General features: G+C 73.1%; 37 protein-coding genes, 1 pseudogene and 1 riboswitch (1 of these 39 only partly in view). Of the genes and pseudogenes, 29 read left to right on the forward strand and 9 right to left on the reverse strand.

The genetic code is table 11. The annotated features are described in order from the left end of the window. Nucleotides 1–1,104, reverse strand: the 5' portion of a protein-coding gene (thiO, locus tag AB0K51_RS02810) for a glycine oxidase ThiO (RefSeq protein WP_363449746.1). 69 nt of this gene lie to the left of the window's left edge; the window shows 1,104 of its 1,173 coding nt (coding positions 1–1,104); it begins with the start codon at nt 1,102–1,104; its stop codon lies off the left edge, out of view. Continuing rightward, nucleotides 1,073–1,185: riboswitch (TPP riboswitch) on the reverse strand. (Overlaps the previous gene by 32 nt.) Before the next feature lie 86 nt (nt 1,186–1,271). Between thiO and AB0K51_RS02815 the strand changes: the two genes are divergently transcribed. The 4 genes from AB0K51_RS02815 (at nt 1,272) to AB0K51_RS02830 (ending at nt 4,329) form a co-directional block, all read left to right on the forward strand. After that, nucleotides 1,272–2,468, forward strand: coding sequence for an FAD-dependent oxidoreductase (locus AB0K51_RS02815; protein WP_363449748.1), 1,197 nt, complete (start codon nt 1,272–1,274; stop codon nt 2,466–2,468). A 21-nt stretch (nt 2,469–2,489) separates the two neighbouring features. Beyond that, the gene (locus AB0K51_RS02820; protein ID WP_363449750.1) at nt 2,490–2,855 is read left to right on the forward strand and encodes an Rv2175c family DNA-binding protein; all 366 of its coding nucleotides are present in this window, start codon (nt 2,490–2,492) and stop codon (nt 2,853–2,855) included. After that, entirely contained in the window at nt 2,852–3,487 is a 636-nt protein-coding gene (thiE, locus tag AB0K51_RS02825; RefSeq protein WP_363449752.1) for a thiamine phosphate synthase, read from the forward strand. Before AB0K51_RS02820 ends, thiE begins: the two co-directional genes overlap by 4 nt. Before the next feature lie 110 nt (nt 3,488–3,597). After that, entirely contained in the window at nt 3,598–4,329 is a 732-nt protein-coding gene (locus AB0K51_RS02830) for a hypothetical protein (RefSeq protein WP_363449754.1), read from the forward strand. 415 nt (nt 4,330–4,744) lie between these two features. Here the strand turns inward: AB0K51_RS02830 and AB0K51_RS02835 are convergent, their stop codons facing one another. After that, nucleotides 4,745–5,851, reverse strand: coding sequence for a polyprenyl synthetase family protein (locus tag AB0K51_RS02835; RefSeq protein WP_363449756.1), 1,107 nt, complete (start codon nt 5,849–5,851; stop codon nt 4,745–4,747). Between the two features lie 183 nt (nt 5,852–6,034). Here AB0K51_RS02835 and metF point away from each other — a divergent pair, with 183 nt between their 5' ends. Together metF and AB0K51_RS02845 are read left to right on the forward strand one after the other, a co-directional pair. After that, nucleotides 6,035–6,949, forward strand: a complete 915-nt coding sequence (gene metF, locus AB0K51_RS02840; protein WP_363449758.1) for a methylenetetrahydrofolate reductase [NAD(P)H] — start codon at nt 6,035–6,037, stop codon at nt 6,947–6,949. A 93-nt stretch (nt 6,950–7,042) separates the two neighbouring features. Next, complete coding sequence (locus tag AB0K51_RS02845; protein WP_363449760.1) at nt 7,043–7,828, forward strand: hypothetical protein; 786 nt, start codon at nt 7,043–7,045, stop codon at nt 7,826–7,828. A gap of 7 nt (nt 7,829–7,835) precedes the next feature. Here AB0K51_RS02845 and AB0K51_RS02850 read toward each other — a convergent pair whose 3' ends face one another. Next, complete coding sequence (locus AB0K51_RS02850) at nt 7,836–9,227, reverse strand: NAD(P)/FAD-dependent oxidoreductase (protein ID WP_363449762.1); 1,392 nt, start codon at nt 9,225–9,227, stop codon at nt 7,836–7,838. Nucleotides 9,228–9,276: 49 nt separating this feature from the next. Beyond that, the gene (locus AB0K51_RS02855) at nt 9,277–9,873 is read right to left on the reverse strand and encodes a DUF4126 domain-containing protein (RefSeq protein WP_363449764.1); all 597 of its coding nucleotides are present in this window, start codon (nt 9,871–9,873) and stop codon (nt 9,277–9,279) included. A gap of 465 nt (nt 9,874–10,338) precedes the next feature. On the opposite strand from AB0K51_RS02855, the gene AB0K51_RS02860 reads away from it, so the two are divergent. The 3 genes from AB0K51_RS02860 to AB0K51_RS02870 all read left to right on the forward strand — a co-directional run bounded on the left by AB0K51_RS02860 (nt 10,339) and on the right by AB0K51_RS02870 (nt 12,281). Continuing rightward, complete coding sequence (locus AB0K51_RS02860; protein ID WP_363449766.1) at nt 10,339–10,824, forward strand: SAV_6107 family HEPN domain-containing protein; 486 nt, start codon at nt 10,339–10,341, stop codon at nt 10,822–10,824. Nucleotides 10,825–10,918: 94 nt separating this feature from the next. Beyond that, a complete protein-coding gene (locus AB0K51_RS02865) occupies nt 10,919–11,671 on the forward strand; it encodes a methyltransferase domain-containing protein (RefSeq protein WP_363449768.1) in 753 nt (250 codons plus the stop codon). A 229-nt stretch (nt 11,672–11,900) separates the two neighbouring features. Next, entirely contained in the window at nt 11,901–12,281 is a 381-nt protein-coding gene (locus AB0K51_RS02870) for a DUF3040 domain-containing protein (protein WP_363449770.1), read from the forward strand. A 70-nt stretch (nt 12,282–12,351) separates the two neighbouring features. On the opposite strand, the gene AB0K51_RS02875 is transcribed toward AB0K51_RS02870, so the two are convergent. From AB0K51_RS02875 to AB0K51_RS02890, 4 genes are all read right to left on the reverse strand, one after another. Beyond that, complete coding sequence (locus tag AB0K51_RS02875) at nt 12,352–14,727, reverse strand: DUF3488 and transglutaminase-like domain-containing protein (protein WP_363449772.1); 2,376 nt, start codon at nt 14,725–14,727, stop codon at nt 12,352–12,354. Next, a complete protein-coding gene (locus AB0K51_RS02880; RefSeq protein ID WP_363449774.1) occupies nt 14,724–16,046 on the reverse strand; it encodes a DUF58 domain-containing protein in 1,323 nt (440 codons plus the stop codon). Before AB0K51_RS02880 ends, AB0K51_RS02875 begins: the two co-directional genes overlap by 4 nt. 1 nt (nt 16,047) lies before the next feature. Next, nucleotides 16,048–16,995 (reverse strand): MoxR family ATPase, encoded by a 948-nt coding sequence (locus tag AB0K51_RS02885; RefSeq protein ID WP_363449838.1) that lies wholly within the window; start codon nt 16,993–16,995, stop codon nt 16,048–16,050. A gap of 224 nt (nt 16,996–17,219) precedes the next feature. Beyond that, the gene (locus AB0K51_RS02890; protein WP_363449776.1) at nt 17,220–17,741 is read right to left on the reverse strand and encodes a carbonic anhydrase; all 522 of its coding nucleotides are present in this window, start codon (nt 17,739–17,741) and stop codon (nt 17,220–17,222) included. Nucleotides 17,742–18,241: 500 nt separating this feature from the next. Between AB0K51_RS02890 and rsmH the strand changes: the two genes are divergently transcribed. From rsmH to AB0K51_RS02980, 18 genes are all read left to right on the forward strand, one after another. Further along, complete coding sequence (gene rsmH, locus AB0K51_RS02895; protein ID WP_363449778.1) at nt 18,242–19,210, forward strand: 16S rRNA (cytosine(1402)-N(4))-methyltransferase RsmH; 969 nt, start codon at nt 18,242–18,244, stop codon at nt 19,208–19,210. 128 nt (nt 19,211–19,338) lie between these two features. After that, nucleotides 19,339–19,812, forward strand: coding sequence for a cell division protein FtsL (locus AB0K51_RS02900; protein WP_363449780.1), 474 nt, complete (start codon nt 19,339–19,341; stop codon nt 19,810–19,812). After that, complete coding sequence (locus tag AB0K51_RS02905; protein ID WP_363449782.1) at nt 19,809–21,905, forward strand: penicillin-binding protein 2; 2,097 nt, start codon at nt 19,809–19,811, stop codon at nt 21,903–21,905. Before AB0K51_RS02900 ends, AB0K51_RS02905 begins: the two co-directional genes overlap by 4 nt. Before the next feature lie 103 nt (nt 21,906–22,008). Then, on the forward strand, nt 22,009–23,556 hold the full coding sequence (locus AB0K51_RS02910; protein WP_363449784.1) for a UDP-N-acetylmuramoyl-L-alanyl-D-glutamate--2,6-diaminopimelate ligase: 1,548 nt from the start codon (nt 22,009–22,011) through the stop codon (nt 23,554–23,556). Further along, a complete protein-coding gene (gene murF, locus AB0K51_RS02915) occupies nt 23,553–24,956 on the forward strand; it encodes a UDP-N-acetylmuramoyl-tripeptide--D-alanyl-D-alanine ligase (protein WP_363449786.1) in 1,404 nt (467 codons plus the stop codon). Before AB0K51_RS02910 ends, murF begins: the two co-directional genes overlap by 4 nt. Beyond that, on the forward strand, nt 24,953–26,014 hold the full coding sequence (mraY, locus tag AB0K51_RS02920) for a phospho-N-acetylmuramoyl-pentapeptide-transferase (RefSeq protein WP_363449788.1): 1,062 nt from the start codon (nt 24,953–24,955) through the stop codon (nt 26,012–26,014). The genes murF and mraY overlap by 4 nt, the downstream gene beginning before the upstream one ends. Further along, complete coding sequence (murD, locus tag AB0K51_RS02925) at nt 26,011–27,435, forward strand: UDP-N-acetylmuramoyl-L-alanine--D-glutamate ligase (RefSeq protein ID WP_363449790.1); 1,425 nt, start codon at nt 26,011–26,013, stop codon at nt 27,433–27,435. Before mraY ends, murD begins: the two co-directional genes overlap by 4 nt. Before the next feature lie 187 nt (nt 27,436–27,622). After that, complete coding sequence (ftsW, locus tag AB0K51_RS02930) at nt 27,623–28,888, forward strand: putative lipid II flippase FtsW (protein ID WP_363449840.1); 1,266 nt, start codon at nt 27,623–27,625, stop codon at nt 28,886–28,888. 5 nt (nt 28,889–28,893) lie between these two features. Further along, on the forward strand, nt 28,894–30,000 hold the full coding sequence (gene murG / locus AB0K51_RS02935; protein WP_363449792.1) for an undecaprenyldiphospho-muramoylpentapeptide beta-N-acetylglucosaminyltransferase: 1,107 nt from the start codon (nt 28,894–28,896) through the stop codon (nt 29,998–30,000). Next, the gene (locus AB0K51_RS02940; RefSeq protein WP_363449795.1) at nt 29,993–30,763 is read left to right on the forward strand and encodes an FtsQ-type POTRA domain-containing protein; all 771 of its coding nucleotides are present in this window, start codon (nt 29,993–29,995) and stop codon (nt 30,761–30,763) included. Before murG ends, AB0K51_RS02940 begins: the two co-directional genes overlap by 8 nt. A 100-nt stretch (nt 30,764–30,863) precedes the next feature. Continuing rightward, the gene (locus AB0K51_RS02945; RefSeq protein ID WP_363449797.1) at nt 30,864–31,748 is read left to right on the forward strand and encodes a transposase; all 885 of its coding nucleotides are present in this window, start codon (nt 30,864–30,866) and stop codon (nt 31,746–31,748) included. Continuing rightward, nucleotides 31,729–32,070 (forward strand): zinc ribbon domain-containing protein, encoded by a 342-nt coding sequence (locus AB0K51_RS02950; RefSeq protein WP_363449799.1) that lies wholly within the window; start codon nt 31,729–31,731, stop codon nt 32,068–32,070. The genes AB0K51_RS02945 and AB0K51_RS02950 overlap by 20 nt, the downstream gene beginning before the upstream one ends. 241 nt (nt 32,071–32,311) lie before the next feature. Continuing rightward, nucleotides 32,312–33,511 carry a cell division protein FtsZ gene (gene ftsZ, locus AB0K51_RS02955; protein WP_363449801.1) on the forward strand — a complete coding sequence of 400 codons (1,200 nt, stop codon included), beginning with the start codon at nt 32,312–32,314 and terminating at the stop codon, nt 33,509–33,511. Next, nucleotides 33,508–34,242, forward strand: coding sequence for a peptidoglycan editing factor PgeF (pgeF, locus tag AB0K51_RS02960; RefSeq protein WP_363449803.1), 735 nt, complete (start codon nt 33,508–33,510; stop codon nt 34,240–34,242). Before ftsZ ends, pgeF begins: the two co-directional genes overlap by 4 nt. Beyond that, a complete protein-coding gene (locus AB0K51_RS02965) occupies nt 34,239–35,027 on the forward strand; it encodes a YggS family pyridoxal phosphate-dependent enzyme (RefSeq protein WP_363449805.1) in 789 nt (262 codons plus the stop codon). The genes pgeF and AB0K51_RS02965 overlap by 4 nt, the downstream gene beginning before the upstream one ends. Nucleotides 35,028–35,223: 196 nt before the next feature. Beyond that, complete coding sequence (sepF, locus tag AB0K51_RS02970) at nt 35,224–35,838, forward strand: cell division protein SepF (RefSeq protein WP_363449807.1); 615 nt, start codon at nt 35,224–35,226, stop codon at nt 35,836–35,838. Nucleotides 35,839–35,915: 77 nt separating this feature from the next. Then, nucleotides 35,916–36,206 carry a YggT family protein gene (locus AB0K51_RS02975; protein WP_033216891.1) on the forward strand — a complete coding sequence of 97 codons (291 nt, stop codon included), beginning with the start codon at nt 35,916–35,918 and terminating at the stop codon, nt 36,204–36,206. Nucleotides 36,207–36,254: 48 nt separating this feature from the next. Further along, nucleotides 36,255–37,556: a DivIVA domain-containing protein gene (locus AB0K51_RS02980; RefSeq protein ID WP_363449809.1), complete on the forward strand. Its 1,302-nt coding sequence runs from the start codon at nt 36,255–36,257 to the stop codon at nt 37,554–37,556. A 185-nt stretch (nt 37,557–37,741) separates the two neighbouring features. Here AB0K51_RS02980 and ileS read toward each other — a convergent pair whose 3' ends face one another. Continuing rightward, nucleotides 37,742–40,873 carry an isoleucine--tRNA ligase gene (ileS, locus tag AB0K51_RS02985; RefSeq protein WP_363449811.1) on the reverse strand — a complete coding sequence of 1,044 codons (3,132 nt, stop codon included), beginning with the start codon at nt 40,871–40,873 and terminating at the stop codon, nt 37,742–37,744. A 589-nt stretch (nt 40,874–41,462) separates the two neighbouring features. Here ileS and AB0K51_RS02990 point away from each other — a divergent pair. Together AB0K51_RS02990 and lspA are read left to right on the forward strand one after the other, a co-directional pair. Beyond that, nucleotides 41,463–41,966, forward strand: a complete 504-nt coding sequence (locus tag AB0K51_RS02990) for a TraR/DksA family transcriptional regulator (protein ID WP_363449813.1) — start codon at nt 41,463–41,465, stop codon at nt 41,964–41,966. A gap of 197 nt (nt 41,967–42,163) precedes the next feature. Further along, nucleotides 42,164–42,706: pseudogene (lspA, locus tag AB0K51_RS02995) on the forward strand (signal peptidase II); the annotation flags it as partial. Nucleotides 42,707–42,834 lie beyond the last annotated feature (128 nt).

Consider the following 42,834-nt stretch of genomic DNA (forward strand, 5'->3'; position numbering starts at 1 on the left):
GGCGAGGTAGTCGGCGAGCAGGTCGGCGGTGACCGGGGTGAGCAGCACGCCGTTGCGGTAGTGCCCGGTGGCGGCGGCCAGGCCCGGCAGCGCGGTCGGGCCGAGCAGCGGGGCGTTGTCGGGGGAGCCCGGGCGCAGGCCCGCGCCCGTCTCGACGAGCGGCAGCTCGGTGATGCCGGGGACGAGTTCGTGGGCGTCGCGGAGCAGCTCGTAGACGCCGCCGGCGGTGACCGTGGTGTCGTGGCCCAGCTCCTCGGTGGTCGCGCCGATCACCACCTCGCCGTCGGCGCGCGGCACCAGGTACAGATGCTGGCCGCGCACCACGGCGCGGACGTTGCGGGACAGGAACGGCCGGTACGCCGGTGGCACGCGCAGGCGAAGCACCTGGCCCTTGACCGGCCGGATCGCGGGCAGCACCCCGTCCGGCAGCCCGGGCAGCAGGTGGCTGCGGGAGCCGGCCGCGAGGACGGTCCGCCCGGCCGTCAGCCGCTCGCCGGTCGACAGCCGGACGCCGGTGGCGCGGCCGTCGGCGACCAGCAGCTCGGCGGCCTCGGCGCGGTGGAGGACCACGCCGAGCCGCTCGGCGGCGGCGACCAGGGCGCGGGCCAGCCGGCGGCCGTCCACCTGGTGGTCGTCGGCGACGTGCAGCCCGCCGCGCACCCCGGGGGCCAGCATCGGCTCCAGCCGGCGGCACTCCCGGCCGGTCAGCCACTCGGAGGCCAGGCCCAGGCGCTGGTGGAAGGCGTGCAGTTCGCGCAGTTCGGCGCGGTCGTCGGCGTCCAGGGCGACGGCCAGCGTGCCGGTCTGCCGGTAGCCGGTGTCCAGGCCGGTGAGTTCGGTGAGCTCGGCGGTGAAGGCGGCGTAGCGCTCGTTGGAGGCCATGCCCAGGCGCAGCAGCGGCTCCTCGCCGTACTGCAGCTCGGTCACCGGGGCGAGCATGCCCGCGGCGACCTGCGCCGCGCCGCCGCCCGGGGCGGGGTCGACCAGCGCGACCGACAGGCCGCGCTGCGCGGTGCGCCAGGCGACGCCGAGGCCGATGACGCCCCCGCCGACCACCAGCACGTCGGAATGTGCCACAGCGGCTTCTTCTCCCTTCGCCGGCATGACCCGGATCAGGTTCGGACGGTCGCAGGCCGCGTCAGCCCGCCTCTCAGCCCGGTGCTCCGGGCTCCCGTGATGAGGTGTGCACCCACCATAACGCCGGGCGCGGCCGGAGCTGTAAGCACATTCGAAGGGCGGACGCTCGAGGACGGCTCGCTACTGTGGACGGCATGGCTGAGTTGAGGGCAACGGACCGGGTGGTCGTGGTCGGGGCGGGCATGGCGGGCGCGCAGGTCGCGCTGGGCCTGCGACAGGGCGGCTGGGAGGGTGCGGTGACCCTGCTCGGCGCGGAGCGGCACCTGCCGTACGACCGGCCGCCGCTCTCCAAGGACGTCCTGCTCGGCAAGGCCGACTCCACCGTCTTCGACCTCGACTGGCCCGCCCTCGACGTCGAGGTGCTCACCGGCCACCGGGCCACCGGCCTGAACGCCGGGGTGCTGCACACCGACCGCGGCGAACTCCCGTACGGCGCGCTGGTGATCGCCACCGGCGCCGACCCCCGGACGCTGCCCGGGCTGCCCGACGCCCGGACGCTGCGCACCGTCGACGACGCCCTCGCGCTGCGCGCCGCGCTCACCCCCGGCAAGCGGATCGTGCTGGTCGGGGCCGGCTGGATCGGCGCCGAGACCGCCACCGTCGCCCGCCAACTCGGCTGCCACGTCACGGTGGTGGAGGCCGCGGCGACCCCGCTCGCGGGCGCGCTGCCGGCCGAGCTCGGCGCGCTGATGGCCGACTGGTACGCCGCCGCCGACGTCGACCTGCGCTGCGGCGCGGGCGTCGCGGGCGCCGCCGACGGCGGGGTGCTGCTCGCCGACGGTACCCACCTGCCCGCGGACGAGGTGGTGGTCGGCATCGGCGCCCGCCCCGCCACCGGCTGGCTCGCCGACGGCCCGCTCGCCCTCGACCCGGACGGCTCGATCCCGGTCGACGACCGCCTGCGCACCGCGCTGCCCGGCGTCTGGGCGGCCGGCGACTGCGTCTCCTACCCCTCCGCCCGGTTCGGCGCCCGGCTCGCCGTCCAGCACTGGGACCACGCGATGCACTCCGGCGGCGCGGTCGCGGGCCGGCTGCTCGGCACGGCGGACGGCCCGTACGACCCCGTCCCGTACTTCTGGTCCGAGCAGTTCGGCCGCATGGTCCAGTACGCGGGCCGGCACGCGGGCGCCGACCACCTGCTGTGGCGCGGCTCGCCGTCCGAGCGGGAGTGGTCGGTGCTCTGGCTGCGCGACGGCGTCCTGGTCGCGATGCTCGCCGTCGACCGGCCGCGCGACCTGGCCCAGGCCCGCCGCCTGATCGACCGCGGCGCGGTGCTCGACCCGGCGCTCGCCGCGGACCCGGCCGTCCAGCTCAAGGCGGCAACCCGGTAGCGCGTGGGTAGGCTGGGTGTCGTGAGCGAGATTGATCCGAAGATTGACGCCCTGGTCCCCGCGTGGCTCTACCTGCCCGACATCTCGGAGCGGTGGGGTGTGGTGATCACCGAGGTACGCGACATGGTGCGGAACCGCACCCTGCTGGCCGTGCGCCGGGGTGAGAACAACTCCCTTCAGGTCCCGGCCGACTTCATCGAGGACGACGGCCCGGTCAAGCACCTGGTCGGCACCCTGACCGTGCTCCGCGACTGCGGCTTCTCCGACCAGGAGATCCTCGAGTGGATGTTCACCGAGGACCCGTCGCTGCCGGGCAGCCCGATCCAGGCGCTGCGGGAGAACCGCGGCACCGAGGTCAAGCGCCGCGCCCAGGCCATGGCCCTGTGACGGCCCGTCAGCAGCTGGCCGACGCACGGCTGTACCTGTGCACGGACGCCCGGCGCGAGCAGGGCGACCTGGCGGACTTCCTGGACGCCGTGCTGGCCGGCGGCGTCGACGTCGTGCAGCTGCGCGACAAGTCGCTGGAGGCCCGGCAGGAGCTGGAGTACCTGGAGGTCTTCGCCGACGCGGCGCGCCGCCACGGCAAGCTGCTCGCCGTCAACGACCGCGCGGACGTCGCCTTCGGCGCCCGGCCGGACGTCCTCCACCTCGGCCAGGACGACCTCCCGGTGCCCGTCGCCCGGCGGATCCTCGGCGAGGACGTGCTGATCGGCCGGTCCTGCCACGCCGAGGCGGAGGTGGACACCGCGCTCACCGAGCCGGGCGTCGACTACTTCTGCACCGGCCCGGTCTGGCCCACCCCGACCAAGCCCGGCCGGCACGCCCCCGGGCTGGACCTGGTCCGCTACGCGGCCGCCGCCGGCTCCGCGCGCCCCTGGTTCGCCATCGGCGGCATCCACCTCGGCAACCTGGACGAGGTCCTGGCCGCCGGCGCCACCCGCATCGTCGTGGTCCGCGCCCTCACCGCCGCCGAGGACCCGGCCGCCGCCGCCGCCGAACTCGCCGCGCGCCTGCGCTGACCGCTCCGCCGTGCGGGCCGGGGACGCTTCGCCCCCGGCCCGTTCCGCGTCAACTCGCGGGTTCGGAAAAGCGGGTGACGGTCGAACAGGCGTGTTGGTAGCGTCCGGGCGTGGCCAAGTTGAACCAGATCATCGCCGTCGAAAAGGGCGTCAAGTCGAAGTCGTTCCAGGAGCTGACGCAGGCGCACCAGGACCTGCAGAAGCCCGCGTTGCTGGCGGGCATCTCCCGGACGTACCAGCCCAAGGACGAGGAGGGCGAGCAGCTGCCGCCGGAGTCCACGCGGGTGCAGGTGAAGGCGGAGGACGTGCTGCGGGCGACCGCGGCGACGCTGACCCGGCTGTTCGACGTCACGGCGACCAAGGACTGGGCCAACACCGAGGCCCGGGGGGACGTGGTGGTCGACGGGCGGACGCTGGTGGCGGCCGCGCCGGTGACGTACCTGCTGTTCCTGGAGAAGCAGTTGACCGACCTGCGGACCTTCGTCCGCAAGCTGCCGGTGCTGGACGCCGCCGAGGCGTGGAACCACGACCCGTCCACCGACGCGTGGAAGACCGAGGCGGTGCGCACCATCCGCACCAAGAAGGTGCCGCGCAACCACGTGAAAGCCGAGGCGACGGAGAAGCACCCGGCGCAGGTCGAGGTGTACTACGAGGACGTCGCGATCGGGTACTGGACGACCGTGAAGTTCTCCGGCGCGCTGCCGGCCCGGCGGGTGAACGAGCTGCTGGAGCGGGTGGAGAAGCTGCAGCAGGCCGTGCAGTACGCCCGCGAGGAGGCGAACGGCGCCGAGGTCGACGACCGGCGGGTCGGCGACGCGGTGTTCGGCTACCTGTTCGGGTAGCCCCATGATCGCCCCCGGGTGAGACCGGGGGTGGCGCGAAGAGCGCAAGCTGACACTGAGGTTGAAGCTGACAACGGGGAACAGGTGGAGGTTCGAGTCCTCCCCCCGGCACCACGCGCCGGGGTGGCCCAACACGGCAGAGGCATCCCCCTGAAACTCAGACTCTCGCTCAAGTCTCAGCATTCGCCGCCGAGCGCCGGATCGACCGGACGGGGACCGAGAACGTCGGATGCGGGTTCGACTCCCGCCTGCGCCTCTACGCGGCGCGGTAGCTTCAATGGCAAAGCACGACGTTGTGAGATTGATCCCCGGCCTTAAACGTGCCGGTGCAGAGCAATTGGGTGGCACCTCAGGGGCCCGGGACGCTGGATACCGCTCCCGGGTCCCGTCACGTTTCCGGGGCGGGCGCTCCCGGTCAGTACTTGCGGACGGTCGCGGCGTCGGCCAGCGCCGCCAGCACCTCGCGGGCCGGTCCGGTGGCCAGCGGTGCCGCGTCCAGCGCGGCGAGGGCGGTGTCCATGAGGTGGTCGATGCGGGCCTCGACCACGGCGGGGGCCCCACTGGCGGCGATCAGCTCGCGCAGGTCGGCGATCTCCTCGGGGGTGAGGTCGGGCGCGCCGAGCCGGGTGTCGAGGCGGTGCGCGTCGGCGGGGCAGAGCGTGCGCATCGCGTGGGCGATCAGCAGGGTGCGCTTGCCCTCGCGGAGGTCGTCACCGGCCGGCTTGCCGGTGACCGCGGGGTCGCCGAAGACGCCGAGCAGGTCGTCGCGGAGCTGGAAGGCCTCGCCGAGCGGCAGCCCGAACGCGCCGAGTGCCTCGACCAGGTCCGGTCCGGCGCCGGCCAGCAACGCGCCGACCTGGAGCGGCCGTTCGATGGTGTACTTCGCGGACTTGTAGTGCAGCACGGTCTGTGCGCGGGCCAGCGCGTCGGCGTCGGCGGAGTCGCCGGCCACCGGCTCCAGCACGTCCAGGTACTGGCCGAGCATCACCTCGGTGCGCATCAGGTCGAAGGCCGGCTTGGCGGCGGCGACCGCGGTGGCCGGCAGCCCCGAGCGCTGGAACAGCTCGTCGCACCAGATCAGCAGCAGGTCGCCGAGGAGCACCGCGGCCGAGGCGCCGTACTGCTCGCGGTCGCCGCGCCAGCCGCTGGTGCGGTGCAGCTGCTCGAAGCGGCGGTGGATCGAGGGCAGGCCGCGGCGGGTGTCGCTGCGGTCCATCAGGTCGTCGTGCACCAGGGCGCTGGCCTGCAGCAGCTCCAGCGCGGCGGCGGCCTGCTCGATGCCGGGCTCGTCCTCGGCGCCGCCGGCCGCCCGCCAGCCCCAGTAGCAGAACGCCGGGCGCAGCCGCTTGCCGCCGTCCAGCAGGAAGTCGCGCAGCGCGTCGGCGACCGGCCCGAGCTGGTCGGAGATGCCGGAGAGCAGCGCCGTCCGCTCGGCCATGAACGCGGCGAGCGCGGCGTTGACGCGTGTCCGCACGTCCTCCGCTTCGACGGGGTTGCGGGGCAGACGGATGGAGGTGGGCACCTGAAACTCCGGATAGATCGGCTGACAGTCAGACTAACGCGCGCAATCGGGTGACCCGGTCGCGCGGCCCGTCGCGGACCGTCGGCGCAGGTCACCGCGGGGGTGGTCGAGGAGTCTCAACACCCGTCTCAACTCGTGGACGCGGTTTGTCCGCGGCGCGTCGCGGACGGCTAACCTGCCTGCATGGCACTCGGGATTCCCTCCACCAGAAGCGACCGCGCACAGACCGTGCGCGACCTGCTGGCGGCAGGCGACCGCTCGTTCTCCTTCGAGTTCATGCCGCCGCGCGGCGAGGAGGGCGAGCGCAAGCTCTGGGACGCGATCCGCCGGGTCGAGTCGCTGGCCCCGAACTTCGTCTGCATGACCTACGGCGCCGGCGGCTCGTCCCGCGGCCGCACGGTCAACATGGTCGGCCGGATCGCCACCGAGACCACCCTCACCCCGGTCGCCCACCTGACCGCCGTCGACCACTCGGTCGCCGAACTGCGCAACATCATCGGCCAGTACGCCGACGAGGGCGTGCGCAACGTGCTCGCGGTGCGCGGCGACCCGCCCGGCGACCCGATGGGCGAGTGGGTGCGGCACCCCGAGGGCGTCAGCTACGCCTACGAGCTGGTCGAACTGATCAAGGGCATCGGGGACTTCTGCGTCGGCGTGGCCGCCTTCCCGCAGATGCACCCGCGATCGGAGAACTGGGACGAGGACATCCGGCACTTCGTCGCCAAGTGCCGGGCCGGCGCGGACTACGCGATCACCCAGATGTTCTTCGAGCCGGAGGACTACCTGCGCCTGCGCGACCGGGTGGCCGCCGCAGGCTGCGAGACGCCGATCATCCCGGAGATCATGCCGGTCACCAACATCCGCCAGCTGGTGCGCTTCCCGCAGCTGTCCGGCTCGCCGTTCCCGGCCGAGCTGCAGCGCCGCTTCGAGGCGGTCGCCGACGACCCGGCGGCGGTCCGCGCGGTCGGTCTGGAGCACGCCACCGCGATGTCCGAGCGGCTGCTCGCGGAAGGCGCCCCCGGGCTGCACTTCATCACCCTGAACCACTCCACCTCCACGCTGGAGATCTACCAGAACCTCGGCCTGCACAGCCGCTGAGCCCGGGTGGCGCCCGGGATGCGGTGCTGTTCGCCCGGAGGCGGTACAGTCGCCCGCAACCGCGCGGCTCGGTGGCGATCTGGAGGTTGCGGGATGGGCATCGGACACCTGATCCTGCAAGGCGCGTTGGCGCTGGTCGCGCTCTGGCTCACCGCCGAACTGCTGCTGCAGAACCGCGCCGCGCTGCACTGGCGGGCGCTCGCCCTGGCCGGCTTCCTCGGCGTGGTGGCGGGCATGACGCTCGGCTCCGTCCCGCTGATCGGCGCGGGCGCGGTCGGCTTCGCACTCGGCCAGACCCTGGTGACCCTCTCGGTCAAGCGCGGCCGGCCGGTCGGCTGGTCGCTGCGCCGGCCCGACGGCAGCCTCCCCGGCCCGCTCGCCAGGGTCCCGCTGCTGGCCGCCGCCACCGGCGGCGCGGCGGTCGCCCCCGCGGCGGTGCACGTCCCCGCGGTCGGTGAGGTCGGCCCGATCGAGGAGGACGACCTGGACGCCGAACAGGGCTACGCCTACGAGGAGTTCCAGGAACTCGACGCGACCGGCGTGTACACCGAGGACCCCGCCGCCTACCAGCCGGCCGCCGAACAGCAGTCCCTGGAACAGCAGCTCGCGGAGGAGCAGTACTACCAGCAGCAGTACGCGTACCAGCAGTACCAGCAGCAGTATCAGGAGCAGTGGGCCCAGCCGCAGGTCTACGGCTACGACCAGTACGGCCAGCCGGTCTACCAGGACCCGTACTACCAGCAGCAGTACGGGTACCAGCAGTACCAGCAGCAGCCGTACATCCCGCAGCAGCCCGGCCCCCAGCAGGAGTACCAGCAGCAGGAGTACCGCCAGCAGGACCACCAGCAGCAGAACTGGGGCTACCAGCAGCAGGTCTGACGATCCGTCAGGCCGGGCCGAGCAGGCCCGCGGTGATCGACGCGGACATCCCGACCCGGGCCAGCCCGCCGCCCGGATGGGCGTGCCCGCCGATCCGGTAGAGGCCCGGCACCGCCGACTCGTTGGCCTGCGCCAGGCGGCCGCCGGCCAGCGAGGGCGGCGGCACCGATCCGGTCACCCGGGTCTCCCGCCAGCGCAGCCGGTCGCGCAGCTCCAGACCGCCGTCGGCGAGGTGCGCGAGCAGCTGGTCGGCGTACGCCTCCCGGGCGGCGTCCGTGAGCGGGAGGTCGGCCGGGACGGTGACGGTCAGGGTGACCGCCTCGGTGTCCGGGCCCGGCACCAGCGCCGGATCGTCCGGGCGCAGCACCTGCACGGTCGGCCGGGCCGGCAGCGTCCGCTCGGCGAACACCGCCCGGGCCTCGGCCGCGCCGTCCGCGGCGTGCAGCACGGTGCGGTGCGCGGTGCCCGGCGGGCGGGCGCCGTCCAGTGCCAGCAGCACGGTGAACCGGCCCGGTGCGGGCTCGGCCGGCGGCTCCACGCCCAGGCCCGGCACCGCGGAGAGCACCGCGTCGGCGGGCAGCACCCCGTCGTCGGTGCGCACCCCGGCGACCCGGCCGTCCGCCAGCTCCAGCCCGCGCACCGGGGTGTCGAACCGGAACTCCACCCCGCGCCGCTCGCACCGCGCGAACACCGCCTCCGCCAGCGCCCGCAGCCCGCCGTCCACGGACCACACGCCGAAGGACTGCTCCATGTACGGCAGCACCGTCGCCGAGGCGGGGGACAGCGCCGGGTGCAGGCCGTGGCGCAGCGCGTACTCGCCGAGCAGCGCCGTGAGGCCCGGGACGCCGCCCAGCTCGCCGGCCGCCACCTCGCCCAGCGTGTAGCCGGAGCGCGACCGCAGGCGGGCCAGGCCGCGACGCGGCGGCGCCGGGTACGGGTCGGCCGGGTCGACGGCCGGACGGGGCTCCTCCAGCAGCGGACGGCGGGTCGCCTCCCACACCGTGCGGCCGCGGTTCAGCACCGCGCCCCAGCGCTCGCCGGCACCCGGGCCGAAGGCCGCGTCCAGTGCCTGGCCGACGCCACCGCGGGAGGCGTTCGGCAGCACCAGCCCGGTGCCGTCCGCGAACACGTGCCGGCTCTCCGGCTCCACCGGCCGCAGCCCCACCAGCTGCTCCAGCGGCTCCCGACCGGTCTTCAGCGCCAGGTCCCGGTAGACCGCGGGCAGCGCGAGCAGGCCCGGCCCGGTGTCGAACCCGAACCCGTCCCGCCGGTACCCCCCGACCATCCCGCCGAACGTCCCGGTCGCCTCGCACACCGTCACCCGGTGCCCCAGCGTGCCCAACCGGGACGCGGCCGCCAGGCCGCTCATACCTGCGCCGACGACGATGATCCGAGCCATGGCAGAAGATCCTATGCGGGCCGAGGCGGAGCTCCCGCGGTGCCCGGCGTCAGGTCGTCGCGGCCCGCGCCGCACGGCGCTCGCGGCGGCGCTGGAGGAACCGGCGGATCCGGGAGACCGCGAACCAGACGAGCAGCAGGCCGAGCGCCAGCAGCACCGAGCTGATGGTGGCCGCCAGCCAGGGGTGGAAGATCGCCAGCGAGATCAGGCCGGCCACGGAGAGGTCCTCCGCCAGGCTCACCACGATGTTGGAGGCGGGCTCGGGGGAGGTGTTCACCGCCATCCGCAGACCGGCCTTGACGCCGTGGCTGGCCAGTGCCGTGGTGCCGCCCACCGCGCCCGCCGCCACCTCGCCCAGCGACCCCGGGTCGTGCGCCGCCAGCAGCGCGCCCACCGTGGCGCCCGCGATCGGCCGGACCACCGTGTGCACCACGTCCCACAGGCTGTCCACGTACGGGATCTTGTCCAGCACCGCCTCGCACAGGAACAGCGCCGCGGCCGCGACCAGCACGTCCGTGCGCTCCAGCACCGGCGGCACCGAGTCGACGCCGCCGAACCGGCCGAACAGGCCCAGCAGCAGCACCACGGCGTACGCGTTGACGCCGCTCGCCCAGCCGCTGGTGAAGATCAGCGGGATGACGTTCACCCCAGGCCCCCCTCCGCGCCCGCCCGCCCCTCGGACGAGTCGCCCGCCCGCACACCGTACCGGCCCCCGCCGACGGACGGGGGGCCTGAGTATCCGTACTCAGATCGCCGGATGAGTAGCCCGACGGATTCCCGCCGGCGGTGGCCGGACGGCACAGTAATGCCCACCGGGACGGCGGCCGCAGGGCACTGCCCGCCCGGAGCGCCCCGGGCCGGTCACCGCCAGTGGGGGATCGGTGGCCTACACCACGGTCAGGGGCGCGACCAACGGCCGGAAACGGGGGCCGGGCACCGCCGACACGGGGCGGCGGAGCCCGCCCACCCGGGGGGGGACCGGCCGTGGGGACGGGGAGGGACGACGGTCCGGGAACGCACCGCCCGGACGTTGTCAGTGCCTCCGTTCACGATGGATGCATGCGCGGGCCGCCCGGTCCGGCACGAGGTCCGGAGAGAACGGGGGAGACCCATGACCATCAGTCGTCCTGAGCCTGTCGCCCGACCCGCCGTCGATCAACCCACGCTGCCCGCCGCCCGGGGAGCCGACGTCCACCCGGTACTGCGGCGGGTCACCGCCCCACCGGCCGCGCTCGAACTGCTGCGCCACGCCCACCGCACCCTGGTGCACGCCCGCGGCCGGCAGGACCCGCTGGAGCGCTACGCCACCGCCCACCTCGCGGCCCTGCGCACCACCGCCGCCGTGCTCGCCGTCCGCGGCCGCCCCGAGCGCAACCCGCGGCGCCGCCAGGCGATCCGCTCGGCCTGGGAGCTGCTCCCCGAAGTCGCCCCCGAACTCGCCGAGTGGGCCGCCTACTTCGCGGCTGGCGCCCGCACCCGCGCGGCCGCCGAAGCGGGCATCACCGGCGCCGCCACCGCCCGCGACGCGGACGACCTGATCCGCAACACCGCGCTCTACCTCCGGATCGTCGAACGGATGCTCGCCCTGCACCCCTGAACCGGCGCTGCGCCGCTCCGGAGGGGCCACGGGCGACGGATATGGTGGTGGGGTTTCCAGGCCCTGGAAGTCTCCTGCCAAGAGGGGTGCCGCCTTGTATCCGACTCGTCCCCGCAGTGCGTTGCGTACCGCCGTGGTGTGGGAGGTGGTGCGGGCGGCCCTGGAGCGGCGCTCCGCCGAGCTCGGACGGCCGGTGCTGGAGGTCGTCGACACCGGCGGCGGCACCGGCAACTTCGCCGTGCCCGTGGCCCGGCTCGGCCACCGCGTCACCGTGGTCGACCCCAGCCCCGACGCCCTGTTCGCCCTGGAGCGGCGGGCCGCCGAGGCCGGGGTCACCGACCTGGTCCGCGCCGTCCAGGGCGACACCCAGACCCTCCCCGAGCTGGTCCCGGCCGGCTCGGTCGACGCCGTGCTCTGCCACGGCGTGCTGGAGGTCGTCGACGACCCGGCCGACGCCCTCCGCAACCTGGTCGCGGCCCTCGCCAAGGGCGGCCTGGTCAGCCTGCTCGCCGCCAACCGCAACGGCGCCGTCCTGGCCCGCGCGCTGGCCGGCCACTTCGCCGAGGCCCGCACCGTCCTCGACGCCCCCGACGGCCGCTGGGGCGCCGGCGACCCGATGCCGCGCCGCTTCACCGGCGAGGAACTCGACGCCCTGGCCAGCGCGGCCGGCCTCCGGGTCTCCTCCGTGCACGGCGTACGGGTCTTCGCCGACCTGGTGCCCGGCGTCCTGGTCGACACCGAGCCCGGCGCGCTGGACGCCCTGCTGAAGCTCGAACTCGCCGCCGCCGAGCAGCCCGCCTTCCACGCCGTGGCCACGCAGCTCCACCTGCTTGCCGAGGCCGTGTGAACCTTCGGTGAGGGCACTATGGCGACGGTCCGCTCGTTGACACGGCGGGCCGTCCGCCGTGGTGGCCCGAGCCACGCCTGATTGACCACGCCGAACTCCGTCCGTGGACCGTATGATCTGGGTAAAGCCGGTAAGCATGACGGCTGGACCCATGGGGCATATGGACCACACAGGGCCGAGCCAGGGGTGGCGGACCGGTCGCCCCGCGACCGACGAGTAGGAGGACTCCGTGCCGCTCTCGGAGCACGAGCAGCGACTGCTCGAGCAGATGGAGCGAGCGCTGTACGCCGAAGATCCCAAGTTCGCGTCAGCGCTTGAGGGAACCGGCCTGCGCACCTACACCCGTCGGCGGGTCTACCTGGCCGTGGCGGGATTCGTGGCGGGCATCGCGCTTCTCATGGGCGGCATGGTCGCCCAGCTCATCTGGGTAAGCGTGGTCGGGTTCCTGGTGATGCTGGGTTGCGCGGTCCTCGCGGTCACCGCGTGGCGACGTGGCCCGGCTGGTCACGGCGGTTCTCGGCAGGCGTCGGCGCCTCGCCGGAAGGCCAATGTGATGGACCGGATGGAGCAGCGGTGGCAGCGGCGCCGCGATGAGCAGCAGGGGCTTTAGCCGTAACGCCTGGTGATCCGCCCGTGGAGAGTGCTTCTCTCCGCGGGCGGATCTCGTTGTGCGGTCGGCGCTACTCCTTCGGCTTGCGGCGCAGGGGGCGGAGGGCCTTCTCCTTCGTGGCTGCGAGGCGGTCGCGGGTGGTGGCGGCGGTGTCGGCGGTGTGCCACCAGAGGCGGATCGCGGACGGGGGGAGGAGGAGGGCGCGCAGGCGCCGGCGGCGGGTGGCGTGGGTGCGCAGGCCGTCGCTGGCGGTGCGGACGTCGGTGGTGAGGTCCGGCGGGGCGACGGTCTCGCGGGCGTACATGACGCGTTCGGTGGCGAGCGCGACCCGGCCGGCGGCGGCCGCGGCGTCGGGGGTGAGCCGGGCGTCCTCGGTGAGGCGGCGGGCGGTGTGGCGGGGGGTGCTGGCGTCGTCCGGGGGCAGGCCCAGGTCCCAGGCGGAGTCGAGGAGTTCGGCCCAGGCGGCGAGCACCTGGGCGTCGCTGAGCTGCGGGGCGGCGGGGAGCCGTCGGCGGCGCAGGCGGGTGCGCCAGAGCATCGGGGTGGCGAGCAGGACCAGCACCACCAGCAGACCGGCCAGGACGAGCAGGACCGGCCAGGACTGCCACCAGGCGGTGTCGTCGCGGTGGACGACGGCCGCGGACTCGTCGGCGCAGTCGCCGACCTTGTGCTGCTGCGGGGGGCAGCTGCTGCCGGCGGACGGGCCCGCGGTCGGCTGGTCGGTGGGCGCGGCGGTGGACGGCTGGGCGGAGGCGGTGGGCGCGGCGGTGGCCTGCTGGACGGTGTACAGCGGGACGCTGCCGCGGTTGGGGGTGGGTTCGAAGCGCATCCAGCCCAGGCCGGAGAAGTACAGCTCGGGCCAGGCGTGGTAGTTGGAGCTGCGCACGACCCGGTTGCCGGAGTCGCCGGTGCCGGGGGTGAAACCGATGGCGACCCGGGAGGGGATGTTCAGCGAGCGGGCCATCGCGGCCATGGTGGCGGCGAAGTGGACGCAGAAGCCCTCCTTGTCCTGGAGGAACTTGGCGATGGCGTCCGGGCCGGTGCGCGGTTCGATCTTGGTGTTGTAGGTGAACTGGCCGTTGGTGAAGTACTGCTGGAGCGCCACGGCCTGGTCGTACGGGTTGGTCTTGCCCTTGGTGACGTCGCGGGCGGTGTCGGCGACCACCTGGGGGAGGTTGGGCGGCAGGCCGAGGTAGCGGCTGGTGATCTCCAGCGGGGCCTGGCCGGCGCCGCGCAGCTGCTGGGCGGTGGGGGTGAGGGTGAGCGAGCCGACCGAGTAGGAGAGGCCGTTGGTCTTCTGGCCGGCGACCGCGCTGAGGGTGCGGCCGGTGCGGTCGAAGCGCCAGTTGGCGGTGGAGGGCAGCTCGACCCAGCTGGCGGGGTACGGCATCGGCAGCCAGGTGGTGCCGAGGCGGTCGGAGACCGCGACGGTGGTGCGGACCGAGCCGGTGGTGACGGTGGGGAGCAGGCCCTCGGGGCGGGGCAGCGTGGTGGGCAGCTGTTCCAGGGACTGGCCGCCGACCTTCCACTCCTCGCCGTCGAACTCGCTGAGCGCGGCGACCCGCAGGTAGAGCTGGTCGACGTCGGGGGCGTCGGTGGAGAAGCGGAGCAGTTCGGCGTCGTCGTTGCTGCGCAGGTTGGCGGTGAGCGCGACGACCAGGTTGAGGGAGCGTTCGTCGCCGCGGCCGGAGCCGGTTCCGGTGCCGGTGCCCGAACCGCTGCCGAGGTCGCCGAAGAGGCCGCCGCCGGCGGCGGGGACGAAGGCGGGCAGCAGGATGGCGGCGGTCAGCGCGATCAGGCCGACCCGGCGGCCGCCGTTGGAGACCGCGACGGCGGAGCGGCCGGAGCCGTGGAAGACCCGGCCCCAGCGGGAGAGCCGGTCCTGGCCCTCGGTGTAGAGCAGCAGCAGGAAGCCCGCGGCGGCGGCCAGGAACCACAGCCAGGTGCCGCCGATGTTCCCGGCCAGGCCGGTGCCGACCGAGTACAGGGCGAGCAGCGGCAGGCCCGCGGCGGCGGCCCGGCGGTAGGTGACGGCGAGCGCGTCGACCAGGACGGCGACCAGGGCGACCGCGCCGACCACCAGCAGCCGCAGGCCGTCGGTGGTGGGGGCCGGGATGGCGTACTCCTGGAGGTCGCTGCCGGCCGAGGAGAGCCGGGCGGCCAGCGCGTCCAGGGCGCCCGGGCCGGGCAGCAGGCCGAGCGTCATCGTGGACTGCACGGTGGTCAGCATCAGCGCGTAGAGGACGACCAGCAGCTGCAGCGGCACCACCAGGGCGCGCGGCACCGGCAGGGCGCGCAGGCCGGAGCCGGCGGCCGCGGCGACGATGATCATCAGCACGCCGTGCGGGGCCAGGCCGAAGGAGTCGTGGAACAGCGGGGACAGGCACAGCGCCGCCAGGGCGGTGGCCAGCGCCGCGCAGAGCGTCAACTTGGCCCGGGTGGTCACGCGCCGACCTCGTCTCGGTAGGGAAGGGAGTTCTGGGTGCGGTCCGCGGCGCGCCACAGCGCGGGCAGCGAGTCGCCGGCCCGGACCGGCAGGACGGTCCAGCCGGCCGTGCGCAGCCGGTCGATCCGGCTGTCGGACGGCTCGTCGGAGGCGTCCGGGAAGAGGTGGCGCAGGCCCGCCCAGGTGCCGGTGTCCAGCAGCAGGACGATGGCGCCGCCGGTGCGGCGGCGCAGCCGGGCCAGGCGTTCGGTCTGCTCCTCGTCGAGGTCGCCGACCACGGCGACCAGCAGGCCCTCGCCGCCGAGCCGCATCACCTCCTCGGCGCGGGCCAGCGTGCCGCCGTCGGAGTGCTCGACCACGGCGAGGGCGTCCAGCAGTACGCCGACGGACTCCGCGGCGGTGCCGATGCCGGTGCTGCCGTGCTCGGGGACGGACCGGCCGGTGTCGGTGAGCAGCCGGGTCCGGTAGCCGCGCTGCACCAGGTGGACGGCGACCGAGGCGGCGCAGGAGACCGCCCACTCGAAGGAGGAGGCCGGACCGGAGCCGCGGTGCGCGGTCTCCCGGGTGTCCAGCAGCACGGTGGCGCGGGCCCGGAGCGGCTGTTCCTCCCGACGGACCATCAGTTCGCCGTAGCGGGCGGTGGACTTCCAGTGCACCCGGCGCAGGTCGTCGCCGTGCCGGTACTCGCGGGGGATCACGTCGTCGTCGCCGGCCAGCGCCAGGGTGTGCTTGTTGGAGTCGCCCTGCCCGGCGGACTGGCCGGGCAGCCGCACCGGCGGCAGGTCCTGGACCTGCGGGACCACGGTGAGGGTGTCGGCGGCGGTGAACGAGCGGGTCAGCTCGCACATCCCGAACGGGTCGGACAGCCGCAGCTGGAGCGGGCCGAGCGGGTAGCGGCCGCGCAGGTCGGAGCGGACCCGGTAGGAGACCTCGCGGAAGCCCCTGGGCTCGACCCGGTCGAGGACGAAGCGCGGGCGCGGCCCGAGCACGTACGGGACCTTGTCCTCCAGCAGCAGCAGGCCGGTGGGCACCCGGGAGACGTTGTCCAGGCGCAGGTGGACCCGGGCCTCCTGGCCGGCCGCGGCGCGCTGCGGGCTGAGCCGGCGGCCGGAGGCGACCCGGTAGCGGGTGCGCACCAGCAGCAGGGAGGCGGCCAGCGGCAGCGCGGCCATCAGCACGCCGACCTGGAACAGCGCGTCCTGGCCGAACAGGTAGGCGCAGAGCGCCGCGGTCAGGCCGGCCGCCAGGAAGGAGCGGCCGCGGGTGGTCAGCCCGCGCAGGGCCGAGCGCAGTCCGGAGGGGCGGTCGTCCCGCGCCATCTCAGCGGCCCTGCGGACGCGGGATCGGCAGTCGGGCCACCAGGTCGAGCACGACCTGCTCGGCGGTGCGGCGGCTCAGCTGGGTCTCCGAGGTGGGCAGCAGACGGTGGGCGAGCACCGGGACGGCGAGGGTCTGGATGTCGTCCGGCAGCACGTAGTCGCGGCCCTCCAGGGCGGCGTGCGCGCGGGCCGCGCGGACCAGGTGCAGGGTGGCCCGGGGGGAGGCGCCGAGCCGCAGCTCGGGGGAGGTGCGGGTGGCGGCGACCAGGTCGACGGCGTAGCGGCGGACCGGGTCGGAGACGTAGACGGTCTTCACCAGGTCGATCAGCTTGAGCAGGTCGGCGGCATGCGCGACCGGCTGCAGGTCGTCCAGCGGGTTGGCGGCCGAGTGCAGGTCGAGCATGGCGAACTCGGCGTCGGCGCTGGGGTAGCCGATCGAGACGCGGGCCATGAAGCGGTCCCGCTGGGCCTCCGGCAGGGCGTAGGTGCCCTCCATCTCGACCGGGTTCTGGGTGGCGATGACCATGAACGGCGAGGGCAGTTCGTGGGTGGTGCCGTCGATGGTGACCTGGCGCTCCTCCATCGACTCCAGCAGCGCGGACTGGGTCTTCGGCGAGGCCCGGTTGATCTCGTCGCCGACCACGATCTGCGCGAAGATCGCGCCGGGCCGGAACTCGAAGTCCCGCTGGTGCTGGTCGAAGACGTTGGTGCCGGTGACGTCGGAGGGCAGCAGGTCCGGGGTGAACTGGATCCGGCGGACCGTGCAGTCGACCGACCGGGCCAGTGCCTTGGCCAGCATGGTCTTGCCGACGCCCGGCACGTCCTCCAGCAGCAGGTGGCCCTCGGCGAGCAGCACCGTCAGCGCGATCCGGACGGCCTCCGGCTTCCCCTCGATCACGCTCTCGACGGACGCCCGGACCCGGTCCGCGACCGCCGTCAGCTCCGCCAGTCCGGTCGCCTCGCGGCGCTCGTAGCGGCCCGGCTGTGCCTGTTCCGAGCCCTGCCCGTTGATGGTCGTCACCCGTTCGCTCCCACGTGCTCTTCCGCCGGGCGGCTGGTTCGAGCCCGGCCCACCCCGAATACCTGGCGCATTCTTCCCTGTCGGACGGCCGGAAGTCACCCGGCCGGGCGACACGCGTAGGGTGTCCCGGTTTGTGGGGCCGGCCGTTCGCCTCAGTCGATCTCGCGCAGTAGTCCGGTGTGGACGTCGAAGACGAAGCCCCGTACGTCGTCGGTGTGCGGCAGGAACGGCGAGGTGCGTACCCGCTGCATGGACTGGCGGACGTCGCCGTCCAGGTCGACGAAGGACTCCACCGCCCACTGCGGGCGCTGGCCGACCTCCAGCTCCAGCTCGCGGCGGAAGTCCTCGGTGAGGCCGAGCAGGCCGCAGCCGGTGTGGTGGATCAGCACCACCGAGCGGGTGCCGAGGGCGCGCTGACTGATGGTCAGCGAGCGGATCGTGTCGTCGGTGACCACGCCGCCGGCGTTGCGGATGATGTGGGCGTCGCCGAGCTCCAGGCCGAGCGCGGCGAACAGGTCGAGCCGGGCGTCCATGCAGGCGACCACGGCGACGTGCTGGACGGGCCGGGCGTCCATGCCGCGGTCCTGGAAGGTCTCGGCGTAGGTCCGGTTGGCGACGACGAACCGGTCGGTGACGGTCGCGGCGGCCGGCTGCTGGTCCTCGGTCGAAGGCATGGCGTCGACGGTATCGGGCGGCGCCGCCGCGGGGGACGGGTCCGCGCGCGGCTGTGACGCACCCCACCGCCGGACCGGGCCCGCCGCATCGGTCCGCTTCGCCCCGGTTCGTCCGGCGCGCCCGGTCCGCTGCGCCCCGCCCGGGCCGGCACCGCGATCATGGGCCCGACCTGCGGGAACCGATACCTCCGCCCGGGTGGTGCCCCCTCGCGGAACGTTGACTGGCGGGGCGTGGGCGATAGGCTGGCGGCGCAGTGGAGCACGGCGGACGGCACCGCTCACGCGGGCGGGCGCCGGGCTCCGCGGCGGGCCGGTCCGGCCCGTACGCACCTCGCGGCCTCCACCCGCTCCGTGACCACCTGGCGCACCTTCCCCGGTGCCGGGCGGTCGCTCCTTCCCCAGGCGAGCGGGCGGGGACCACGGGCGGCGTGCGGCCGGACCGCCCGGGTGCGGGAGAATGGCCCGGCCACACCGCACCGCTAGAAGGGCCCCACCCCCGTATGAGTACCGACAGCCCGGCCCCCCGGCACGTCCCGGTGATGCTGGAGCGCTGCCTGGACGCGCTGGCTCCGGCGATCTCCGCCCCCGGCGCGGTGGTGGTGGACGCCACCCTCGGCCTCGGCGGCCACAGCGAGGCGCTGCTGACCCGCTTCCCCGAGGTCCGGCTGATCGCCGTGGACCGCGACCCGCAGGCGCTGAAGCTCTCCGCCGAGCGGCTCGCCCGGTTCGGCGACCGGGCCACCCTGGTGCACGCCGTCTACGACGAGATCCCGCGGGTGCTCGACGAGTTGGGAATCCCCGAGGTGCACGGCGTGCTGTTCGACCTCGGCGTCTCCTCGATGCAGTTGGACGAGGCCGACCGCGGCTTCGCCTACGCCCAGGACGCGCCGCTGGACATGCGGATGGACCAGACCCGCGGGATCTCCGCCGCCGAGGTGCTCAACACCTACAGCCACGGCGAGCTGGCCCGGATCCTGAAGTTCTACGGCGAGGAGCGGTTCGCCGGGAAGATCGCCTCGGCGATCCTCCGGGAACGCGAGCGGGAACCGTTCACCACCAGCGCGCGTCTGGTCGAGTTGGTGCGCAACGCCATCCCGGCGGCGACCCGGCGCACCGGCGGCAACCCTGCCAAGCGGACCTTCCAGGCGCTGCGGATCGAGGTCAACGGCGAGCTGGAGGTGCTGGACCGGGCCATTCCCGGCGCGCTGGGCACCCTCGCGATGGGCGGCCGGATCGTCGTGATGTCCTATCAGTCGCTGGAGGACCGGCTGGTCAAGCAGTACCTCCAGGCCGGCGCCACCTCGACCGCCCCGCCGGGCCTGCCGGTGATCCCCGAGGAGCACCAGCCCTGGCTGAAGCTGCTCACCCGCGGTGCCGAACTGGCCACCGAGGAGGAGATCGAGGAGAACCGGCGCGCCGCGCCCGTACGGCTGCGCGTGGCGGAGAGGATCAGGGAGACCCGGAGGTAGCCAGCCGCCGGGGGAGACGCGGAGTGAAGGGGAGTGGAGCGGTGCCGGTGGCCGGCGAGCGGACCCGGGGGAGCCTCCCCGGGCAGGGGGGCAGGGCACGGATCACCGTCCGTCCCGGGGCGCGCTCGATGCGGGGTCGCACCCCGTTCGCGGTGCTGGTGGTGGCGCTGCTCTCGGGCGGGCTGGTCGGCCTGCTGATGCTCAACACCGCGCTCAACGAAGGCTCGTTCACCCTCGCCAGGCTGAAGAAGCAGACCACCGAGGCCACCGACCAGCAGCAGACCCTGCAGCAGCAGATCTACCAGCAGTCCGCGCCCGACGCGCTGGAGCGCAAGGCCCGTGAACTCGGCATGGTCCCCGGCGGCGACCCGGCCTTCCTCGCCCCCGACGGCAAGGTCGACGGCAAGGCCAAGGCCGCCGAGGACAGCCCGCCGGTGCCGCGCTCCGGCAACGAGCCCTGGCAGCGGCCCGGCGCCTCGCCCGCGCCGGGCGCCACACCCGCCGACCCGGGCGTCGAACTCGCCCCGGCGCCGCCCGCCGTCGCGTCCGGCAGCCCGTTCGGTTCGCCGTCGGGCAGCCCGTCGCCCGGGGCGGCGCGATGACCCGCCCGCCCGCCGACGCCCCCCGTCCCCGCCGCTCCCCGTCCGGTCGCCCGGACGCGCGCCGCCGGGTCGGCGAGCCGCGCCGCTCCGCCGACGGCCCGCCGCGCCCGGCCCGGCCGCGCCCCTCCGGCCGGCCCCGGCCGGACGCCCGCCCGGGCCGGCGGCCCGCACCCGCCCGCCGACCGGCGAGCGGCCCGAAGACCATCCGGCTGGCCGACTCCCGGCGCCGGCTGCGGCTGGTGACGGTCTGTCTGCTGCTGGTCTTCGCGATCTTCGCCGGGCGGCTGGTGCAGCTGCAGCTGCTGGACTCCGACGCGCTGGCCGCCGCCGCGGGCGCCAACAAGTACGTCCGGGTCACGCTGCCCGCCGAGCGCGGCTCGATCACCGCCGCCGACGGCACGGTGCTCGCCGCCAGCGTCGACGCGTACGACATCACCGCCGACCCGACCATGTTCACCCCCGAGGCCAGCCACCTGCCGGACGCGCCCGAGCAGGCCGCCGCGCTGCTCGCGCCGATCCTGAACCAGCCGAAGGAGAAGCTGGCCGCCGCGCTGCACCTCAACCCCAAGAACCCGAAGAGCCAGTACGCGCTGCTGACGGCCCGGCAGAGCCCGGCGGCCAAGAACCAGATCAGCGACCTGAAGGCGACGCTGCTCAAGCAGTCCGACACCGCGACCTGCCGCGGCCAGCGGCTGCTGCTCGGCAAGCCCGCCGACAAGGGCGGCCGGCAGTTCCTGGACCCGTCCTGCGCCACCCCGCTGGCCGGGGTGTTCTGGGACCAGTCCACCCGGCGCAGCTACCCGGCCGAGGGGCTGGCCGCCAACCTGGTCGGCTTCGTCAACGCCGACGGCGTGGGCACCGGCGGTCTGGAACTGCAGTACCAGCAGCAGCTGTCCGGGCAGGAGGGCCACTCCACCTACGCCTCGGCGGGCGGCCGCCGGGTGCCCACCGCGGGCGGCAGCCGGCAGGACCCGGTGCCCGGCTCCGACCTGCGCCTGACCGTCAACCCGGACATCCAGTGGGCGGCCCAGCGGGCGATCACCGACCAGGTGGCCAACGCCGGCGCGGAGAAGGGCTACGTGATCGTCCAGGACGTGAGGACCGGTCAGGTGCTGGCGATGGCCACCTCGCCCGGCTTCAACCCCAACGACCTCTCCTCGGCCCGCGCCGACCAGCTCGGCAACGCGGCCGTCCAGGACGCCTACGAGCCGGGCTCCACCGCCAAGTTGATGACCATGGCCGCGGTGCTGGACACCGGCGCGGCGAGCGCGGACACCCACGTCACGGTGCCGAACACGCTGCAGCGCGCCGACCGGGTCTTCCACGACGACGTCGACCACGAGACCTGGTACCTGACGCTGACCGGCGTGCTCGCCAAGTCCTCCAACATCGGCACCATCGAGGCCGCCGAGCACCTCGGGCCGAACCAGCCGGCGGCCAACAAGGTGCTCGCCGGGTACCTGGACCGCTTCGGCATCGGCAAGCCCACCGGCCTCGGCTTCCCCGGCGAGACCCGCGGCATCCTGGCCAAGCCGGAGGACTGGAGCGGCTCGCAGCAGTACACCATCCCGTTCGGCCAGGGCCTGTCGGTGAACGCGCTGCAGGCCACGTCCGTGTTCTCCACCATCGCCAACGGCGGGGTGCGGGTGGCCCCGAGCCTGCTGGCCGGGACCACCGGGCCGGACGGCCGGTTCAGCCCCGCCCCGGCGGGCGCGCAGACCAGGGTGGTGACGCAGCAGACCGCCAGGACGCTGACCGAGATGCTGGAGTCCGTCGTCACCGACGAGCAGGGCACCGGCAACAAGGCGCAGATCCCGGGCTACCGGGTGGCCGGCAAGACCGGCACCGCCAACCGGGTGGACCCGAAGACCGGCAAGTACTCCGGGTACACCGCCTCCTTCATCGGCTTCGCGCCCGCCGACCAGCCCCGGGTGACCGTCTCGTGCGTCATCCAGGACCCGGTCAACGGGCACTTCGGCGGGCAGCTGTGCGGGCCCGTCTTCAAGCAGGTGATGGAGTTCGCCCTGAAGACCCTCCAGGTCCCGCCGAGCGGAAGCGAGGCGCCGAACCTGCCCGTCGAGTGGAAGCCCTGAGATGAGCGAGACCCCCCGGCGCCCCGAGCGCACTATGAGCAGCGTCACGGCCGACCAGACCCGGTTTGGCTCCGGGGGGCGTCCGGCCGATAGCCTTCCGGCCGTGCCGAAACCCGATCAAACCTCCGCGAGTCCGCCCCGCCCCAGCCGTGCCACGGCGCTGCCCCTCGCCGAGGCGGCCCGGCTGCTCGGACTGGCCCCGCTCGACGGCCCCGACGTCACCGGTGTCACCCACGACTCCCGGGCGGTGCGGCCCGGCGACGTGTACGTGGCCTTCCCCGGCGCCAACCACCACGGCGCGGCGTTCGCCGCGCAGGCGGCGGCGGCCGGCGCGGTCGCGGTGCTCACCGACCGGGCCGGCGCCGAGCTGGCCGCCGACGCGGGGGTGCCGCTGCTGGTGGTGGCGAGCCCGCGCGAGGTGATGGGCGAACTGGCCGCCGCGGTCTACGGGTCGCCCAGCGAGAGCCTGCTGATGATCGGTCTGACCGGCACCAACGGCAAGACCACCACCTCCTACCTGGTGGAGGGCGGCCTGCGCGGGGCCGGCCGGCTGCCCGGCGTGATCGGCACCGTGGAGATGCGGGTCGGCGACGAGCGGATCAAGTCCGAGCGCACCACCCCCGAGGCGACCGACCTGCACGCGGTGCTCGGCGTCATGCGGGAGGCCGGCGCGGACTCGGTGGTGATGGAGGTGTCCAGCCACGCGCTGGTGTACGGCCGCACCGACGGGGTGGTCTACGACGTCGCGCTGTTCAACAACCTGACGCCGGAACACCTCGACTTCCACCCCGACATGGAGGACTACTACCGGGCCAAGGCCCGGCTCTTCCAGGAGGGCAAGGCCCGCCGCGGCGTCGCCAACCGCGACGACTCCTACGGCCGGCGGCTCGCCGCCGAGGCGCCGATCCCGATGACCACCTTCTCCGCCGCCGGAGACCCCGCCGCCGACTGGCGCGCGGTGGACGTGCAGCTCGGCCCGGCCGGCTCCACCTTCCGGGTGGTCGGCCCGAACGGCGAGCAGGCCGACGCCTCGGTGCCGCTGCCCGGCCCGTTCAACGTCGCCAACGCGCTCGGCGCGATCACCGCACTGGTCACCGCCGGCATCGACCTGGACGCGGCGGTCGCCGGGCTGGCCCGCGTCCCGGGCGTGCCGGGCCGGCTGGAGAAGGTCGACGCCGGGCAGGCGTACGTCGCGGTGGTCGACTACGCGCACAAGCCGGACGCGCTCAGCGCGGTGCTCGCCTCGCTGCGCGAGGTCACCAAGGGCAAGGTGCACGTGGTGGTCGGCTGCGGCGGCGACCGCGACCCGTACAAGCGCGGGCCGATGGGCGCGATCGCCGCCCGGCTCGCCGACACCGCGGTCCTGACCAGCGACAACCCGCGCTCGGAGGACCCGCTGGCGATCCTCGCCACCATGCTGTCCGGCGCCGCCGAGGTGCCGGAGGCCGAGCGCGGCGAGGTGCTCGCCGTCCCGGACCGGGCCGAGGCGATCGCCCTGGCGGTGGCCCGGGCGCACGCCGGCGACACCGTCCTGGTGGCCGGCAAGGGCCACGAGCTCGGCCAGTACGTGAAGGGCGAGGTCCGCCCGTTCGACGACCGCGAGGTGCTGCGGGTCGCCATCGAGCAGCTCATGACGGAGGCAGACCGATGATCGCTCTGACCCTGGCCGAGGCGGCCCAGGCCGTCGGCGGCACCCTGGACGGCGCCGACCCGGCGGCGCTGATCACCGGTCCGGTGGTCACCGACAACCGGCGGATCGAGCCCGGCGGGCTGTTCGTCTGCGTCCTCGGCGAGCGCGTCGACGGCCACGACTTCGCGGGCCGGGCGGTCGCCGACGGCGCCGTCGCGGTGCTCGCCACCCGCCCGGTCGGCGTGCCCGCGATCCTGGTCGACGACGTGGTGGTGGCCCTCGGCCGGCTCGCCCGCGCCGTGGTGGCCCGCGCCACCGACGTCCGGATCGTGGCGCTCACCGGCTCGGCCGGCAAGACCTCCACCAAGGACCTGATCGGCCAGCTGCTCACCATGCACGGCGAGACGGTCTTCCCGGCCGGCTCGCACAACAACGAGATCGGCCACCCGCTGACGGCCCTTCGGATCGCCCCGACCACCCGTCACCTGGTGATGGAGATGGGCGCCCGGCACAAGGGCGACATCGAGTACCTCACCGGCATCACCCCGCCCACCGTCGGCGTGGTCCTCAACATCGGCACCGCGCACCTCGGCGAGTTCGGCTCCAAGGAGGGCATCGCCGAGGCCAAGGGCGAGATGGTGGAGGCGCTTTCGGCCGACGGCGTGGCCGTGCTGAACGCCGACGACCCGCTGGTGCGCGCCATGAGCAGCCGCACCCGGGCCCGCGTGGTGCTGTTCGGCGAGTCCCCGGACGCACACGTCCGCGCCACGGATGTTCGCCTGGACGCCACCGGACGGCCACAGTTCACGCTCAGCACCCCGGCCGGTTCCGCAGCCGTGCAGCTGCGCCTGTACGGTGAGCACCACGTCTCGAACGCCCTCGCCGCCGCCGCGGTGGCGGTGGAGCTCGGGATGCCCGTCGACCGCGTCGCCGAAGCACTCAGCGAGGCGGGTGCGCTGTCCCGCTGGCGCATGGAGGTGGTCGACCGGGCCGATGGCCTGACCGTCGTCAACGACGCCTACAACGCGAACCCGGAGTCCATGCGGGCCGCGCTGCGGGCCCTCGCGACGATGGCCGGCAGGGGCCCGGAGCGCCGCCGCACCTGGGCGGTGCTCGGCGAGATGCGGGAGCTCGGCGAGGACAGCCTCGACGAGCACGACACCATCGGACGGCTCGCCGTCCGGCTCGACATCACCAAGCTGGTGGCGGTCGGCGGACGCGAGGCGGCCCGGATGGAACTGGGCGCGAGGAACGAAGGTTCGTGGGGTGAGGAGTCGGTGCTGGTGTCCGACGCGGACGCGGCGATCGAGCTGCTGCGCAGTCAGGTGCGGCCGGGGGACGTGGTCCTGGTGAAGGCGTCCCGTTCGGTGGGTCTGGAGAAGGTCGCCGAGGCACTGCTCGCGGACGGTGCCGCGAAGTGAAGCAGATCCTCTTCTCCGGCATGATCGGCCTGGTGCTGACCCTGCTCGGCACCCCCGCCCTGATCAAGCTGCTCGCCCGGCACGGCTACGGCCAGTACATCCGCGACGACGGCCCGAAGGCGCACCACAGCAAGAAGGGCACGCCCACCATGGGCGGCATCGCCTTCATCCTGGCCTCACTGATCGCCTACTTCGCCACCAAGGCGATAACGGGCGAGTCGCCCACCGCCTCCGGCCTGCTGGTGCTGTTCCTGACCGCGGGTATGGGCCTGGTCGGCTTCCTGGACGACTACATCAAGGTGGTCAAGCGCCGCTCGCTCGGCCTGCGGGCCAAGGCGAAGCTGCTCGGCCAGTCCTTCGTCGCCCTCGCCTTCGCCGTCCTGGCCCTGCAGTTCAGCGACAGCCGCGGCCTGACCCCGGCCTCCACCCACCTGTCCTTCGTGCAGGACTTCCGGTGGTCGGTCGGCCCCGTGCTGTTCGTCATCTTCGCCTACTTCATGATCGCCGCGATGTCGAACGGCGTGAACCTGACGGACGGTCTGGACGGCCTGGCCACCGGCGCCTCCGTGATGGTCTTCGGCGCGTACACCTTCATCGGCCTGTGGGAGCACAGCCAGAACTGCGCCTACGCGATCAAGGCCACCGCCAGCTGCTACGACGTCCGCGACCCGCTGGACCTCGCGGTGGTCGCCGCCGCCCTGATGGGCTCCTGCTTCGGCTTCCTGTGGTGGAACACCTCACCCGCCAAGATCTTCATGGGCGACACCGGCTCGCTCGCCCTCGGCGGCGCCCTGGCCGGCCTCGCCATCGTCTCCCGCACCGAGCTGCTGCTCGCCATCCTCGGCGGCCTGTTCGTGATCATCACCCTTTCGGTGATCATCCAGGTCGGCTCGTTCCGGATGACCGGCAAGCGCGTTTTCAAGATGGCGCCACTCCAGCACCACTTCGAACTGGTCGGCTGGAGCGAGGTCCTGATCGTGGTCCGGTTCTGGATCATCCAGGGCCTGTGCGTCGCCGTGGGCCTCGGACTCTTCTACGCGGGATGGGTGACCGGATGAACAACCCCGAGTGGGCCGGACTGCCGGTCGTGGTCGCCGGACTCGGCCTCTCCGGGATCAGCGCCGCCCGCGTCCTGCGCCGACTCGGGGCACAGGTCACGGTGGTGGACGGCGGTGACGGCCCCGGACTGCGGGCCAAGGCCGCCGACCTCGCCGAACTCGGCATCACCGTCCGGCTCGGCGACGGCGAGACGCTGCCCGAGGGCACCCGACTGGTCGTCACCTCGCCCGGCTGGGCCCCCGAGAGCCCGCTGTTCACCGAGGCCACCCTGGCGGACGTGCCGATCTGGGGCGACGTCGAACTCGCCTGGCGGCTGCGCACGCCGCACCCCGCCACCGGCGAGCCGGCGCCCTGGCTCGCCGTCACCGGCACCAACGGCAAGACCACCACCGTCCAGATGCTGGCGTCCATCCTCACCGCCGCCGGCAAGCGCACCGCAGCCGTCGGCAACGTCGGCGTCTCGGTGCTGGACGCCGTCCTCGCCGAGGAACCGTACGACGTCCTCGCCGTCGAACTCTCCAGCTACCAGCTGCACTGGGCGCCCTCGCTGCGGGTGCACTCCGCGGCCGTCCTCAACCTGGCGCCCGACCACCTCGACTGGCACGGCTCGATGGAGGCCTACGCCGCCGACAAGGGCCGGATCTACCAGGGCAACCAGGTCGCCTGCGTGTACAACCTGGCAGACCCGGTCACCGAGGACCTGGTCCGCGAGGCCGACGTCGAAGAGGGCTGCCGCGCCGTCGGCTTCGGCCTGGACGCCCCCGCGGTCTCCAACCTCGGCGTGGTCGACGGCCTGCTGGTCGACCGGGCCTTCATCCCCGACCGCGACCGCAGCGCCGCCGAGATCGGCGCCGTCTCCGACGTCCACCCGCCGGCCCCGCACAACATCGCCAACGCGCTGGCCGCCGCCGCCCTCGCGCGCGCCTACGGCGTCGACGCCAAGGCGGTCCGCGACGGCCTGCGCGCCTTCCGACCGGACGCCCACCGGATCGCACACGTCGCCGAGGTCGACTCGGTCACCTACATCGACGACTCCAAGGCCACCAACACCCACGCCGCCGCCGCCTCGCTGGCCGCCTACCAGCCCGTGGTGTGGATCGCCGGCGGCCTCGCCAAGGGCGCGACCTTCGACGAACTCGTGCTCGGCGCCGCCGCCCGGCTGCGCGCCGCGGTGCTGATCGGGCAGGACCGCGAGCTGATCCGCGAGGCGCTGGCGCGACACGCCCCGGAGGTCCCGGTGTTCGAGCCCGCCCCGGGCCAGACTGGCGCCGAGGCGATGACCGAGATCGTCCGCGCGGCGGCCGCCGCCGCGAAGCCCGGCGACACCGTCCTGCTCGCCCCGGCCTGCGCCTCGATGGACATGTTCACCAACTACGGTGAGCGCGGGGACATGTTCGCCGCCGCGGTCAAGGCGCTGTAGGGAGAGCCCCGTCAGGGGCGCGGGAACTGCGCGGGGCGGAAGGCGCACGTCCGTAAGATCGCGCCGACGGGGGCCAGTTGCACGCGCCCCAGCGGTTTCCCGAAGGAGGAACGTCGTGCCCACCAGCGAGAAGCAGCCGTTGCGGCTGATCTCGGCGACCACGACCACCTTCAAGTCGGCGGGCCCGCTGGCCCGGCTGCGGGCCACCCGGGAGCGGCTCGCGGATCTGAGGGACCGTCCGCTGACGCCCTATTACCTGATCCTCGGGTCCTCGCTGCTGCTGGTGGTGCTCGGCCTGGTGATGGTCTTCTCGGCCTCGCAGAACGCGGTGGTCGAGTTCGGCCTGCCGATCACCTTCTTCTTCCGCAAGCAGCTGATCGCCCTGCTGCTCGGCGCGGTGCTGGCGATCCTGCTGGCCCGCGCCCCGGTGAAGGCGCTGCGGGCGGCCGTCTACCCGCTGCTGTTCGGCGTGGTCGGGGCCCTGGTGCTGGTCACCATCCCGGGCATCGGGGTGCGGATCAACGGCAACCGGAACTGGATCAGCCTGGGCTTCTTCCAGATCCAGCCGTCCGAGTTCGCCAAGCTGGCCCTGCTGCTGTGGGCCGCCGACCTGCTCGCCCGCAAGCAGCGCACCCACATGCTCGACCAGTGGAAGCACCTGCTGATCCCGCTGGTCCCGGGCACCGTGGTGCTGATGATGCTGATCATGATCGGCGGCGACATGGGCACCACCATGGTGCTGATCGCCATGCTGTTCGGCCTGCTGTGGATGGTCGGCGCCCCGCTGCGGCTGTTCGCGGCGACGCTGGGCATCGCGGTGGTCGCCTGCACCGCGCTGATCATCACCGTCCCGCACCGGCTGGGCCGGCTTGCCTGCGTCGGCGTCACCAAGCCCGACCCCAATCTGGACTGCTTCCAGGCGCTGCACGGCCTGTACGCGCTGGCCGCCGGCGGGCCGTTCGGCTCGGGCCTCGGCGCGGGCGTCGAGAAGTGGGGACAACTTCCGGAGGCGCACACCGACTTCATCTTCGCGGCGACCGGCGAGGAGCTCGGTCTGGTGGGGACGCTGTCGGTGCTCGGTCTCTTCGCGGCACTAGGCTACGCGGGTATCCGAGTGGCCCTCGGCACCAAGGACCCGTTCGTGCGGTACGCGGCGGGCGCGGCCACCACGTGGATCATGGCGCAGGCCGTGGTCAACCTGGGGTCGGCGCTGGGACTCCTGCCCATCGCGGGCGTCCCGCTGCCGTTGTTCTCGTACGGCGGGTCGGCGATGCTGTCGGCCATGTGCGCGGTCGGGCTGCTGCTGTGCTTCGCGCGCAGCACGCCGGCCGCCAAGGCGGCGTTGGCCGCCCGGACCTCGAACTCCCGGCTCAGGCCCGTCCTGGCCCGGGTGCTGCCAGGACGTAAAACCACAGTGCGCAAGGCCGCCCGGCCGCCGCGCAGGGAGCGGTGAATCTCGTGCATGTCGTACTCGCCGGCGGCGGTACCGCCGGTCACATCGAGCCGGCCATGGCGCTCGCGGACGCGCTGCGCAGGCACGACCCGTCGGTCGGGATCACCGCCCTCGGCACCGAGCGCGGCCTGGAGACCCGGCTGGTCCCGGAGCGCGGCTACGACCTGGCGCTGATCCCCGCGGTGCCGCTGCCCCGCAAGCCCACCCCCGAACTGATCACCGTCCCGGGCCGACTGCGCGGCACGGTGCGCGCCGCGCAGGACGTGATCGAGCGGACCAAGGCCGACGTGGTGGTCGGCTTCGGCGGCTACGTGGCGATGCCCGCGTACCTGGCGGCCAAGCGGGTCGGGGTGCCGATCGTGGTGCACGAGGCGAACGCCCGCCCCGGCCTGGCGAACAAGATCGGCGCCCGGTACAGCGACTTCGTGGCGGTCTCCACCCCGGACTCCAAGCTGCGCGACTCCCGCTACATCGGCATCCCGCTGCGCCGCACCATCGCCACCCTGGACCGCGGCGCGGTGCGCCCGGAGGCGCGGCACTACTTCGGGCTGGACCAGCGGCTGCCCACCCTGCTGGTCTCCGGCGGCTCGCAGGGCGCCCGCCGCCTGAACGAGACGGTGCAGGCGATCGCGCCGCGGCTGCAGCAGTACGGGGTGCAGATCCTGCACGCGGTCGGCCCGAAGAACGAGCTGCCGGCGATCGACGACATCCCGGGCATGCCGCCGTACCGGGCGCTGCCGTACCTGGACCGGATGGACCTGGCGTACGCGGCGGCCGACATGATGCTGTGCCGGGCCGGCGCGATGACGGTGGCGGAGCTGGCCGCGGTGGGCCTGCCGGCCGCGTTCGTGCCGCTGCCGATCGGCAACGGCGAGCAGCGGCTGAACGCCCAGCCGATGGTCAAGGCGGGCGGCGGCCTGCTGGTGGACGACGCCGAGCTGACCCCGGACTGGGTGCTGAAGAACGTGCTGCCGGTGCTCACCGACCCGGCGCGGCTGTGGGAGATGTCGCGCTCCGCCGCCGAGTTCGGCCGCCGGGACGCGGACGAGCTGCTGGTGCAGATGGTGTACGAGGCGGTCGAGGCAGCCCGCGGCGGCCGCCGCCGTGGCTGAGCCGGACCCGCTCGACGAGGAGGACGAGTTCGGGGAGCCGCGGGCTCCCCGGCTCCGGCTCTCCCGGCGCGGGGTGCTGGTCCTGGTCGCGCTGGGCGCGCTGGTGGTCGGCGCGCTCGGCTGGACGGTGTTCTTCTCCTCCGCGCTGGACGTCCGCCGGGTGGCCGTCCAGGGCCTGGACAGCGGGCAGTTGAGCCAGGACCAGGTCCGCGACGCGCTCGGCGGCACCGCCGCCGGGCCGCTGGCCCGGGTGGACCTCGACGCCGCCCGGGCCGAGGTGGCGAAGGTCCCGCGGGTGGCCCGGGCCGAGGTGTGGCGCGGCTGGCCGCACACCCTGCGGATCAAGGTGGTGGAGCGCCGGCCGGTGGCGGCGATCCGCGGCGACGACGGCCGCTTCACCCAGGTCGACGCACAGGGCGTGGAGTTCGCCAACGAACCACAGCCCCCGCCCGGAGTCCCGGTGGTGGCCCTCCAGTTGGGCCGCCCGGCGACCGACGCGCTGGGCGTGATCGACAAGTCGACACTGATCCGCGCGGCGATCACCGTCGCCGCCGGCCTCCCCGCCGAGGTGGCCAAGCAGGCCGGTTCGCTCACGGTCTACTCCTACGACGACATCCGCCTCCAACTCGCCTCCGGCGCCACGATCCGCTGGGGCAGCGCCGAGCTGACGGACCGGAAGGCGCGGGTGCTGACCGCGCTGCTCGGGCAGAAAGCCGCCAATTACGACGTGAGTGCGCCGGATGCCCCGGCCGTGTCGGGTTGATCCACTTCGGCGTCGGTGGCCCGTACTACGGTGACCACCAGCGATCGGAGAGGGTGTTCCCATGCTGTGCGGCCGCCGGTATCGGCTTGAACTCGATGCGGTGCAAGCCGGGTTGTGCGAGACCTTCGGCGCCATCTGCCGAGCGGTGTGGAACACCGCGCTGGAGCGGCGCCGGGAGTACCGGCGGCGCGGCGGGTGGATGAACTACGTGCCGCAGGCCGCCGAGCCGGCAGATGCCAAGCGAGAGTTCCCGTGGCTGAAGGACGCCCCGTCGCACGTGCTGCAGCAGACCCTCCGGGACCTGGACCGGGCGTGCCGGGAGCGCGGCACGTTCAAGGTCAGGTGGCGTTCCTCGGCCCGCTGGTCGCCGTCCTTCCGATTTCCCGCCGGGAACCTCATCGTGGTCGAACGGCTGGGACGGAAGTGGGGCCGGGCGAAGCTGCCGAAGCTCGGGTGGGTCCGGTTCCGCTGGTCACGCCCGCTCGGTGGCGAGGTTCGCTCGGCGACGGTCAGCCGCCAGGGGGGTCACTGGTACGTCTCCTTCCTGGTCGACGACGGAAGGGTCACGCCCGAGGAGCATGCGATGCCCTTCACGTCGGTCGGGGTGGACCGGGGTGCGAAGGTCGCCGCGACCACCAGCGGCGGCGTCTTCCACGATCGCGCGTACGTCACGCCGGGCGAGGCGACCAGGCTGCGCCGATTGCAGCAGCAGCTCGCGCGCTGCGAGCGCGGCAGCAACCGCCGCCGGGCGGTACGGGCGAAGGTCAACGCCATCACCGGCCGGGTCCACGACCGCCGCGCCGACTTCTGCGCTCGCACCGCTGCCGAACTGGCGACCCGCAACGCCGTCGTGGTCCTCGAGAACCTCCGGATCAGGGACATGACCGCGAGCGCGGCCGGTACGGTCGGAAGTGGTGCTGGTCGATCCCGCGTACACGTCGCAGACCTGCTCGGACTGCGGGCACGTGGACCCGAAGAACCGTGAGAGCCAAGCGGTCTTCGTGTGCACGGCCTGCGGGCACCGGGACCATGCCGATGTGAACGCGGCGAAGAACATCCTCAACGCCGCAGGGCATGCGGTGTCAGGGCGTGGAGACCTCGGCATCGGCCGGTCCGTGAAGCGCCAACCGTCGGCTACGGTTCCACGCGCGGGGCTGACCCCGCGCGGAACGCGCGGCCGGAATCCCCGTCCTTTGGCGCGGGGAGGAAGTCAACCGGTAAGTTCTAAGCCGGGGGGCGGTATTGACGGAGTCGCGGCTCCGGTCCGACCCTTGGTGGTCACCCCGGTTTCACCGGAGGGTCGATGATCACATAGGCTCAAAAGAAAAAGGGAAGCTCGGCGTGTTCGTTGAATCACGCGCTGGTTGCGACCTACTGTCCTGTGTCATGAGGCTGTGCTCGACACCGAAGTGACATCGGCACAGTTATAACCCTCAACCTCAAGTTTAGGGTTCGGGTTGGAGTCGCACGCGCTTCCCACCCATCGACATCCGTCGGCCTTCGCATCCAGGGGAGCCGACCCGGAAATTCGAGGCGAGAGGCCCCGACGTGGCAGCACCCCAGAATTACCTCGCGGTCATCAAGGTCGTCGGCATCGGCGGAGGCGGCGTCAACGCCATCAACCGGATGATCGAGGTCGGGCTCAAGGGCGTCGAGTTCATCGCGATCAACACCGACGCCCAGGCGCTGCTGATGAGCGACGCCGACGTGAAGCTCGACGTCGGCCGTGAACTGACCCGCGGCCTCGGCGCCGGCGCCAACCCCGAGGTCGGCCGGAAGGCCGCCGAGGACCACCGCGAGGAGATCGAGGAGGTCCTCAAGGGGGCCGACATGGTCTTCGTGACCGCCGGCGAGGGCGGTGGCACCGGCACCGGCGGCGCGCCCGTGGTGGCCAACATCGCCCGTTCGCTCGGCGCCCTGACCATCGGCGTGGTCACCCGTCCGTTCACCTTCGAGGGCCGCCGCCGGGCCAACCAGGCCGAGGACGGCATCGCCTCCCTGCGCGAGCAGGTCGACACCCTGATCGTCATCCCGAACGACCGACTGCTGTCGATCTCCGACCGCCAGGTCTCGGTGCTGGACGCCTTCCGCTCCGCCGACCAGGTGCTGCTCTCCGGTGTGCAGGGCATCACCGACCTGATCACCACCCCCGGCCTGATCAACCTGGACTTCGCCGACGTCAAGTCGGTGATGTCGGACGCCGGTTCCGCGCTCATGGGCATCGGCTCCGCGCGCGGCGAGGACCGGGCCAAGGCGGCCGCCGTGATGGCGATCTCCTCGCCGCTGCTGGAGGCCTCGATCGACGGCGCCCGCGGCGTGCTGCTCTCCATCTCCGGCGGCTCGGACCTCGGCCTGTTCGAGATCAACGAGGCGGCCCAGCTGGTCTCCGAGGCGGCCCACCCCGAAGCCAACATCATCTTCGGCGCGGTCATCGACGACGCGCTCGGCGACGAGGTCCGGGTCACCGTGATCGCGGCCGGCTTCGACGGCGGCCAGCCGCCGGCGATCGTCCGCGAGCCGGTGGTGAAGTCGGCCTCGACCAACCCGCCGGCCACCCCGGAGCGTCCGCTCGGCCGCCCGTCGTACGGCACCATCGGCTCGGTCACCCGCTCCGACGAGCCGTCCCGGCCGAGCGAGTCCCCGGTGACCGCCACCGCCTCGCCGGTGCCGCCGCAGGTCCAGCCGGTCCGTCAGCCGTACGTCGAGAGCCCCGCGGAGGAGCTCGACGTGCCGGACTTCTTGAAGTGATCGACAGCTCGCTGCGCAACGGTGCTCACTTCGCCTTCACCACCCGGTGGGGCGGGGTGAGCACCGCGCCGTACGGGGAGCTCAACCTCGGCGGCGCGGTCGGGGACTCACCCGAAGCCGTCATGCAGAACCGTTTCCTCACCGCCCGCGAGCTGGGCCTCGACCCGGCCGACGTGGTGTGGATGAACCAGGTGCACGGCGCCGAGGTCGCCGTGGTGACGGAGCGCCAGCCGGACGGCCAGGCCCCCACCGTGGACGCGGTGGTCACCGACCGCCCGCTGGCGCTCGCCGTGCTGACCGCCGACTGCACCCCGGTGCTGCTGGCCGACCCGGTGGCCGGCATCGCCGGCGCCGCGCACGCCGGCCGGCCCGGCCTCGCCGCCGGGGTGGTCCCCGCGGTGGTCACCGCGATGGTGGAACTCGGCGCCCGGCCCGAGCGGATCACCGCCGCCACCGGCCCCGCGGTCTGCGGCCGCTGCTACGAGGTGCCCGCCGCGATGCGCGCCGAGGTCGCCGAACTCGTCCCGGCCGCCTGGGCCGAGACCTCGTGGGGCACCCCCGCGCTGGACGTCCCGGCGGGGGTCGCCGCGCAGCTCGCCGCGGCGGGCGTGCAGGATGTGGTGCGATCGACCGTCTGCACCCTCGAGTCCGCCGACCACTACTCCTACCGCCGCGAGCAGCGGACCGGACGACTCGCGAGCTACGTCTGGCTGGGGCCCTCACACTCATGACGAACGACATCTTCGGTCCGTTCCCGGGCCGCTCCGACTTCCCGGCTGCCCTGACGGAGGCTCAGCGCGCCCGCTACGAGCAGCTGGGCGCCAGCCTCGACGTGGTCGAGCGCCGGATCGCCGACGCCTGCGCCGCGGCGGGCCGCCCCCGCGAGGAGGTCACCCTGATCGTGGTGACCAAGACCTACCCCGCCGAGGACACCGCCCTGCTGGCCGGACTCGGCGTCACCGACGTGGCGGAGAACCGCGACCAGGACGCCGCCCCCAAGGCCGAGCGCTGCGTCGAACTCCCGCTCAGCTGGCACTTCGTCGGTCAGCTGCAGACCAACAAGGCCCGCTCGGTGGTCCGCTACTCGGACGTCGTGCACTCGGTGGACCGCGACCGGCTGGTCGACTCGCTGGCCGCCGCCGTCCGCGCCGCCGAACGCCCGCCGCTCGGCTGCCTGGTGCAGGTCGCCCTCGACAAGGAGTCGGGGGAGGGCGAGCACCGCGCGGGCGTCGCCCCCGCCGACGTGGCCGCCCTGGCCGACCGGATCGCCGACACGCCCGGGCTGCGCCTGGACGGTGTGATGACGGTCGCACCGCTGGTGGGCCCGCTCGCGGACGACCCCGCGCGCGCCTTCGCACGCCTCGCGGAAATCGCAAGCGCCGTACGCGCGGCCCATCCGACTGCCACGATGGTTTCGGCAGGGATGAGTGGGGACTTGGAGCAGGCGATCGCCGCAGGAGCGACACATGTACGCGTCGGAACGGCGGTGCTCGGAGTGCGGTCACCCCTCGGGTAACGTCACCGAGTAAGTAGATCAGACTGCAGGACAAAATAGGACAGAACCTAGCAGATGATCAGTCTGCAGGTAAACCGTGGATCGCATCCGAGCGCACACCTCCGCGGTCTGACGGACCGTCGGCCTGACCGGCCGTAAGAGGATCACGGGCTCCGCAGGGCGACACGGTGGGCGCATGAGCGGAGGAGACAGAGGCATGGCCGGCGCGATGCGCAAGATGGCGGTCTATCTCGGCCTCGTCGAGGACGAGACCTACGACGGCCAGGGGTACGACCCCGACGACGACTACGACACGGACCCCGAGCCGATCCGCACCGGACGGACCGAGGACCTCCGGGCCGCGCCCCAGCCGGCGCCCGCCGCCCAGGCGGCGCCGGTGGCGCAGATCGCGCCCCAGCCGGTGCCCGCCGCGGTGCCGATCCGGCAGGACCCGCCGCGGATGGCGCCCGTGTCCTCCATCACACCCGACCGCCACCGCAACCTGGAGAAGAGCGCCCCGGTGATCATGCCCAAGGTAGTGAACGAACGAGAGCCCTACCGCATCACCACGCTGCACCCGAGGACCTACAACGAGGCCCGTACCATCGGGGAACAGTTCCGTGGCGGCACTCCTGTGATCATGAATTTGACCGAGATGGACGACACGGACGCGAAGCGGCTCGTAGACTTCGCGGCTGGACTGGTCTTCGGTCTGCACGGCAGTATCGAGCGCGTGACACAGAAGGTGTTCCTGCTGTCGCCTGCTAACGTCGATGTCACGGCGGAGGACAAGGCTCGGATCGCCGAGGGTGGGTTCTTCAACCAGAGCTGACCCGGCCACGACTTTCTGTGTGGATCAATTGACAGTGCGTCACTGACGGACCGTCGGCCTGGGAGAGGGAAAACGCGATGGGGATCTTCGGTTCGGTGCTCTACTGGGTGCTGACCGTGTTCCTGCTGATCCTGCTCTTCAGGTTGGTGATGGACTGGGTCTTCCAGTTCGCCCGCTCGTGGCGTCCTGGAAAGGCCATGGTCGTGGTGCTGGAGGCCACGTACACTGTCACGGATCCGCCACTCAAGCTTCTTCGGCGTTTCATCCCGCCGTTGCGTCTCGGGGGCGTGGCGCTCGACCTGTCCTTCTTCGTACTGATGATCATTGTGTATGTCCTGATCTCGCTCGTGCAGCGCCTGTCGTTCTGACGATGCGACAGGATGCCGGTGTGCCGACGATCACGTTGAGGTGAAGAGATGCCATTGACCCCCGAGGACGTTCGGAACAAGCAGTTCACGACCGTCCGGCTGCGCGAAGGCTATGACGAGGACGAGGTCGATGCCTTCCTCGACGAGGTCGAAGCCGAGCTGACTCGCCTGCTGCGCGAGAACGAGGACCTGCGCGCCAAGCTCGCCGCGGCCACCCGTGCCGCGGCGCAGAACCAGGCCAACATGCGCAAGGAGCAGCAGGCTCCGCAGGACGCCGGCCGTCCCGGCGCCCCGGTGCCCGCCGCCATATCCGGCCCGCCGGTGCCCGGCCAGCAGCAGGGCCCCGGTCCGCAGCAGCTCGGCGGCCCGCAGCAACTCGGCGGCCCCCAGCAGGGCATGGGCAACCAGCAGGGCATGGGCAACCAGCCCCTCGGCCTGCCGTCCGGCGCGCCGCAGCTGCCCGCCGGCCAGGGCGGCCCGATGGGCGGTCCGATGGGCAACCCGATGCAGCAGCAGATGGGTCAGACCATGGGCGGCCAGCAGCAGCTGGTCCAGCCGATGGGCGGCCAGATGCTGCAGCCGATGGGCAACCCGATGCAGCAGCAGATGGGTCAGACCATGGGCGGGCAGCAGCTCGCTCCCATGGGCGGCCCGATGGGCGGTCCGATGGGCGCCCCGATGCAGCAGCAGGCCCCCGGTGGCGACAGCGCCGCGCGTGTCCTCGCGCTCGCCCAGCAGACCGCCGACCAGGCGATCTCCGAGGCCCGTTCCGAGGCCAACAAGATCGTCGGCGAGGCCCGCAGCCGCGCCGAGGGCCTGGAGCGGGACGCCCGCGCCAAGGCCGACGCCCTGGAGCGGGACGCCCAGGAGAAGCACCGCGTCGCGATGGGCTCGCTGGAGTCCGCCCGCGCCACGCTGGAGCGCAAGGTCGAGGACCTGCGCGCCTTCGAGCGCGAGTACCGGACGCGGCTCAAGTCCTACCTGGAGACCCAGCTGCGCCAGTTGGAGTCCCAGGCGGACGACTCGCTCGCTCCGCCGCGGATCCCCGCCACCGCGTCGCTGCCCCCGGCGGCCTCGTCGATGGCCCCCGCGGGTGCCGGTGCGATGAGCTCGGCGCCGTCCTTCGGCTCCAGCCCGTCCTTCGGCGGCAACCAGTCCTTCGGCGGCTCGTCGTTCGGCACCTCGTCCGGCGCCCCGTCCTTCGGCGGGCCCTCGGCGGGCAACGGCGCGATGGCCCCGGCGGGCATGACCCAGCCGATGGCCGCGGTGCGCCCGCAGCCCCCGCAGCCGATGCAGCAGGCTCCCGCGCCGATGCGAGGGTTCCTGATCGACGAGGACGGCGACAACTAGCCGTTCGGCACACGCGAAAGATCCGCCCGAGGAGGGGAACTCCCCTCGCCGGGCGGATCTTTGCTGTCTGCGGTCGGTTGCTCGCGCAGTTCCGCCCCCAGCCCCAAGGGGGGCCGGGAGGTACCCCCCGCGCCCCTGACGGGGCGCGGGGATTCGGCACGCAGCGTTGGCCCTTGCCTGGCCGGTCAGGCCTTGCGGAGGGTGAAGTCCAGGGCCAGGTTCTCGTCGGTGAAGCGGGGGGCGTCGGGGTCGGTGATGGTGAGGGTAAGGGATTCGGCGAGGACCTCGGTGGCGACCAGGGACTGGTGCTCGGTGAGGGCCTCGCGGGTTTCCTCGTCGGTGGTGGCGAGTTGGAGGTGGATGCGGTCGGCGACGTCGAGGCCGGAGTTCTTCCGGGCCTCCTGGATCTGGCGGATCGCGTCGCGGACGATGCCGAGCCGCTTGAGCTCGGGGGTGATCGCCAGGTCGAGGGCGACGGTGGCGCCGGACTCGTTGGCGACGGCCCAACCCTCGCGCGGGGTCTCGGTGATGATCACCTCGTCGGGGGAGAGGGTGATCGTCTCGCCGTCGAGTTCGACCGCGGTCCCGCCGGAGGCGCGCAGCTCCGCGGCGAGCCGCGCCGCGTCGGCGGCGGCGACGGCCTTGGCGACGTCCTGGACGCCCTTGCCGAAGCGCTTGCCGAGGGCCCGGAAGTTGGCCTTGGCGGAGGTGTCGACCAGCGAACCGCCGACCTCGGCGAGCGACTCCAGGACCGAGACGTTGAGCTCCTCGGCGATCTGGGCGCGCAGGTCGGCCGGGAGCTCCTCCCAGCCCTGGGCGGCGATCAGCGCGCGGGACAGCGGCTGACGGGTCTTCACCCCGGACTCGGCGCGGGTGGCCCGGCCGAGCTCGACCAGGCGTCGGACCAGCGCCATGTGCTTGGACAGCTCGGTGTCGATCAGCGACTCGTCGGCGACCGGCCAGCTGCTGAGGTGGACCGAGACCGGCGCGTCCGGGGCGACCGGGACGACCAGGTCCTGCCAGACCCGCTCGGTGATGAACGGGGTGAGCGGGGCCATCAGCCGGGTGACGGTCTCCAGCGCCTCGTGCAGGGTGGCGAGCGCGGCGGCGTCGCCCTGCCAGAAGCGGCGGCGGCCGCGGCGGACGTACCAGTTGGACAGGTCGTCGACGAAGCCGGAGAGCAGCTTGCCGGCCCGCTGGGTGTCGTACGCCTCGTAGGCGGCGTCCACCTCCCGGACCAGGGTGTGCAGTTCGGACAGCACCCAGCGGTCGAGCTGCGGGCGCTCTGCCGGGGCCGGGTCGGCCGCGGAGGGGGCCCAGCCGGCGGTGCGGGCGTACAGGGCCTGGAAGGCGACGGTGTTCCAGTAGGTGAGGAGGGTCTTGCGGACCACCTCCTGGATGGTCCCGTGGCCGACCCGGCGGGCCGACCAGGGGGAGCCGCCCGCGGCCATGAACCAGCGCACCGCGTCGGCGCCGTGCTGGTCCATCAGCGGGATCGGCTGCAGGATGTTGCCCAGGTGCTTGGACATCTTGCGGCCGTCCTCGGCCAGGATGTGGCCGAGGCAGACGACGTTCTCGTAGGAGTTCTTGTCGAACACCAGGGTGCCGACGGCCATCAGCGTGTAGAACCAGCCGCGGGTCTGGTCGATCGCCTCGGAGATGAACTGCGCCGGGTAGCGCTGCTCGAACAGCTCCTTGTTGCGGTACGGGTAGCCGTACTGCGCGAACGGCATCGAGCCCGAGTCGTACCAGGCGTCGATCACCTCGGGCACCCGGACCGCGGTGGTGGAGCACTGCGGGCAGGGGAAGGTGACCTCGTCGATGTACGGGCGGTGCGGGTCCAGGCCGGACTGGTCGGTGCCGGTCAGCTCGGAGAGCTGGGCGAGCGAGCCGACGCAGGTCAGGTGGTCGTCCGCGCAGCGCCAGATCGGCAGCGGGGTGCCCCAGTAGCGGTTGCGGGAGAGCGCCCAGTCGATGTTGTTGTTCAGCCAGTCGCCGAAGCGGCCGTGCTTGACCGTGTCGGGGAACCAGTTGGTCGCCTCGTTCTCGCGGATCATCGCGTCCTTGACGGCGGTGGTCCGGATGTACCAGGACGGCTGCGCGTAGTAGAGCAGCGCGGTGTGGCAGCGCCAGCAGTGCGGGTAGCTGTGCTCGTACGGGAGGTGACGGAACAGCAGGCCGCGGGCCGCCAGGTCGGCGACCAGGGTCTCGTCGGCCTTCTTGAAGAACACCCCGCCGACCAGCGGGACGTCGGCGGCGAAGGTGCCGTCGGTCTCCACCGGGTTGACCACCGGCAGGTCGTAGCGGCGGCAGGTCGCGAGGTCGTCGGCGCCGAAGGCGGGCGACTGGTGGACGATGCCGGTGCCGTCCTCGGTGGTGACGTAGTCGGCGGTCAGCACGTAGTGGGCGTCCGGGATCTCGACCAGGTCGAAGGGGCGCCGGTAGTGCCAGCGCTCCATCTCGGCGCCGGTGAAGGACTCGCCGGTGGTCTCCCAGCCCTCGCCGAGGGCCTTGGCGACCAGCGGCTCGGCGACCACCAGGCGCTCGTTGCCGTCGGTGGCGACCACGTAGGTCACCTCGGGGTGGACGGCGGCGGCGGTGTTGGAGACCAGGGTCCACGGGGTGGTGGTCCACACCAGCAGGGCGGCGGTGCCGGCCAGCGGGCCGGAGGTGAGCGGGAAGCGCACGTACACCGAGGGGTCGACCACGGTCTCGTAGCCCTGGGCCAGCTCGTGGTCGGACAGGCCGGTGCCGCAGCGCGGGCACCACGGGGCGACCCGGTGGTCCTGGACCAGCAGGCCCTTGTCGAAGATCTGCTGGAGCGACCACCAGACCGACTCGATGTAGGACGGGTCCATGGTGCGGTACGCCTCGTCGAGGTCGACCCAGTAGCCCATCCGCCGGGTCAGTTCGGCGAACGCGTCGGTGTGCCGGGTCACCGACTCGCGGCACTTGGCGTTGAACTCGGCGATGCCGTACTTCTCGATCTCCGGCTTGCCGGAGAAGCCCAGCTCCTTCTCGACCGCGAGCTCCACCGGCAGGCCGTGGCAGTCCCAGCCGGCCTTGCGGGCCACGTGGTAGCCCTTCATGGTGCGGTAGCGCGGGAAGACGTCCTTGAAGACGCGGGCCTCGATGTGGTGCGCGCCGGGCATGCCGTTGGCGGTGGGCGGGCCCTCGTAGAACACCCACTCGGGGCGGCCCTCGGACTGCTCCAGGCTGCGCTGGAAGACCTTCTGGTCCTGCCAGAAGCTCAGGATCTGGTGTTCGAGCACCGGCAGGTCGACCTGCGCGGGGACGGCGTTGTAGGTGGGCGACATGGCGGGCGTCAACCTCCGGCGGATGCGTGGACTGGCTCCGACGGAGGGACGAGACGGCTGGCCGTCCCGCGGTACCACCCTCCTTGGCCGCGCGCGTTGCCGTGGCCCTCTCTTTGGGTTTTGCTGCCGGGTCTAGTAGGCCCTGACCAGGGCCGTTCTTCCGGCGGCTCCGGGGTGATCTTCCCGCCGCGCACACCCCCGGGCTCGCACCGTCCCCGGGTCGCTCATGGCTGCGTACGTCGGTACTCGTCCCATCTGCGCCTTGCAATGCACAGTGTATCGGCCCCGGCAAGCCGATTCGCGCACCCGCGAGCCGGTGGCCCGGGTGGTTAGCCGATGACGATCTGGGCACAACTTGGGCAGCGTTTCCGCGACCGGCGGCTGCGCGGGTGGGATCGGCGAAACGCTTCGGTATGTCCCGTTGTGGGCTGATTCGATGAGGTTTATCGTTCCCGGACCGGCAAGATCGTCGGGAACCGACGCTTCTGATCATTCGTGAATGAGGTCGAAAGCCATGGCTGAGAAGGCGACAGGAACCGTGACCAAGAGGTCGCGCAAGGCCGTGGCAGGCGACCCAGGGGAGGGGACCGTGAGCACTGCACGGCGAAAGACCGGCACGACCACCGGACACACCGCGGCGACGAGCCGCGGCCACGTGCCCGCGGGCAGTGGCGCCCGCGGCGCCGAGTCGGTCGACCCGGCGGAGCTGCCGGTCCGCCCGGGCGAGGAGTCCTGGACCGCCGCCGAGGTCGCCGAGCTGCACGACGAGCTCGCCTCCGACCTGCTCCGGCTGCGCGCCGAGATCGAGGCCTCCGAGGCCGCCGTCGCGGGCCTGATGCGCGACTCCAACGACGGCGCGGGCGACGACCAGGTCGACGCCGGCACCAAGAACATCAACCGGGAGAGCGAGCTCGCGCTCGCCAGCAACGCCCGCGACAGCCTCGCCCAGACCGAGCGCGCGCTGGCCCGGCTGGAGGGCGCCGGCTTCGGCCTGTGCGAGTCCTGCGGCCAGCCGGTCGGCAAGGCCCGCCTGCAGGCCTTCCCGCGGGCCACGCTCTGCGTCAGCTGCAAGGCGAAGCAGGAGCGCCGCTGACCCGGGTCCGGTGACGCTCCGGTGACCGGGATTCACCGCGCGCGGCGGCCACGGGGGCGGGCGGTGCCGTACCCTCGTCCCCGTAACGTCGACCGGCTTTCCACACGGCAGCGGAGCGGATCATCAGCACTCCAGGTTCCCCCCAGACCCAGGACGACGCCGTCCCCACCGCCCGGCAGCCCGAGGGCGGTGAGTCGGTGAACCCCGCCGAGGACCTCCCGGCGGGCGGCGCCACCGCCGCCGACGGGGCGCGCGCGGTCGTCCGCCGGCGCCGGATCAGCCTGCTGCTGGTGGTCGCGCTCATCGCGTACCTGATCGACCTCGGCTCCAAGCTGCTGGTGGTCGCCAAGCTGGAGGGCCACTCGCCGATCCGGGTCATCGGCGACTGGATGACCTTCCAGGTGATCCGCAACCCCGGCGCCGCGTTCGGCATGGGGCAGGCGATGACCGTGCTGTTCACCGCCATCGCGGCCGGCGTCATCGTGGTGATCTGGCGGATCGCCCGCAAGCTCTACAGCCTGCCCTGGGCGATCGCGCTCGGCCTGCTGCTCGGCGGCGCGCTCGGCAACCTCACCGACCGGCTGTTCCGCACCCCCGGCGTCTTCCGCGGCCACGTGGTGGACTTCATCTCGGTCCAGCACTTCGCCGTCTTCAACCTCGCCGACTCGGCGATCGTCTGCGGCGGCATCCTGGTGGTGCTGCTCTCCTTCCGCGGCTCCAACCCGGACGGCACCGTCCACGGCGCACCGGCCGCCAAGGCGGAGGAGCCCGGCGACGACGGGGACGGAATCGTTCCAATAATCAACCATATCTCTTTTAAGTTCAATTTCTACACGCCATAAGTGATCAGACGTAACTTCAACATCTG

The sequence above is a fragment of the Kitasatospora sp. NPDC049285 genome (genome assembly GCF_040678815.1).
GTDB lineage: Bacteria > Actinomycetota > Actinomycetes > Streptomycetales > Streptomycetaceae > Kitasatospora.

Coding starts and splice junctions, on each gene's coding strand:
- AB0K51_RS02815 (WP_363449748.1), top strand. CDS start 1,272: ATGGCTGAGTTGAGGGCAACGGACCGGGTGGTCGTGGTCGGGGCGGGC.
- metF (WP_363449758.1), top strand. CDS start 6,035: ATGGCACTCGGGATTCCCTCCACCAGAAGCGACCGCGCACAGACCGTG.
- AB0K51_RS02845 (WP_363449760.1), top strand. CDS start 7,043: ATGGGCATCGGACACCTGATCCTGCAAGGCGCGTTGGCGCTGGTCGCG.
- AB0K51_RS02850 (WP_363449762.1), bottom strand. CDS start 9,227: ATGGCTCGGATCATCGTCGTCGGCGCAGGTATGAGCGGCCTGGCGGCC.
- AB0K51_RS02860 (WP_363449766.1), top strand. CDS start 10,339: ATGACCATCAGTCGTCCTGAGCCTGTCGCCCGACCCGCCGTCGATCAA.
- AB0K51_RS02880 (WP_363449774.1), bottom strand. CDS start 16,046: ATGGCGCGGGACGACCGCCCCTCCGGACTGCGCTCGGCCCTGCGCGGG.
- AB0K51_RS02890 (WP_363449776.1), bottom strand. CDS start 17,741: ATGCCTTCGACCGAGGACCAGCAGCCGGCCGCCGCGACCGTCACCGAC.
- rsmH (WP_363449778.1), top strand. CDS start 18,242: ATGAGTACCGACAGCCCGGCCCCCCGGCACGTCCCGGTGATGCTGGAG.
- AB0K51_RS02900 (WP_363449780.1), top strand. CDS start 19,339: ATGCGGGGTCGCACCCCGTTCGCGGTGCTGGTGGTGGCGCTGCTCTCG.
- AB0K51_RS02905 (WP_363449782.1), top strand. CDS start 19,809: ATGACCCGCCCGCCCGCCGACGCCCCCCGTCCCCGCCGCTCCCCGTCC.
- murF (WP_363449786.1), top strand. CDS start 23,553: ATGATCGCTCTGACCCTGGCCGAGGCGGCCCAGGCCGTCGGCGGCACC.
- murD (WP_363449790.1), top strand. CDS start 26,011: ATGAACAACCCCGAGTGGGCCGGACTGCCGGTCGTGGTCGCCGGACTC.
- AB0K51_RS02965 (WP_363449805.1), top strand. CDS start 34,239: ATGACGAACGACATCTTCGGTCCGTTCCCGGGCCGCTCCGACTTCCCG.
- sepF (WP_363449807.1), top strand. CDS start 35,224: ATGGCCGGCGCGATGCGCAAGATGGCGGTCTATCTCGGCCTCGTCGAG.
- AB0K51_RS02975 (WP_033216891.1), top strand. CDS start 35,916: ATGGGGATCTTCGGTTCGGTGCTCTACTGGGTGCTGACCGTGTTCCTG.
- AB0K51_RS02980 (WP_363449809.1), top strand. CDS start 36,255: ATGCCATTGACCCCCGAGGACGTTCGGAACAAGCAGTTCACGACCGTC.
- ileS (WP_363449811.1), bottom strand. CDS start 40,873: ATGTCGCCCACCTACAACGCCGTCCCCGCGCAGGTCGACCTGCCGGTG.